Consider the following 57,671-nt stretch of genomic DNA (forward strand, 5'->3'; position numbering starts at 1 on the left):
GAGTCGCTGTCAGAGTCCGAGTCGCTGTCAGAGTCCGAGTCGCTGTCAGAGTCCGAATCGCTGTCAGAGTCACTGTCAGAATCAGAATCGCTTTCTAAACTATTATTTTTATCACTGTCATGAGCCCACCACAAAATTCCTGCTGCGGTTAGCGGTACAGATAGCCATGCCCATGGAGATGCAGCTCCATCATGATAAAGCAGTGGTTCTATACTATCGATATAACTATAAGTAATATTTTCTAATAATGCCCCATTGGCATCAGTAAATTGTACCCAAATTAACTTATGATTATTATCCTCAAAAACTAGACTATTATCAGTTGAATAATTACTCCCGTTAAAAAAATCAACTATTACTATTTGTTCACCATTTTTTAAAGTAACAATTGCGTTTCGACCATCTTGTCTAATTTCAGAAACATCATCTTTATTTACCTTTATTAAAATAACTGATGCTTCGGAAAGAGAGACTGTATCCTTTGTTGTAATTTCTAAGGTTTCATGACTCTCCTTAGAAATTACTCTTATCTCAGACATATTTCTTCCCCTTCACAGGATTATTTAATTAAACCAATCCAATTTAGAGCTCTTAAATTTCATTAAATAAGAAGAGCCCAAATTAAGGAATAAATTAGATAAAACAAAGGCCAACCTCAACGCATAAAGTAATTGTAAACATGAATTGCGTCACAAAAAAAGTAGTAGTAATAAGTTTATTTATTAACCAAATAAAACTTTAAAATAATAAATATTGTTTTTCAAAAACTTACTAACAAATAATAGTCAAAATATGCTTTTAATATTTTTATGTTTTAAAACACAAACAATAAAAACCACACATTTAAAACAAGATCTTATCTTTATTAATATCTATATAGCTTTTAAACATTTAAAAACCATATAGATATACATTTATTATCTTTCTCGTAATGCTTCTTTGGCTTTATTGAATGGTTTAAGCAAGTAATCGAGTACCGTTTTTTGACCCGTACGAATATCTACAGTTGCCACCATACCCGGTGTAATACCGTATGCCTTACCTTGTTTATTATAAAGCTTGTCTGAATCGGTTCGAATATAAACACGATAATAGAATTGGTCTTGTTTAACTTCATCACGAATCGTGTCTGGGGAAATAACCGTAACCTTACCTTTTAAACCACCATAAATTGAGTAGTCATAGGCAGTAATCTTAACCAGTGCTTCTTGTCCCGGTCGAATAAAAGCAATGTCACGCGGCAAAATACGCGCTTCAATAAGCAGCTGTTCATCAATCGGTACAATAGTCATCAACTTGCCGTTTTGCGGAATAACACCGCCATGGGTGGTGACCGCAATTTCTTTTATGACACCACGTACTGGTGCTTTAAAAATAGCACGATCTAAACTGTCACTACGACCCAGTACGACTTGTTGCTGCGTTTCAATATCAGTATTGGCTTTCGATAACTCTTCACGAGCCTGCACAAAATACTGGTTCTGCACATCATTCATTTTATTTTGCAAATCATTTGCTTCACGACGTAAACGTAAAACTTCAACCTCACTGGCCGCACCTTTAGCAACCAAAGGCTCCGTCATTGCCAGTTCTTGTTGTACCAATTGCAAAGCCTGTCTAAAACCTGCAAGTGTTTGTTCGAGATTAGCTCTGCGGGACGCATATAGTGCTGTTTCTTCATGTACAAGTTTTGGCTCTTTCAGCACAATTTCAGGAAAAGCTAATGGAGTACCATTCACCTCTGCACGTAAGCGTGCTGAGGTTGCCTGAGCAGAAATCAGTAAAGATCTTGATTCACCGACATTCGATGCCAAACGGGTTGGATCTAATTGCGCAAGAATTTCACCTTTTTGAACAATGTCGCCTTCTTGTACATTCAGCTTGGTTAAAATACCGCCTTCTAACGACTGGATGACCTGCTCTTTAGATGACGGAACCACTTTACCTGTGCCTGTAGAAACTTCTTCAAGTTTAAATACCCATGCCCAGATAAAGAAAATAACTAAGCCAATCCCCACAATCCAGATCACTAAGCTGGCACGTGGTAATGGTGGCTCACTATAAGAGACATTCATTGAACGGGTGAGTTCTTGTTTTGGTTCGCTCATGAATTATCCCCTTGCACTTGTTTTTGTTGGGCTGTTGATTGATTAAGGACCTGATCTCTTGGACCATCCATCACGATTTTGCCGTCGTTAACGACAATAATACGGTCCACCAGTTCTAAAACAGCGCGGCGGTGAGTCGCAACCACCAAGGTTCGATGGGCCAGCCAGCCTTTTAAATGATCAATCAGTTGTTTCTCTGCCACATCATCAATCGCTGCTGTCGGTTCATCCAGCAATAAAATGTTGGGTTGACGAATCAATAGACGGGCCAATAACAATGCTTGTTTCTGACCACCCGAGAAACCAACCCCACCTTCTAGAATCAGGTGATCGAGTCCTTCTTTTTTCTCTTGAACAAAAGGTAATGCACCCGTCACCACTAGAGCACGAAGAATCTCTTCATCCGTTGCAAGCGGTGCGCCCAAAGTGAGGTTCTCACGAATCGTACCGTAGAAAAGATGTGCATTCTGGTTGAGTAAACCCATATCACGACGTACATCAGATGGGTCAATTAAAGAAAGATCCAGACCATCTAAATGCACTGCGCCTTGAACAGGGACCTGCATGCCAGATAGAAGCTGGAGCAGTGTCGATTTACCAGCACCATTGCGCCCCAGAATTGCAATTTTTTCACCAGCACGAATTTTTAAATGGCGAATTGCAAGGCTCGGACGTGGTTCATCTTCACTATATTGGAACAAGACATTTTTTAATTCGTAATCGCCATTTAAAGCAGCCTTGTGTACCAGATGTGAACGCTCAGCCTGATCAATCGGGCGTTGCATGAGTTCATCCAGACTCTGTTTAGCCACTTTCGCCTGCTGTAAACGCCCCAATACACCAGTAATTTGCGCAATCGGCGCCAACATGCGTGAAGATAAAATTGAACAGGCAACTAAAGCACCCGTGGTCATTTCACCCTCCATCACTGCAAAACATCCTACCAAAACCACAATTGCATAGGTTAAGCCCTGAATCTTTTGGGTCCATGCCATTAAGGTACCGACAATTTTACGTTGTTTCATACCAATATCGGCTGAAACTTCATTCATGTGATTCCATTGGTTTTGGAAACGCGATTCGGCACGTAATAGCTTGATATCTTCAATACCCTGCACCGCTTCAACCAGAATGGCATTACGGATTGAAGATTCTCTCATGCCTTCTTGTGCCAATTGCGCTAACTTTTTCTGCACCAGAAGACCCGGCAAAATCATAAGCGGCACAACCAGCAACATCACCCAAAACAGCTTTCCGCCAATAATGGCAAAGATGGTCAGGAACAGGAAAAAGAATGGGAAATCGGCAATTGCACTAATGGTGGTAGAGGTCACCAGTTCACGAACACCTTCGAGCTCGCGAATCTGGGAAATAAAACTACCTGTAGACTTTGAACGATCTTTATTTTTGATGCGTAAGGCGTGACCAAATACACGGTCAGAAACAAGTAAATCTGCTCGTTTACCAATAATATCGGATAGATAAACTCGGGACACACGTAAGATAAACTCAAAAATAGCGGCAATCAGTACACCACCAGCCAGCACCCATAAGGTTGGAACAGACTGTGAAGGCACAACACGGTCATAGACTTGCATTGAGAAAACAATGGTTGCCAGTGCCAAAATATTGGCAATGAGTGAGGCAAACATAATATCAACGTAGCGCTTCCAGTCTCTTAGAACAATTGACCAGAACCAGCTTGCTTCATAGGGTTTGATATATTCATCAATACGCGCATCGGGAATAGAACTTTCAGGACGCAGGATATAGACATTCTTAATTGTATTTTTTAAGACATCTAAGCTTAAATTTTGAGAAAGTCCTTGATCCCCACTAAACTGGATACTGACATTACCTTGGGTATCCGCTTTATCAATAATGCCGACCTGTCCGTCATGAAACTCGACCATAACAGGTAGCCGCCACGGGTTCAGCAGCTCTAAAGAAAACGGTACTTTACGTAGGTTTAATCCAACCTGACGTGTCATTAACTGTAAAACATCATCAAGGTTTTGATTCTGGTTCCAGTCAAGTTGTAACCGGATTCTTTCTTCTGAAGGCTCAATTCGATAATGTTTAGCAATCGTTAAGACCGCCTGTAACCAGGGCTGGTAGTTTATTTTTGTCATCATGGTTGTACTTCGAACCCCTGAATTGAAATATTATTCAAGCCATAGGCTTGGCGGGAACGTCCTGTTGCCGAAATGTACTGAACAATACTGTTGTAGATGTCATAACGTGCGGTTTCGAGTTCTGAATTAGCACTATGAATGGCCTGCTCTGCATTCAATAAATCGACCAATGAACGTGTACCAAGTTTGTACTGCTCTTGATAAAGTTCACGTGTACGAACCGTAGTGGCTTGGCGATTGGTCAGTACCTGCATTTGACGTTGTTTATTTTCAATTTGCTCACGGCTGGTTCTGATCTGATCAAGAACATCCATATAAACTGAATTGACTTTAGATTTAGCTGCTTCTTCTGCATAACTCGCCATTTTGACCTGAGAAGAAACGGCTCCGCCTTGATAAAACTGACTGGTGGCTTCAAGCATGACAGAACTGTACAGACCGTCATCTTTATCATTGTTCGGGTTTCTGCCGTTAATGGCCTGACTCACCGAACCTTTTACCGCCAAAGTCGGATAACGACTCAGTCGGGTCTGTTCTTTTTGTGCTTTGGCAACTTCAACACCCGCTTGAGCCGCGATCATTTTTGGAATGGTATTAAACTCAGGCTCATTATAGAGGCCAGATTGCTTTACCAAATCATCAGGAATGACCCATGCCTTATTAAAAACATCTACTCCTACCAGAGTTCTTAGATGTTGCTGGTACTGACGTAATAAAGATTGCTGTGCAATGAGTGTCGACTGTGCAGACTCTAAATATGTTTGTGCCTGAACTGGATCAGCTTGGCTACTAATACCAGCATTTGCACGTAAATTGGCAATTTCCTGAATACGCTGGATACCTGCAATTTGCTGCTCGGCGATTTTATTTAATTGAAGATAACGTTGAATATTTATAATCGACTGTGCCACATCAAGTGCAATATCATCAATGCTGACCAGCACGTTGGCCTGCTCGACTTGAACTTTGGCACGCTCAACCGATACACCTGATTTTACTTTGCCAAAATCAAAAACCATTTGAGTCGCAGATAACGTGAGTAACTGTCTCCCCCGCTCACCACTACTCAAGTCACCTGTGGTAATACCACCTGAAAGCTGGGGATAATAACCCGCCTTTGCATAATCAATACCTGCGTTTTGGCCTGCTAAAGTTGAAATGGCTTGAGAAATATTAGGGTTTCGTTGAACTGCATATTGAATCGCATCAATTAAACTGACTTGATTGTTCCACATCGCAGTAGAAGTCGGTAAATAGTTCCCATCATTTCCTAGTCGTTGAAATTGGCTCTGATCAAACCCTAAATTGCTTAATTTTTGGAAATCGACAGATCGGTAGCTTTCATCTGGCGTGGGTTTAAAGAGTTGAGAAACTTTTTTTGTTAAGCTTTTTCCCGAGTTAACAGACGCGGTCTCTGCCTTTGTAATTGATATTGATACACTAGAAGCAATACAAAAATATAAAAAAAACTTCGTACCTGATCTGATTATAAGTTGGAAATCATTGTGGGAAAAAGGCAATTTACTCATTAGAAGATCTAATCTCTTGAAATATTGTAAAACAATCCAAAACTCAGTTAAAAATTATCAAAAATATTAAATTCCATACTTTAAATAAATAATTTTCAGAATAATTTTCTTTGAAAAAAAATAAAGTAAAAAATGATTAATTTTCAACAGCGGCAACTAAACATCTAATTTACTTATAATTTAAATTATAAAAATGAGTTTTAAACACATATATTTAAAACCAATTAAACACCTACAAAAACTATAAAATTCAATTATTAGAATAAATAATTTCCATAAAAAAAACCTACCTCTTGGGGAAGTGGTAGGCTATAAACTCTAAAAAATCACATTATTAAAAATATATTATTTATTTAAATTCATCAATAATGATTTATTTAAAATAAAATTAAAACACATGATTAAAAACATACAAAATTAATAAAACCGCCTTATTAAAATTAAGATTTATTAATTAAAGTTTTCCTTTATATAAATATTTTAGTTTTTATATCAATGTATTTCTCCAAAACCTCTCCAAAACCACATCCCGTTCATCCACACTATTTGAACTCAACACTTGTAGCATCAAGCCATCAATTAAGTTTAGGATCATGTTGGCATCGGGATGAAATGCATTGTTTTCCAGACTAAAGACCAAATCAAAAAGCTCTTTTAGTAGCCATTTTCGATATTCAACAGCCATGCGGTAAGCCCTTGAATAAAGCAGTTTTATTTCAAAAATGGCTTTAAACAAAAGATGGTAAAGGCTATTTACATCGACATGTAAGCGGACAATTTCTTTGAGTTTATCGACTACGGTTGGGTAGCGGTGTGAATAGACAATTGCCAGAACTTCTTCTTTCAGTCGGCTTTTTTGAAAGATTAAACACATTTCAACAAGGCGTTCTTTTGAGTGGAAGTAGTTATAAAACGTGGCTTTTTGAATTTTGGATTTTTTGATAATCAGGTCTACGCCTGCATTATGAAATCCATACGTCGTAAAGAGTTGGATGGCAGTTTGAACAACCTGTAATTTTTTGGAAGATATTTCTAAAGTTGGCATCGTTTTACCGTTATAAATTCTTGTTGTTTCTAGATGAGATAAAAAGCCTGTGCCCTTTTTGGGAGAAAAAAAGGCACAGCAAAGCCGCAAGACAGTGCTTGGCACATCTCAAGTTTTGTTATTGCTAAGTTTTAAGTAAAAAAGACTTAAAGCCTGAAAACCTTATGGCGTTCAAGCTGCTTTAAATTTTTAAGCTGTGTCGTTATAGCCTTTGGCGCTCAAGGCCAAGAAATAATGGATGTGCATAGCCAACTCCTGATTTTTGGAGTTCTGCCAAGGCATTCACTTGGAATTATGGTGGCAGAACGAGCAAGGGTTAGCAGACTGATAGTAAGAAATCAGCACACCCGAAGGTGTCCCTCACTCGTCCTACCGCAACGAGCGAGGGACGATTGATACACATAAGACTACTCCTCAGAAGGAATAATCTGATGCTCTTACTATGCGGTCTGCTAAAACCGGCTGGCAATGTGGCCAGCACGCAAAGGATAATCTGAGAGTTTAGAAGTGTCAATGTCGCTTTTATGACAAGTAATTAAATTTCTTATTATTTTTCATTAGATTAACTTAACTATTATTTAAGATATTATATTTAATTATATTTTTAAATTAAGTGAAGCGATCCATGCTTATTGATTTCTATCTTTTAACTTTTAATATGAGACAACAAAACGGAAAGTGGACTTAGACAATCTCGGTTTGCCCTACTTGGTGATAAGCACGGTTAAAATAAACCAAACTTTGGTCATGTTGGCTTTGTTTAATTGCTACGATCGGACATATAAAAATTGTATGTGTGCCGACTTGTTGAATTTGCTCAATCTCACAATCGAAACTTACCAAAGCGTCATCCAACACAGGTGAACCCGTTTCTAACTCAATCCATGCGCCATGTTTAAAGCGTTCTTCTGGTGTGAGCTTAGATGAAAATGCTTTTGAAATATGTTCGTGCTGTGCGCCTAAAACATTCACAGTTAAGATTTTGTTATCTAGGAAATGTGCATGCGAACTCGCAGATTGGTTCATACACACCAATAATGTCGGCGGTGTGTCAGTCACACTACAAACAGCAGAGGCAGTAAATCCAAAACGGCCAGACATGCCTGCCGTAGTCACAACACTAACTGCACTTGTGAGTAAAGACATTGCATTTCTAAAGTCTGTTGCTTGAACCATGACATTATTCCTAAATTGAACCGTACCTTGTCCTGTGTGCTTGCTATACCGCCCAACTCCATCAGGAAGGTACTATCGACATGCGATCTGATTAGAGCGACATGTAGTAAGTAAAATGAGGGTTACTTGTTTGATTATCAACTGTCATCAAAAAAGTAACCCTTTATACCACTTATTGGTAAATATTAAGCAGTAAGATCATAACCAGTCAGTTCTCGGCGAACGATTTCTGCACCTGCACTTAAAGCATTTAACTTGCCGCGTGCCACTTCACGTGAAAGAGGCGCCATACCGCAGTTTGTGCAAGGGTAAAGCTTGTCAGCATCTACAAACTGAAGTGCTTTACGCAATGTGTTAGCCACTTCTTCTGGTGTTTCGATCTGGTTAGATGCAACATCAATTGCGCCGACCATCACTTTTTTACCACGAATAAGTTCGAGTAAATCGATAGGCACATGTGAGTTGTGACATTCTAACGAGATGATATCAATGTTCGACGTTTGAAGTTTCGGGAAAGCTTCTTCGTACTGGCGCCATTCTGAACCGAGTGTTTTTTTCCAGTCAGTGTTGGCTTTAATACCGTAACCGTAGCAAATGTGGACCGCAGTTTCACATTTTAGACCTTCAATTGCACGCTCTAAAGTCGCAATGCCCCAGTCATTTACTTCATCAAAGAAGACGTTAAATGCAGGTTCATCAAACTGAATAATGTCTACACCAGCAGCTTCTAGCTCACGCGCTTCTTGGTTCAAGATTTTTGCAAATTCCCAAGCAAGTTTTTCACGGCTCTTGTAGTGACCATCGTAAAGCGTATCAATCATGGTCATTGGGCCAGGTAATGCCCACTTAATTGGTTGATCAGTTTGCTGACGTAAAAACTTAGCATCTTCAACAAACACAGGCTTTTGACGAGACACCGCACCGACCACAGACGGTACGCTTGCATCGTAACGGTCACGAATTCGAACTGTTTCGCGCTTCTCAAAATCTACGCCATTTAAGTGTTCAATAAATGTCGTCACAAAGTGTTGGCGGGTTTGTTCACCATCGCTCACAATGTCGATGCCTGCAAGTTGTTGTTCATGCAAAGCCAAACGTAACGCGTCTTTTTTACCTTCGGCTAAGCCTTCGTTTTCGAGTTTCCAAGGCGACCAAAGCTTTTCAGGTTCTGCAAGCCAAGATGGTTTAGGTAAGCTGCCAGCAGTTGAAGTTGGTAATAATTTTTTCATGATCAATGACCCGTATGTTGATTAATTAGGAGCGTAATTAGCAGACCACTGCTCAAGAATCGCTTGGTATGGTTTGATAAATTGCTCTTCAACAAACTTCCCCTGCTCAATAGCCAGACGGCTACGTTCTTCACGGTCATACACAATTCGAGTAAGTGAATAATCTTCGTGTTTCAAGCTTGGTTGATAAGATTTTCCAGCCACTGAATTTGCGTTGTAAATTTCAGGGCGGTAAATCTTTTGGAAGGTTTCCATCGTACTAATGGTACTAATCAACTCAAGGTTGGTGTAATCGCTAAGCAAATCACCAGTAAAATAGAATGCTAACGGCGCAACGCTATTTGGCGGCATGAAATAGCGAACTTTTAAGCCCATTTTTTGGAAATATTCATCAGTTAATGAATAGTCTTCTTGCTTATATTCCACGCCCAAAACAGGATGTTCGTTTTCAGTACGGTGGTACTCTTTCGTGGTCGAAACGCTTAAGCAAATTACTGGTGCCTTTTTAAAGTTGGCTTTGTAAGTTTCAGAGTTAATAAAGCTCTTAAACAAGTTACCGTGCAATTCACCAAACTTTTCTGGCGTGCTAAAAGTCGACTTGTTTTTGTTGTGATCTAACAACAGCACACTAAAGTCATAGTCACGTACATAAGACGAGAAGTTATTGCCTACAATACCCTCGATACGTTCATTGGTTTTCTTATCAACAATATTGGTTTTCAATATTTCGATTAAAGGAAGCCCGCTGGTACGGTTTTCGGCGTCAATGTTCATTTCAACTGAAATGATTTCAAGTTCAACGCCATAGCGGTCGCCTTTAGGGTTGTCCCAATGAGCTAAGGCATTGAAACGATTGTCGATCATCTGCAATGTATTGCGCAAATTTTCTTCGCGGCTCATCCCTCTTGCCAAGTTAGCAAAGTTGGTTGTAATACGTGTATTGTCTGCTGGACGATAGTTCTCATCGAAACAAATACTCTTAATCGTAAATGTAAATTCTTTACTCATTGTGATCAGTACCCTAATTTCTGAGATAAACCTAAATAAAAACTTTTTGCTCTTTTTAAACTTTCCAGACTTGTCAGATTTGTGCCTTATGGTCTTATCAAAGTGAATAACTGGAGCGCTTCAGAGCATGAATAGATTTATACCGCAATCACAACATGAATAAAAATGATTTAGTCTCATTACAAACTGAGTGAAATTCATGTTTAGGGTTTAATAAATAAGTATGAAGTTAAATATTTTTCATCTTTGGGAATTTTAGACAGCAGAAATTCAATATACAGCGCTCGTGCTGTAGCGACTTAAAATTTATAATTTATGATTATTTTCAATCAACTAAATCTTTTTTCTTTAAATAAAACTGCTAAACCTAAAGTAATTTATGCTGACTCTCATTCATCTCTGCTTTTAGCCATTCTAAAAATATGGTTTTGCGTGAATCTTCCTCAAAAGCACTATGAGAAAGTAAATAATAGGCTGAATTATCTTGCACAACAGGTGAATTTTTTTGCAGTACGTTCCACTCAAGCTCTTTTTCAATCATATAAATTGAGATGACTGTCGCGCCAAGTCCAGCCAAACAACCTTCTAAACATAGATAAAAATGCTCGAGTTCAACTTTGGTGTAGCCTTTTAAACTCTGCTTTAATTCAGTAATGCGGCTAATGCTTTTAAAAAAATTCGGTCTAGAAGTCGAAATGAGTACATCGTTGGTTTCCGATGACTTGGTTGCTTGAACTAGAGCGATATATTCATCGGCAATTTTTTCGCTATAAATATGCTCTCCCCAAGCAAAGTCATTTCTGCGAATTGCGATATCAATATTATCTTTTTCAAAATCGACCACGCCGCCTGCTGTAAGTAGTACAACCTCAAAATCATGGCCAAGCTTTTTAAATTTTGATAACCGTGGAATGAGCCATTTCATGGAAAGAGTCGGTTCACACGACAAAACCAGTTGTTTGCTTTCAGTTTTAGGCTGGCTGAGTTGAATCAAACATTCATCAAGTTGACCAAAAACATGATGGCAACAACTCAATAAACTTTCACCCTGCTCGGTCATCACAAGTGTTTTGTTTTTACGAACGAACAAAGCCGTATTTAAAGACTCTTCTAAATTATAAATCTGTTTACTCACCGCACTTTGCGTCACAAATAATTTCTTTGCAGCTAAAGTGACGCTGCCATACTTCGCCACAAAATAGAAAAATTTTAATGAATTCAGCGATATTCTTTCGATCATTCCAAAAACTCATAGATGTGCAGTCGTTTTTATCGATTTTTATTTCTAGGTTTCTGTTCAAAATAAAAATCATCTTTATTAAAACCTATTTTAGATGATGAAAAATATATTAGATATCTATATCTATCTTCGAAACACTAAAGCCCAAACATCTCTTGCAAAAAGAATAGCAATTTTAAGTAATGCTTTCGCCTTCTTACATACATTCCAAAAAGTACAGATTAACTCCCTCGTTTTCAGTGTGGGGGCAAAATAATGGCAGAGTTCATTGCAGTTATTCTCATTACGATTTTGGCAGTGATAAGCCCCGGCGCTGATTTCGCAATTGTGACCAAAAATAGTTACTTGTACGGTCGAAAAATAGGTGTGTTTACTTCACTCGGAATATCGCTTGGCGTGTTGGTGCATGTGACCTACACATTAGTTGCCGTTGCCTTTGTAATGACTTATACGCCGCAAATTTTGAATATCGTTAAATATATAGGCGCGATTTATTTAATTTATATTGGCTATAAAACTTTTACACAAAAACCAATTTTAGACACTGCGGCTTTAACCGCTATAGGTAGTTTTCAAGCCATAAAATATGGCTTTTTTACCAATGCCCTCAACCCTAAAACCACCCTATTCGTAATTAGCACCTATACGCAAATTGTGAGTTTAACTACACCTAAAACGATTCTTTTGGCCTATGGCTTTTTTATGTCTTTTGCCCATTTCGTATGGTTTTCACTGGTGGCTGTGCTGTTTTCATCCATGCTGTTGAGACAAAAAATGTTAGCCAAACAGGTGCAGATTAATAAGGTGATTGGTTCAATTTTATGTGTATTGGGTGTGATTCTGCTTTTTACTAAGTTTCAGTAGAGTTCGTTATTTTTAAGAAACTGTATAGTGAAATTATGATAAATGGACTAAGAGGCCTTCATAGAGAACTTAGTCCATTTGAATGAGATAAACAGCTATGTTTTAACTTTTTGACTCTGATAAATCATTTACGTTCCAACGGTTTGCTCTTTTAAAAGTACCGACATCGTTAAACCGTACGCCCATATCACGCATGACTTTATGGGCAACTGGCGCGGTCATTTGGCGAATGTAAAATGGTTCTTTCACCACAAAATGGTGAATGGCATGTGTTGAGCCAAAGTTAAAGCAAAACAATTGGAACGGCATCATCCACCACGGCGTTAATACTTGAGTTTGTTGAATGACATTGCCCAATTCAACATCGCCATAGTAATGCATATTGCTGGTCACAAAGTGCAAGCAGAAGGTACGCAGCACATTCGGTGCAACCCAAACCACAGTCAAAACATTAATCACATGCATGATATTTAAAGTGGTCGCCGACCAAGCAATTGGTACATTTGCCCAGCCCGAAACCGTATCAATTGCGTGAAATCCTAAAAAGATATACCACAGCGACCAGTGAATAATCCCTAGTGCAAAATAAGCTAAAAAAGCACGTTTAAAAATGACTTTTCTAACCATCCAATTATTTGCAGAAATAATACGGAATAAGACCGCCAAGCCGTTATCACCAATGGCGATAAGTCGACGTATGTTCCACTTTTCACCATTGGTTAAAGCTCTTTCTTCTAAATCGACTTCGGTGCCTGAGTTTTTATGATGGTTAAAATGCAGCTCACGGCGTTTCCATGGGTTAATGGTACTTGGTCGAGCTAACCAGACTAAGCCCATCATTAGATGATGTGCCCATGGCTTTTTTCTAAAATACATCCAGTGAATCAGGTCATGCTCTAACTCATGGGTGAGCGATGCAAAAAAAGCAATAATCGGAATTGCAAACCAAGCTGAAAGTTGATGATTGATATAGAGCACGGCAGTCGCGATCATGCCGACCAAAGATATCAATAAAATCATCGCACCAATGGCATTTTGATGATTTAAAATAGGATAGCGTTTGCGTAAAGCCACACCTTCTGCGGTTACTACTTTTTTAATATGTTCTGTTTTTTCGCTATCGGTCATTCCGGCAGGATTTTTATAAATGTAGGTCATCCGTTATTCCTCAGTTTTTCATGTCCCTACTTTATTTAGATCGCTTTAGGTGTGCTTAGCTCGAAACGCCAATCTATTGGCTATGGATGCCAAAATAAAAAGATTCAAAATAAACAAAAGATTTTTTAGTTTTGAATCTTTTATACTGTTCACAGGAATATGAGTCACAAGTTATAGGACATAACATGCCACAGACAGCAACGGCACTGGCTAGCTGGGTGAAAGCGATTCAAAAAGCGCTCGAAAAAGCCGGTGTTGATAGTCAACCTTTATTAGAACAAGCAGGTTTAGATATTCAGGCTCTCGGTAATCCTGATGCACGATATTCATTAAAACAAACAGCAAATTTATGGAAATTAGCAGTTCAAAAAACTCAAGATTCATGTTTTGGCCTTAAAGTTGCCAGCCAAGTCAACCAAAATACTTTTCATGTGTTAGGGCATTCACTAATTACCAGCACTACCCTAAAAGAGATGTTCTTAAGAATTATTCGTTATTTTCGTGTGGTTACAGATATTCCAGAGCTAGAGTTTTATGGGCAAGGAAATAACCATTATTTCGTTATTCATGTTCCCGACGAAGTTCAGCCCGAGTCAATAGATGCATTTATTTCCGTTTTTATTCGCTCAAGTCGTGCCTTACAAGGATCTGTTTTTTCGCCATTAAGGATTGAACTGAGACGTTCAGAGCCCGAAGATCTGGAAACTTTTCAGAGCATTTTAAAAGCCCCGATCGTGTTTAATGCACCCAAAGACATGATTGTGTTTGATACAGCCACCATAGAACAGCCACTAGAAGGTGCAAATCCAACCCTCACCCAAGAATATGATGAGATTATTAATCGTTATCTGGCACGGTTCGATAAAGAAAATATATTGGCTCGTGTGAAAGTAAAACTTATTGAAAAATTATCTACAGGTGACTTTCAACAGCAAGACGTTGCGAAAAGTTTAGGCTTAAGTATACGGAGTCTGCAACGCAAACTTTCTGCCGAAAACACCTCTTATAGTGAGTTATTGGATCAGACTCGGCATGAACTGGCTTTGTCGTATATTAAGAACTCAAGCCACAATATTACTGAAATTGCTTATATTCTTGGCTTTACTGACGTGAGTAGCTTTACACGTGCATTCCGTCGCTGGACCAATTTATCACCAGTTCACTATCGAGAAAAACATTTGGCTTGCTCTTAACTTTTAAAAACTTAGATAAAAAAGATGCATATGAATGCATCTTTTTTATGGTCAATTTACTTTTTAGTGAGCAGCTCTAACATGGAAACCGTTGTGACTTTGGCTCCCACTGGCAAGGCCTTTAAGTCAACAATGTAGTTTGGACTATGTGGAATATAAGGCACTGGTTTGCCTTGTTTTACTGCATTGGCAAATACAACTGGGTCCGCCACACCAATAAACATAAAGTTAAAAGGAATGTCTTTTTGGTCTCCTAATAAATGGTGAACATCTTCTGACCCCATAACCGCAGGATACTCAGTTAGAACATGTTTATCGCCCAATAGTGCTTTTAAAGGTCCATTTAAACGTGCCGAAAATTCTTTATTGTTAATTACTGGTGTGCTTGAACCTTTAAAAGTAAAGGTCGGCAATTTGTCTTTACCCATCCCCTGCATTTGAGCTGCGCCTTCACTCATAGCCTTAATGTTATTTAACATGGTCTCGCGTACTTTTGGATCAAACCAGCGCAAGTTCATTTTGACCAATGCAGTAGAAGGAATCACATTATTCGAATTTCCAGCTTGGATTGAACCAATTGATAACACTGCCGCTTGTTGTGGATCAACTGCGTTACCCATAATGGTTTGATATTGATTTACTGCATTGGCCGCCATGCTAATTGGGTTTTTGGTGAGCATCGGTAATGAGCCATGCCCACCCACACCTTTAAATAAAACATCAAGCTGATCGGTTCCTGCCATACGTGGCCCCGGTGCATTGATGACTACGCCCACAGGTGCAGGTGTGGTATGCACTGCAAAGAAATAATCAGGTTTTGGTAAGTTATATTTGGTCCATAAGCCATCAGTCACCATAGCTTTTGCACCTGTGATCGGCTCTTCGGCAGGTTGCGCGACTAAAATAATAGTTCCGCTCCATTCCTTTTTTAAAGCGACTAATGTTTTTGCCATACTGAGCATCCATGTCACATGTGCATCATGACCGCACATATGTGCTACAGGCGTTTCGGTTCCATCATCGAGTTTTACGCGTACTTTACTCGCGTATGGTAAACCAGTCGCTTCTTCAACAGTGTTGGCATCCATATCGGCACGGTACATGACTGTTGGCCCATTACCATTTTTTAAAATGCCGACCACACCTGTTTTAGCTATTCCCGTTTTAACGTCAAAACCCAGTGACTTAAGCTCTTTGGCAACAATTGCTGAAGTACGCGTTTCCATAAACCCAAGTTCAGGGTGTTCATGAATGTCTTTATAGACCTTATTTAACCACTCTGTTTGCCCATCAATAATGGTTAAAGCTTTTTGTGAAACCGCTGGCAAAGTTGTTGGACTTGCTTCTGCATAAAGGACCGTTCCATAACCCGCAATGAAAGTCGACAAACCTAAAAATAGACTGTTTTTAAAAAATTTGTTCATTATCTATGAAGCTCCGTTTTAATCATCTTTACAGCTAGTTAATCATTATTTTGTTTTTAGTTAACTCTTTCTTTTCTAATTGATTTAACAATGTGCCGAATAAGGTTGCCATCACATACATTAATATTGAATACACTGCTGCTGGCATGGCCGCATCCGAACTTGCCATCACAGTCAAAGCAATCGTTAAGGCCAAGGTACTGTTATGAATGCCGATTTCAAATGCACATGCTTTGGCTTGAAAACTATTAATGCCAAATAAACGTGGCAACCAGTATCCAATTGCAAGACTACAAACACAGAAAAGTAAGGTAGCTCCGCCAACGAGTCCAATGTAATCGAGAAGTTTTTGATAGTCTTTTGCAATCGCGAGCGCAATAATAAAAAGTAAAAATACGATGGCGAACACACGAACGGGTTTATTTAACTTTTCTGCAAATTTTGGTGAGAAATGTCTAATCAACATTCCAATAATGACTGGAAATAAAATAATAACAAACACTTGAATTATTTTAGAAAATTGCAATCCGACATGTTGTTCACTTGCCACAAAATGTAGTAGAGCAAAGTTCACAATTAGGGGCAAGGTAAAAGCAGCAAGTACTGAATTTATCGCTGTTAAAGTAATATTAAGTGCAATATCACCCTTATATAAATAGCTAAATAAATTTGCAGTGGCCCCTCCTGGTGAGGCAGCAAGTAACATCAGCCCGACAGCAATCATTGGTGGTAAAGCAAAGACCTTACAAATGATGAAAGCAATAGCCACTAAAATAACGAGCTGACAAAACAATGCAATAAATACGGCTTTAGGGTGCTGGCGAACACGTTGGAAATCTTTGAGGGTTAATTCCAGCCCCATACCTGCCATAATAATAGCCAAGGCTATGGGTAAGAATACGGTAATTATCATTGAATCCATTCTCTATTTCCTCTTTTAATTTTTTGTATTATTTAGAATTTATATCCTATTTTTAATCCATAGCTTAAAGAGTGATTATCCTTAAACCCTCCTACATAATAATCACTACCTGCCTGCGCGCCAAGCTGAGCTTTTGCATCGCCTAACCAGAAATACTTCACGCCACCAGAAATAAAGTATTGTGATGTCGGGCTATATTGAGCACCCACGCCTAAATTGTAATATCCCTTACTTGGCCCACCTGTTGACACCTTATCGCCTGCTCCCGAGTCCCAACCTACCGATACAGAACCTAACCATTTAGGTGAAAATCGTTGTCCAACCCCTAAATTTAAAGACCATTGATCATCATAGTAGCGAACCAAATTAAAGCCTTCTGGGCGGCTCGGCGTCGATAACACTCCAACAACTTTTGAAATTTCACCAAAGCGATAAGGCTGTAGAGCAAGATCACTCCAATTTACCCAGCGTATGCTCCCAAACAATAAGGTCCCCTGACGAAGTCCTGTTTGAAACTCTAAATTTACTGAATCTGGAGACTTAAACTTTGTTGTACCTGTATCTTCTTGTTTGGGCAAATTGGCAATAATCTGATTTAAGTAAGCCTTCTTTTGTGAAGTCATCTGCCCAATAGAAATCATGTAGTCTAAATGCTGATTAACTAAATCACGACCTTGTTGAGTGTTTAACATATCAATAAGGGGAGCGTTTTCAGTGGCATTTACTTTATGAGTAATGGCCGAGCGATAAGTTAATGAGACTTTCACAGCTTTTTCAGGAATCTGGTAGGCAAGCCCCGCTAACCACCCCAAGTCACCTACAGTTTTGGTGTGAAAGTCATAGCCGTTGTAAAGACTAAATACATTACCTCTTAATTCAACCTGACTTTTAAAGCTCTGATAAACTGGCCCTGCATAAAGATTCCAGTTTTTTGTGGGTTGATATCCCCAAATAAAGCTTAAATTTTGTATATCAAATTCTGATTTTGCATTTCCTGTGGGCACTTGACCAGAAGTAGCATTGGCAAGCCCTGCGGTTGTAATGCCGGGTAACATCACCGTGTCTTTTGGCGTTGCGACAAAGCCATTTAGACCTGAATACTCAGTGTCGGCACCAAAAGGTTGATCATACAGCAAGCCAAATGAATACTGCGGTGCTAACTGTAGTTTTAACGCTGCGGTAGGTCGATAGTCTGTATTGGCGATATCTGAAATTGAATGATGTGACGGGTTTGTACCCGACTCTACACCACTTAAATCGGTGTCTGTGATTCCTAAACTTGCTTCAAAATAATTGCCTGATTGTAAAAATGCTGCTACAGACTGCCCTGTTTTATCAAATGCAGCAGCATGTAATGTGCTTGTGCAAATTGAAATTATTCCTAAGATCAATATTTTTTTATTCACAACAAAACTCATAAATCCATCCTGGATATTTTTTATTTTGATTCCTCACTTTATGTAGATTTGAATGCTTCTGCTTAGCTCCAAACGCCAATGATTTGACCGTAGATGCCATATTGAAAAGTTATGGTTTGTGTAGCGGTAAGCACAACAAAGTTTTTATATTAAAAAAGGGCTTACTTTTTAGATTTAAAAAACAATTGCAGACTGTATTGATAAAAAAAGCGTGTAGTGAGAATTACGAAAATTAATCTTGAGAGTTGAAAGGAAACGACAATGGGTACTGCGAGCCCGAGAGCTTTAGCCATCAGTGACATTTCTGCAATGCCTCCGGGTGAAAGGCCTAAAATCAAGATTTGTTTTTCTGTATGACTTAAATTGATGAGTAATAAAGCAACGCTTATTGATAACACTAAAGCCAGTAAATTGAATATCAGTGTGATTCCAATAAATTTTTTATTTTTTCTTAAAAAGCTAAATGGAAATTTACTGCCTAATGACCAACCAATACAGACTTGACCAAAAGCAGTAAACCATTCAGGCAATCTCATCTGAAGTATCCCAAAGAATGATAACAATCCGATAATCGCGAGTGGCCCTAAAATCCATGCATTCAGAATATTAAAAAATTGAAAAACTTGACCTATCAATAGAGCCAGACAAAACAGCAATACGACCTGCAAAAAGCTAAATTGATCGGACGCTAGTATTTTTAAACCAGTCCATTCGACATGAAAATAAAGTTCCATAAAGATTGGAACCAGCACCACCAGAATCACAATTCTCAAACTATGTGCAGCAACCACTTTATCGACTTGTACTTGGTATCGTTCAGCAATATTGACCATTTCACTGGCACTGCCGATCGCTGAAGAAAACCATGCGGTTGCCCAATCCAAGGCATTAACTCGATATTGCAATCCGGCCAGCAATGTACCCAACACAAGTGACCACACCATCCCAATGAGAATAAAGCCCCAATATGATGCCACTGCCTGTACCAACGCTTGTGTAAAGTATAGGCCTAGAGCCATTCCAATAATGACCTGCCCTATACGTCGCCAACGAGGGTCACAGGCAAGTGGATGACCAACGCTACCGAACAATAAAGCCGTCAATAAAGGCCCAAGCAACCAAGGCAAGGGAATATGCAAATATTTGGCAATTAAAGCTCCGACCAGAGCAATTGCTAATCCTTTGAGATTTGAGCTTATTTTTTCCATAATTCTGAGCAATAACAGTCAACCAATGCTGACCATTATTGCTGTCCTATTAAGCTTGTTGCTTTTTGATAAACAAGTACTTACGAACAATTGGCAAGATCAACAACAATCCCGACATAATCCAAAGACCCATACTAATGTTACTGCTCCATAAGACATCAAGTTCCCCTTGAGAAATCGACAAAGCACGACGTAAGTTTGACTCCATCAACTCTCCTAGTACAAAACCAAGAATCAATGGTGCTAATGGGAAATCAAATTTTCTTAGAATATATCCAACTACACCCAAGCCCATGCATAACAGCAAGTCAAAGATGTTGCTATGAATAGCATACACACCAACAAAACTAACACTTGCGATGATCGGGATCAAAATATAATTAGGAATACTCAACATGCGGGCAAAGAAACCCACCAATGGCAAGTTCAATACCAACAGAATAATATTACCCACCATAAGCGATGCAATGAGTGACCACACGAGTACAGGTTGCTGAACAAATAACTGTGGACCTGGCGCAATGTTATACATAAGCAATGCACCCATCATTACCGCCGTAGTACCTGAACCAGGAACACCTAGTGTCAACATAGGTACAAATGAACCACAAGCCGCTGCGTTATTCGCACTTTCTGGTGCAGCAAGACCACGTAAGTCACCTTTACCAAACTTGCTACTATCCTTTGCCATTTTTCGTTCAGTGGTATAGGCCATTGCACTTGCAACTGTTGCACCTGCACCCGGGAGAATACCCAAGAAGAAACCAATCACTGAACTGCGGATGATAGCTGCTAAAGAGAAAAAGAACTCTTTAAGATTAAAAAGGGAACGTTTTCCTTGTTTTAAAGCAACTTGACCAATTGTCGTGCGTTCGAGTAGTAATAAAATTTCACTTACGCTAAATAATCCAATGACTAACGTTGTGAAAGCAATTCCGTCACTTAAACCGACACTGTTAAAAGTAAAACGATACACCCCTGTAATGGCATCCATTCCCACCGTTGCAAGAGCTAAGCCCATGAGTGCCATAATTAAAGTTTTAAAAGGCTGCGTACTAACTAAACCTGTTAAACAAACAATTGCAAAGACCATCAGAGCAAAATATTCAGCTGGCCCAAACGCAATTGCCCATTTCGCCAATATCGGAGCAAACAATACAATCCCAATAAAGGCAACAGTACTTCCTACAAAGGAACTGACTGAAGATAAAGACAACGCGATGCCAGCCTTTCCTTGCTGTGCCAATGGATAACCATCTAATGTGGTCATAATGGCCCCAGCATCTCCGGGTACGTTTAATAAAATCGCTGAAATACGTCCGCCATATTCGCAGCCCAAATAAACTGCTGCCAATAAAATCAAAGCACTATCTACAGGTAAACCCAAGGCGTAAGCAAATGGCAATAAAATTGCCACACCATTAATTGGACCTAAACCCGGCAATAGCCCTACAATCGTTCCAATAAATGCGCCAATAAAAGCAATTAAAAGATTCTGCGGTTGCAAGGCAACCTCAAACCCCATCATCAAAAAACTTAATACATCCATATCGGGTCATCCTTAACCAAAAAATCCAAGTGGTAACGGCACATCCAAGAAACGATCAAACATATAGTAGGTACTCAAGCTGAGTACTAAGCTTGTCACCAGAACTGGTATGGTTTTGCCATGGAAAAGTTTGCCCACTGCAATGGTCATCAACAGGGTTGCCACAATAAAGCCTAGCCATTCAAAAACTAATGCATATAGCGTTAAAGCCACTGCACACAACGCTAACTTCATAACCAGATGTTTTGTCCACCCCAGCTCAACGGGTTCGAACATAATGGCAGGCCGTACAGTGAGATAGATTGCACTCACTGTGATTAACCCCATTAATAGAATGGGAAAAGCTTTTGGTCCTACTGGATCGTAGGAAATTGGTGCTTCAAAATTGCTTGCGTAGATCAACAAAAATAATCCGCAAACCGCCATAATGGCCGTAAGAATCCGTTCAGATTTCATCATCTATCCTCAAAAAAAAACTGAGCTGAAAAATCACTTCTCAACTCAGTCCATTTGTTATTTTGATAATTTGTATTCTTGCGATAACTGACGCATTTCTGCGGTCTGTTTATATACATAAGCGGTGAGTTCTTCACCTGTCAGTTGAAATGGGAGCAAATCTTGTTTTTCACGTACTGCTTTAAATTTCTGGTCCACCATCATTTTATCAAAGGCATTTTTCCACCAGCCATACGCTTCATCACTGACCTGTGGGCCCATATAGAAACCACGGATGACTGGCCACTCTATGTCATAGCCTTGCTCTTTTGCCGTAGGTAATTTTGAGAATTTCCCATCTAAACGCTTGTTTGCAAAAACTGCTAAAACCCGAATATCGCCAGACTCTAGGTATGAGCTTACTTCACTGACATTACCTACGCCGACTTGAATGTGCTGTCCAAGTAATGAAGTCAGCACTTCCCCTCCACCTTCAAGTGCGACAAATCTTAATTCAGCAGGACTAATACCTGCTTTTTTGGCCAACATTGCGGTTTGCATCCAGTCTTGACCACCCACACTTCCTGCACCACCAAAGCTAAGTGCTTTTGGATTTTCTTGAAGTGCTTTCATCAAGTCATCAAGGTTTTTCAATGGTGAGTCTTTATGTACCGAAACTAGACCATAATCGACGGCGACCCCAGACAACCATTTCACATCTTTTTCAGTAAAGTGCCCGAATTTTCCTTGTGCTAAGTTCAAGAGTGAACCTGTCGAGAAAGCAACTACGGCATTATTATTAGCAGGATCACTATTTACAATCTTATTATAGGCTACAGCACCTACTCCTCCAGGCATATACGTTACGCGGATTGGATCTTTGATCAACTCTGTTTTTTGAAAGCCAGATTGTATGAGTTTACAGGTCATATCAAAGCCACCACCGGGCTTGGCTGGGGCGATACATTCTGGTCGTTTTGGTTGTCCAGCTTCTTTAGAGGCATTTCCGGAGCCACAGCCAACCATGGTCACACTGACACATGCCAATGCGAGTAATTTTAAATTTTTCATGTTACATACATCCTTATAACGTGTTTCATCTATTCATATTTTGGTTTTACCAATATCAGCATCGGCCTCCTTGGCGCGATTATGCTTACTGGTTATTTAGTTTTGATCTTATGTTTTGCTGCACTCTTCGGCTGCGAACTTCAATAATGCTGCGTTACAATAAAAATTATGAATTAAGCTGCTAAAACAACTGGCCTAGTGAAGGAAAAATCCTGACATTCAGTAAGTTTATAAATGAGCAATCAAACACTTGCAGAACAGCTTAAAATGCTGGGGCTAATAATATTGATAAAAAACAAAGTGCATCATGCATTTAATCTTCTCCCTTTCGAACTTAGGAGGATTAAAGCACAGAACAATAAATCATCGTGATACCAACAATTTAAAGGGGGCATTAGTAAAATTAAATAGCTATGCCGCTTAATGGGAAGCTGGGATCTATAAAAAGATCGGTTTTATTGTTCTTGGAATATTAAGCTAAAGATTAATTTCATAAGAATGGGTAATTATTTATAAGAGAATATACAGCTGTTAATATACAAAAAATCGAGCAGGTTTGACGCTTACTAAAATTAATACGGAAATTTATATATGGAAATCAAGCAAATTAAGTATTTTTTGACAGTCGTTGAATCAGGCAGTATTGGTAAGGCAGCCCAGAAACTTGATGTGGGCGCTTCAGCCATTAGTCAGCAAATTAGTAAGCTCGAACAGGAGCTAAGCATTCGTTTGTTACAACGTAATGCTTTTGGTGTCACCACTACTCCCGCAGGTCTCGCCTTTTTAAAACACTCTCAACTCATTTTACGTCAAGTGAACTTTGCCATAGATGCTGCTCATTCTGCGCGACTTTCAGGTCATGTCAGCCTTGGTTTTCCACCGACCATTACCGCTTTAATTGGTATCCCTTTAATGAAACTAATGTCTGAACGTTACCCAGACATTCGCCTTGAAATTGTCGAGACGCTTTCGGGTAACCTCATTCAAGCCATTAACTCGCGTCAGCTCGATATTGCGATTATTTTTACCAATGAAATTGATAAACAGTGGTCAATTCAACCCTTGGTACGCGAGCAAATGTATTTAATGGCACGAAAGGAAGTACTAGAAGAATATGGCCTTGCCGAATGCATTAAAAGTGGAATTATTCAGTCGCAGCAAATTGGTGACATTCCTTTAGTATTGCCACGTCAGCGCCATAGCTTAAGAAAGCTACTTGAACATAAGATTGGACAGCTGAATGTCGTCTATGAAATTGATGGCCTACACTTACTTATGGACAGCCTGATTCACCTTGATCTTGCCAGTGTTCGTCCTGGTAGTGCTTGTCTGCAAGAGTACAAACATAAGCTTCAATTGCTGAAATTGGTAGAACCCGAAGTTGAGCGAATCAATTACTTGGTGAGCCTTGCCGAAGAAGAATTATCACCTGCTGCACTTGCTGCAAAGTCAGCCATTAAGGCCTGTGTAAAAGAACTAATTCAAAATCAAATTTGGCCGTGTTCTGAAATTATTTTATAAAAACCCATTAATTTTATTAAATACCTAATTAATTTTGTCCTCTCACTCCTCTGTACTGTTTGAGATTACATTTTCTGTCGAATGATAAATAGTTTTCTGTTTATCAAAATATAGATGTGTAGTTTGAACTGGAAACAAGGCATCACATTTTCTCTGAAGGATCTCTTTAAATCTCATCTCTAGCCCATTTGGTCTTGAGATTTATTAAATTCTATTTAAATCCATGCATTGAAGATCGTGAATGTTTCCATTTTGTCAGGCCAAGGAGGTCTCCAATGGATGTCGTGAATAAGCGTAGGGCTACTTTTAAAAAAATATTAAATGTAACGAGTGGCAATTTTTTAGAGCAGTACGATTTTTTTCTTTTCGGTTTCTACGCCACCTATATCGCGGCAAAATTTTTCCACTCTGAAAATGAATATGTCTCTTTAATGATGACATTTACCGTGTTTGCTGCGGGCTTTCTTATGCGTCCTCTCGGGGCTATTTTTTTGGGCGCGTATGTCGATAGAGTTGGTCGTCGTAAAGGCCTCATTGTTACTTTAAGCCTTATGGCAATCGGTACCATCTTAATTACCTTTGTGCCGGGATATGAAACCATAGGTATTATCGCGCCGATCTTGGTGGTGATTGGCCGTCTATTACAAGGCTTCTCGGCAGGTGTTGAATCTGGCGGTGTATCTATTTATCTAGCTGAAATTGCAACAGATAAAAACCGTGGATTTATTACCAGCTGGCAGTCTGGCAGCCAACAAGTTGCCGTTGTATTTGCCGCATTACTTGGTTACGGGCTCAACACCATTTTAACTACTGCTCAAGTAGGTGAATGGGGCTGGCGTATTCCTTTCTTAATTGGTTGTTTGATTATTCCTTTAATCTTCTTGTTCCGTCGTACTTTAGAGGAAACTGAAGACTTTAAAGCGCAAAAGACTCATCCTTCAACAAAAGAAATTTTCAGCACACTGGCGAACAACTGGCGCATCGTACTTGCAGGTATGATGATGAGTGCGATGACTACGACCACTTTCTACTTTATTACGGTTTACACCACAGTGTATGCAAAACGTACTTTAGAAATGTCAGTCACAGATAGTCTTTTAGCAACTGTGTTTGTTGGTTTGTCTAATTTCATATGGTTGCCAATGGGTGGCCTACTTTCAGACAAAATTGGTCGTCGTCCGGTTCTCGTAGGCATTACTACACTTGCGATCTTCACAAGTTATCCAGTTTTAAGCTGGTTAGTCAGCGATATTAGCTTCACGAACCTACTTATTACGCTTGCTTACTTCTCTTTCTTCTTTGGTATGTATAACGGAACCATGGTCGCAACACTTGCCGAAGTGATGCCAAAACGTGTACGTACAGTTGGCTTTTCTTTAGCATTCAGCCTTGCAGCCGCTATTTTTGGCGGTATGACCCCAATGGCTTGCACCTTCCTTGTCGAAAATACAGGCAATGCAAGTACACCAGCTTTGTGGCTCATGCTCGCTGCGGTATGTAGCTTAATCTCAAGCTTATATCTAAGCCGTGGTTCTAAACAGAAGAAAACTGACTCGATTGCTGAAACTGCAAAAATCAGCGCTTAAAACAAAAAACGACTTAACCTGAAATTTTAATGAACAGTACGGCAGATCTTACGTCTCCGTACTGTGTTCTCCTGTCATTAAAGCGAGATACTATGAAAAAGTCCCCTATCTTCATGACCATTTGCCTAGCTGGTGTAGGCTTAGGCTCAACCCTTGCTAACGCAGATACAATCGAAGTGATTAGCTCAGGTGGTTTCTATTCATCTATTGAAAAACTCATTCCATTATTTGAAAAACAAACTGGTCACACTGTTCACCTCTCGTCTGGTTCATCAATGGGTGCATCACCAACTGCAATTCCAAATCGACTTGATCGTGGTGAACGCTTTGATGTGGTGATCTTGGCTGCTCCTGAACTCAACAAGCTCACAGAAAAGGGTTATGTAGACCCTACTTCACAAAGTGCTTTAGTAAATTCAAGCATTGGTATGGCTGTTCCAAAAGGCGCGCCAAAGCCAGATATCAGCTCTGCAGAAAAATTCGAAAAAGTTTTATTAAGTGCCAAGCACATAGGCTATTCAGCAAGTGCGAGCGGTACACATCTTGAAAAAGATGTTTTCCCAAGCTTCCCACCTGTGGAATATAAAATCATTTCAAGCAAGGCTGAAAAAGTAGTCGGTGATCGTGTTGCAAAACGCATTGCTGAAGGTCAGTTTGATATCGGGTTCCAGCAAATTAGTGAAATCAAACCTTTTACCGGCAAATATGGTCAGGTTGAATTAGTTGGCCCAATCCCAGCACCATATCAAAAAGTTACCGTATTTGCTGCTGGTATTGGTAAAGGCTCGGAACATGAAAAAGCCGCAAAAGAGTTAATCAAGTTTGTGAAATCACCTCAAGCCACACATATTATTGAAGAACAGGGTCTTGAGCAGGTTAAACAATAAAAGTCCTAAAAGGCAGCATCTTGAGGTGATGTTGCCTTTTCTCTTTTAGTAGTTCAGTCAGCATAATAGAATAAAATGTTGAGTGATAAACCAGTGTAGAATTAATCCATAAAGGTTAATGTAGTATTTGCCGTGGAACTCAAACAATTAAAGTATTTTATTGCAGTGATCGAGTCAGGAAGCTTGGGGAAAGCTGCAAAAAATCTCGATATTGGAACGTCTGCATTAAGTCAACAAATCTCAAAATTAGAAAGCGAACTTTCTATTCGCCTTTTACAACGCACCGCTCTGGGTACGGTTCCCACCCCTGCGGGTTTAGCTTTTTTTCAACAGGTTCAACTGGCACTTAGGCACTTAGACCATGCAGTAGATTCTGCGCATTCCTCACGTTTAAGTGGTCATGTCACCGTGGGGTTTTCACCCAGTGTTGCAGCGGTTATTGGTACACACTTTTTAAAACTCATGAGAAATCGTTATCCCGATATTAAAGTCCGTTTAATTGAAGGTTTATCGGGTGATCTCAAAGCCTTAGTCAATGCAAGACAGCTCGATGTAGCTATCATCTTTAGTGACGATGTCGACCCACAATGGGCCATACAGCCTTTAGTCAAAGAACAAATGTTTTTAATCTCACCAAAAGAAGTGCTGAGTCAGTACGACCTTGAAAGCTGTATCGATACTCAAACCATTACTCATTCGCAGCTTAAAGAACTTCCTCTTATTTTACCGAGCCAACGACATGGACTGCGTTTATTGCTCGAACAGAAAATTCACCAACTTAAAGTGGCCTATGAAATTGATGGGCTACATTTATTAATGGAAAGCATTAGCCAACTCGAAATGGCAACCATTCAACCCGCAGGTGCATCATTAAACTCACGACAAGACTTATGCCTGCTACGCGTTATAGAACCTGCTATTGAGCGTATTAACTATTTAATCAGTCTCTCTGAAGAAGAGCTCTCACCTGCTACTTTAGCCACTAAAGTAGTAATTCGTGCCTGTGTCACCAACCTGATTAATGAAAGTCGCTGGCCTGGTGCGAAACTCATAAACACTTAAGCGATTAGTATTTATTTTTACTAAACACCTATTCAAGCCTAGCCTCTCACTTCACCTTTCCTTTTAAAGCTACATTAGCCCTAGCTGAGAAAGGGAGAAATCGATGCATGATGTGATTGTAATTGGTGGTGGGAATGCTGCGCTGTGTGCCGCGCTCACAGCAAAAGAAAGTGGCGCTTCTGTGCTTGTCATAGAAGCAGCCCCTACAGAGTGGCGTGGTGGTAACTCACAACACACTCGTAACCTTCGCTGCATGCATGATGCTCCTCAAGACGTATTGGTTGATGCCTACCCCGAAGAAGAATATTGGCAAGACCTACTTAAAGTAACTGCTGGAAAAACCAATGAACACTTAGCGCGTTTGGTCATTCGTAGCACTGCCTCCTGCCGCGACTGGATGCGTAAACATGGTGTGAATTTTCAGCCACCGCTATCGGGTGCTTTGCATGTTGCACGTACCAATGCCTTTTTTATGGGTGGCGGTAAAGCCCTCATTAATGCCTACTACCGTAGCGCCCAAGAACTTGGTATCGAAATTTTATACAACACAAAAATTAAAGAACTAAAGTTAAATCAAGGGCATTTTGAAGCGGCAATTGCTGAAGATGGTCGTGTATTTAAAGCAAAAAGCTGTGTATTGGCCGCAGGTGGTTTTGAATCAAATCTCGAATGGTTAAGAGAAGCATGGGGACAAAATGAAAACGGCGAATGGCCTGCCGATAATTTCATTATCCGTGGAACCCGCTTTAATCAGGGCAACTTACTTAAATTTATGATAGATCAAGGCGCCGATATTATTGGTGACCCATCACAATCACATTGCGTAGCCGTAGATGCACGAGCACCATTATATGACGGCGGTATTTGTACACGTATTGACTGCGTTTCATTGGGAATTGTGGTCAATAACAAAGCCGAGCGTTTTTACGATGAAGGCGAAGATTTCTGGCCAAAACGTTATGCGATTTGGGGACGTCTTGTAGCCAAACAACCTCAGCAAATTGCCTATTCGATTATTGATTCAAAAGCGATTGGTCGCTTTATGCCACCTGTGTTTGCTGGTGTAAAAGCAAATAGCATTCAAGAGTTAGCCGAAAAAATCGGACTAGATGCAAAAACCTTATGCCACACGGTAGAAGAATTTAATCAAGCCTGTGTGCAAGGCACCTTTAACCATACCGTTTTAGATGACTGCACCACCCAAAATATTGTGCCCAACAAAACCCACTGGGCCGTTCCTCTCGATCGCCCACCATTCTATGCCTATGCACTCAAACCCGGCATTACCTTTACCTATTTAGGCTTAAAAGTCGAAGATGATGCTGCGGTACGTTTTAACAATAAAGCAAGCCAAAACCTATTTGTCGCAGGTGAAATGATGGCAGGTAACGTACTCGGTCAGGGTTATACCGCAGGCGTTGGCATGTCGATCGGAACGACGTTTGGACGCATTGCCGGAAAAAATGCAGCCCAGTATGCACTATCACAAGGAGTTGAACATGAATGCTAATAGTAAAGCCTTAATTCCAGTTGTTCAGCTCTCTGATCACGAACAAGAAGTCCAAAGAGCCCTACAGATTTGTAATGCTTGTCGCTACTGTGAATCATTCTGTGCTGTATTTTCGGCTATGACCAAGCGCCTAGAGTTTAACCAAGCCGATATTCATTATATGGCAAACCTCTGCCATAACTGTGGTGCATGTTTACATGCTTGCCAATATGCTCCACCCCACGAATTTGGTGTAAATATTCCAAAAGCGATGGCACAAGTACGTTTAGAAACTTACCAAGAGTTTGCTACACCTCAGCCTCTAGGACGACTTTATAAGTCTGTGGGAATTCCTTTTGTTTCAGTGTTAACCCTTATTTTCTTTTTTTGCATGTTAGCCGTGGTGTGGTACAAAGGCACCGACCTATTTGCAGGTTACCAAGGTAATTTCTATGCAATTTTCCCACATAACTTTTTAGCACTACTGTTTGGATTTACCTTTACGGTTGCAATCATTTTACTACTTATTGGGATCAGCAAATTTTGGCGACAAACTTCTAAAGTTATCCATGGCAAAGTTGAAAAACCCGATCTGGTTCAAGCCACCCAAAATGTATTAACGCTTAAATATTTAGATGGTGGCCATGGCAAAGGTTGTAATGAACAAGATGACCGTTACACACAAATCCGCCGTGTGTTCCATCACCTAACTTTTTATGGCTTTATGCTCTGCTTTGCAGCCACAGGTGTAGCGACGTTATATCACTATTTTCTTGACTTACATGCACCTTATCCTTACCTAAGCTTGCCTGTCATTTTAGGAACTTTGGGTGGAATTGGCTTAGTGATTGGACCATCTGGCTTGCTCTATTTAAATCTTAAACGTCATCCGTTGCATGGTGACCGTGAGCAAAAACCTGTAGATCGAGGCTTTATTTTCCTTCTACTTATCGTTAGCGCTTCAGGGCTAGCACTCATGGCATTTCGCAATACCCCTTACATGGCACTTTTACTGATTTTCCATTTAGCCACGGTCATGACTTTCTTTATTACCATGCCATTTGGAAAGTTCGCACACGGTTTTTACCGCAGTGCGTCTTTACTCAAATTTGCCATCGAAGAACGTATTTCTAAGAAGTCATAATGTCATTCAAAAGTATTCACTATCTTGGCATAGTGAATACTTTTATTATTTTTAAGCTCAAAACACTTCATACCTTCACTACTTTTTACTGTTTAAAATTCCTAAACCATACATCGGCCATTTGGTACTCGCTTTAATATTATTAATCAGCATCGCCACCAAAACTAAAGACACTGCACCGACCAAAGCAGGGAAAATTAAGAAACTCCACTCGTAATGTATGCTGCTTGCAGTGAGTAAAATAACCAAAGGATTGGCCCCAGCAGGTGGATGAACACATTTAAAAACTTGCATGAGTGCTATTGCACAGCCCACTGAAAAAGCAATTGTAAAAATTGAAACACCGATAAATTTTAGAAAAAACAAACCGACAAAAGCCGAGATGAGATGCCCAAATATAATATTTCTGGGCTGTGCCAAAGGTGACTGCGACACGGTATAGAGCAATACACAGGTCGCACCAAACGGTGCCATGATAAAAATATTGTCTGTGAGCTTGCTCAACCACAGAAGTATAAAAATACTGAGCGTACCCCCAACAAGGCTTCTCAAAATCTCAATTTTATTGGGCGAAGGAGCCAGTTTTTCTTTGCCATAAAAGATCGAGAACATGGTTTTATTCCTCTAACAAAAAGTTGCTTTTTAAAAAGCATATAGATAAAATTTCAAATAGTACAGATCTGTACTATTTTATTTTTTGGAAAAGTTTTATGTCAAAATCTGCCTTAAAAATATTAGATACAGCCGAGAAGTTATTTAATGAAAATAGTTTTGTCGGGGTTGGCGTCGACCTGATTCGCGATGAATCCGGCTGCTCTAAAACCACGATGTACACATACTATAAAAATAAAAATCAATTGGTTAAGTCTGTGCTCGTTGCACGTGATGAACGGTTTAAGCAAAGCCTTTTAGGCTATGTGGGAAATGCGACAGGATTAGAGGCCATCAATAAAATTCTGGATTGGCATACCAACTGGTTTAGACAAGATTTTTTTAAGGGCTGTTTATTTGTAAGAGCAGTCGCTGAATCTAACCAAGATGATCAAGACATTATTTCTATTTCTAAAGCCCATAAACAATGGATTAAAGAACTCATTTCGGCAAACTGTAATATGCCCAATGGCGAAACTTTATCTGAGCTGATCTATACGGTGATTGAAGGATTAATTAGCCGCTTTTTAGTCGATGGTTTCGATGAAACACTTGCGATAAACATGAAAAATTATATTAATCAATTATTTAATATTCATAAACTTTAGCATGAGAACTTAAAATGGAAGTGGACCATATTTTTATTTGTGTACAATCAGGCGCTCCCGAAGCTGAAACTTTAAAAAAATTCGGTCTAACAGAAGGTTCATCCAATAAGCACCCAGGTCAAGGTACAGAAAACAGACGCTTTTTCTTTAAAAACAGTTTTATCGAGTTAATCTTTTTAAATAATCAAGAAGAAGCCTCAAGCAATCTCACCAAACCAACTCTGCTTTTTGAACGACTCAGTGCTAAAGATAATATCGCATCCCCTTTTGGAATTTGCTTTAGACCTAAAAATAAAGATGATAACGTCGCAAAATTTCCTAATTGGGTTTATAAGCCAAGCTATTTGCCAACCAACTTAGAAGTAAATGTTGCCAAAGACTCTATTGTATCTGAGCCAATGTGGTTCTTCCTCTCATTTGCTTCACGACCAGATCTAGCCGCAAAAGAAAAACAACAACCTCTTGTGCATAGCAAAGATTTATCAGAAATCACCGCGATTAAGGTTTCCATACCAAACCTAGAACAGCACCCAACTTCATTACTGTTCAATTCGCTTGATAGTTTTGAAGTCATCGATGGATCAGAGCATTTAATGGAAATTAGTTTTGATCATAAGCCTCAAGGAATGATTCATGATTTCAGACCAGAGCTGCCCCTTATTTTTAAATATTAAGAGTCTTATTTTTTAATAAAAAACTGTGATTTATTGCAAATCACAGTTTACATTTAAATTGAATCACATTAAAAACGACCATAGCTTAAGCAATTTTCCCATCAATAATGCCTTTCTCTTTTAACTCAGCTAGCTCTTCTGCTGTTTTAAATCTCGATAAGATTTGAGCCGTATGTTCACCTAGCTCTGGCGGTGCGTGATGATATTCAACTGGAGTATCAGACAGCTTGATTGGTGAGCCAATGGTTTGGAAGTTTTCATTTAAACGATGAGGAATATTGACCACCAAATTGCGATGTACGATTTGTGGTTCATCCAAGGCATCTTCAATAGAGTTGATAACACCTACGGGTACTTTTAAGGCATGAATCATGTCGACCCATTCTTTTGCAGTTTTTTGCAAAAAATGCTCCGACAATAAAGGGATCAGTTCATCTCTATATTTGACTCGATCCTGATTACGCACAAACTTTTCATTTTCGAGTAACTCTGGATAACCAATCGCCATACACAAATCTTTAAACTGTTTGTCATTACCACAAGCAATAATAAATTCTTTATCTTTAGCCTTAAAAGTTTGATACGGCACAATGCTTGGGTGTTGATTACCCATGCGCTGCGGGGCTTTACCCGAAGCTAAATAGTTCATTCCCTGATTTGCCAGTGCTGCGACCTGCACATCTAGCAATGACATATCAATATATTGACCGCACCCCGTGTGCGAGCGTGCAATCAAGGCCGCCTGAATCGCAATGGTTGAATACAATCCAGTTTGAATATCCACAACGGCAACTCCAACTTTTTGTGCGCCGCCACCTGCTACATCATCAGGCTCACCAGTAATACTCATTAAACCAGACATACCTTGAATAATAAAATCATAGCCGGGTTCTTCTGCACGTGGGCCATCTTGCCCAAAACCAGTAATCGAGCAATACACAATGTTCGGGTTCAGCTCACTTAATGATGCATAGTCCAAACCATATTTAGCTAAAGATCCTGTCTTATAGTTTTCAATAACGACATCGGCAGTCTTGGCAATTTCATAAATTAAAGCCTGACCTTCTGACGTCGTAATATCGACCGCAACCGAATATTTATTTCGGTTGGTACACTGAAAATAGCCAGATTCACGGGTCATGTTTCCATCTTGATCGGGCATCCATGGTGGTCCCCACATGCGGGTATCATCACCGACTCGAGGACGTTCAATTTTAATGACTTCTGCGCCAAGATCTGCCAAAATTTGCCCACACCATGGCCCGGCAAGCACACGACTTAAATCTAAAACCCGAATTCCTTGTAATGCACCCATAACGCTACCCTTATCTTTGAGAAGACGCCCAAAGCACCTTCTTATCATTGTTTATGATTGTTTTTGCGGATCGTACTGACGATCTTTAATAAATAAGCCTGGCAATACACCTGCAACAAAATACGCAGCGCCCATCACAATAAAAGCCATGGTAAACGTACCACCCGACGCCAAGAAACCAATGGTAGCTGGTGCAATCGCTGCCCCGACACGACCAATGTTATAAGCACCACCAATGGCTGTTCCGCGCACATCGGTTGAAAAACTTTCAGCCATATAAGTCGCATTTACACCGTATGGAATGCCATATAAGAAGCCAAAGGTGATTAATAGATATAAAATATTGTCAGGGGTATTGAAGAAAATAATGATTGGTAAGAACACGGCGCTGGCAATTGTTCCAAACACAAAAACAGCACGACGGTTAAATTTGTCTGCAAGATAACCCGCTAAAATTTTTCCTAAAATCATTGCAGTATATGAACCCACCATATAACTGGTTAAGTTTTTAAAGTTCATATGCACTTCTGTTTCTAAATAACTTGGCATCCAGTTGTTAATGCCGTAATAACCAAATTGTAAGAAGAATGCTGTGGTCATCCATAGCAAAAACATCTTGCGGTGTTTAAAGTTATTAAAAATTTGCTTATAAATGCTGCTACTTTTCGGCTTTTCAGCCGCCACTCTTTCTTTAGGTTGTCTGTTGCCTTGCAAGCTTTCAATTTTGGTGAGCTGCCAAGATTTTGGTTCTGGCACAAATCGTTGTAGAAAAATATTTACAAAAGCAGGCACCACGGTCAGGAAGAACAAAACACGCCAGCCATGATCTGGAATAATTGCGCCAGCTAATAACGTCGCAGCAATATAACCTACGGTCTGACCCGTCTGTAGCGTGCCCAGGACCGTTGTCCGGTACGTGGTTGGTACATATTCAGCCATTAAGGTATTACAAGCCATATAGAGTGCTCCAATACCCAAAGCACCAATAAAACGTAAAGCCATAAACTGCTCGAAGCTTTGCGTAAAGCCTAATAAACAGGTCGCTACCGAAAAAAAGGTTACCGAGTTGGCAATGGTTCGTACGCGACCAAACTTGTCACATGCCCAACCACCCAAAATTCCGCCAATACCCATACCTGCTAAAGAAGCACTACCTAAGGCACCCGCTTGAAAGGTACTTAAACCAAACTCTGCCTTTAAACTGGTCAAGCTGTAAGACAGCAGCATAATATCAATGCCATCGACCACCATTGCAAAATAGGCAAATAACAACGCCCATTTCCATGTATTTGGTCCAATCTTTTCATATGTTCCAAGGTTACTTGGAAATGTGGTTCTTAACTCTTTCGATATTACTTGAACGTCATTGTTCATCTTTAGTTCCTCATTTTCCCAAATGAGTCATCGGTAGCCTACTTATGTTTTCTGTATGACTTAATCTTCTATATTTTCATCATTTTACATTTGGTTTTAAGTACACAGAGGCACATCTTTACATGAGTATCCTTACGATGAATCTTGTCATTTTCCATAAATTTTTGCGTAAAAATCCCTAAAGGTGCTCTCGAAAGAACACCTCGATCTTTTAAAAATAAATGAGTTAGTTACTAAATGCGGCAATGCCTGTTTGCGCACGGCCTAAAATTAAAGCATGAACGTCATGTGTACCTTCATAGGTATTTACGACTTCAAGGTTAACCAAATGACGTGCTACGCCAAACTCGTCACTAATGCCGTTTCCACCCATCATGTCACGTGCCATACGAGCAATATCAAGCGCCTTTCCACAATTGTTGCGCTTGATTAGAGATGTACCCTCAACTGAGGCAATGCCTTCATCTTTCATACGGCCAAAACGTAAAGCTACTTGCAAGCCTAATGCAATTTCAGTTTGCATATCTGCCAGTTTCTTTTGAATTAACTGATTTGCAGCCAACGGACGGCCAAATTGTTTGCGGTCCATGGTGTATTGATGTGCAGTATGCCAGCAGAACTCGGCAGCTCCCATTGCGCCCCATGCAATACCATAACGGGCACTGTTCAAACAGGTAAATGGGCCTTTTAAACCGCGAATTTCAGGGAATGCATTCTCTTCAGGTACAAATACGTTATCCATTACAATTTCACCTGTAATCGATGCACGTAAACCAACCTTGCCATGAATGGCTGGTGCAGATAAACCTTCCCAGCCCTTTTCTAAAATGAAGCCTCGAATATCACCCACATTACCTTCAGCAGAAACTTCTTTTGCCCAGACGACAAATACGTCAGCAATTGGGCTATTGGTAATCCACATTTTTGCGCCAGTTAAACGATAACCACCGTCAACTTTTTTAGCACGGGTAATCATACTGCCCGGGTCTGAACCATGGTCTGGTTCAGTCAAACCAAAACAACCAATGTATTCACCTGTAGCTAGCTTAGGTAAGTACTTCTGCTTTTGTTCTTCGGTACCAAATTCATGAATCGGAACCATGACCAATGAGCTTTGCACACTCGCCATAGAGCGATAGCCTGAATCGACATATTCAATTTCACGCGCAACCAGACCATAACTCACATAGTTCAAACCCGCGCCGCCATATTGCTCAGGGATGGTTGGACCTAGTAAGCCAAGCTCTCCCATTTCACGAAAAATAGATGGATCTGTTTTTTCATGACGGAATTGTTCAAGTACACGGGGTTGCAAGCGTTCTTGGCAATAGGCATGAGCCGCATCACGAATCATGCGCTCATCTGGGCTAAGCTGCTGCTCAATTAAAAATGGGTCTTGCCAGTTAAATTGAACTTTTGCTTTTTTTGTTGTCACCATGTGATTCATCGCATCCTCTGCTTGATTTGATCTTCTTTATTTAACTCGATGTTATGCGTGAAAAATGCAGTAATCAAACGATAAATGTTCATGCAGATATGCAACTTACGCATATTTAAAATGAGTCACGTTAAATTTAACTATTTAATTCGTTGTATTTCATTAAAAATGGCTTATTTTTATACTAAACTTTGATATCTGCATTTAGGTCATATGCTGTTTTGAAATATGACGACAAATAAAAGGATTTATTTATGCGAAGAAGTATCCCGTCCATTCAGGGCCTGATTTGCTTTGAAAGTGCAGCAAAACATCTAAGTTATACCTATGCTGCCCAAGAGCTATGCATTACTCAAAGTGCAGTTTCGCGCCAAATTCAGCAGTTAGAAGATTTCTTGGGTGTCGAACTTTTTATACGTACTCGGCATGGCGTCGAGCTGACCATTGCAGGTCAGCAGTATTTTAAAAGCATTAAGCCCTATTTATTAGGTTTAGAAAAATGTACGGCCGATGTGATTTCTCACAAAGGTTTAGGCGGAACATTAAAGTTAGGTGTGGTTCCTACCTTTGCAACGCGCTGGCTGTTACCTAAACTTCATCTTTTAAATCAAAAGTATCCTGAAATTACCGTTCATTTAGAAACCAGTACCAAGCCCTTTTTATTTAATGACAATATTTTTGATGCCGCTATTTTTGCAGGTACGCAGCAACAAATTAACCATTGGCCCGGCATACAAGCACACTATTTAATGGATGAAGAAATTGTACCTGTGTGCTCACCAAGACTCATCGAAAAGTATTTTCCATATGCGGTAATGATTAATGAAAATACCTATGATCTAAGCTCGGAAGATTTGCTGAAAATTCCCCTACTACAACAAACCACTCGACCTAGCATTTGGCAAGAATGGTTTCTGACTCATCACATGCAGCACCCTAAACCTTTTGATGGTCAGCGCCATGAGTTATTTTCAATGCTTGCTGTGGCTGCTAGCCATGACATGGGAATGGCTTTAATTCCGCAAATGTTGATTGAATCTGAACTACAAAAGAAGGAACTGGTGATTGTTTCCAATAAGAAACTAAAAGGTAGCCGAAAATACTATCTCATCCACTCAAGCCAAGACATCTCACCAACCATTCAGAAATTTGTTGAGTGGATTTACCAAGAACTAGAACAACTAAAGACCAATACAAATTAGCCCACCGAGTTTGATTTATGCCATATATTGCGTTCTATACGCATAAAAAAAGATTGTGATTGATGAAGATCACAACCTTTTAGTTAAACGTAAATAACTTTGAATTAATGACTCATCAATTGAATATCTGAACCACTACGTTTCGGGTCAATCAAGATTTTGGCATGCTGCTCAGGGTCACGTAATGCTTCAAATGCATTGGTAACACCTTCTAAGCCGACAACACCAGTAATGAGCGGTGAGCAGTTCACTTTACCTTCTGCAATCATATGCAGCGCATCTCTAAACTCAAGCGGTGTATAACCCAACACAAACTGAATTTCTAACTCTTTATTAATCGCAAGTGCGGGTTCGATTTTGTCACTTTGCATGCACACACCCACCCCGACAATTCGGGAAAATAAAGGTGCACCTTCAATAATTTGCTGCAAAACACCTGGTACGCCCACACACTCAAAAATAACAGGACGTTTTGGCAGAGCACCTAACTTATCAATCATGCGCCATCCATGCCACCAAGGTAAGCGTGTTGCTTGCAACTTATCAAACAGCCCCATGCCCATGTTAATGGCATCAGAAACATTGCCAAGCAAACCAAACTCTTTCCAGTTGGCAAATGGCGATGTCGCTTTAGGATCTACCACAATATCGGCACCGCATTGCTCAGCAAGCTTACGTCGGTTTGGTGAAAAGTCGCTGGCAACTACAGTTTTAACCCCAGCTGCTTTAAGCATTAATATGACACCTAGCCCAACAGGACCACAGCCAATCACAATCGCAGGTTCACCAGTTTTCACACGGCTACGGCGAACGGCATGCAATGCAACCGCCATAGGTTCAGTCATGGCAGCACTATCTGCATCTAAGCCGTTGGGTACTTCAAACATCAAGCTCGACTGAGCCAGTACTTGCTCGGCATAACCACCAGATGCATTTGGAGAAAGCCCTGTAGATAAGTAACCATGCTGATCTACATTTAAAAGCGGCATTGCACAAACGAGTGTATCGGCTTTAAATTTGTGGCGTGTTTTTGGGCCATATTCTAAAACCTTGCCGCAAAACTCATGTCCCAATACAAACGGATCTGTAGACTTGGCTAAACCATGAAACCCGACACGTGCAGCCAAATCATGCATGTGGTCGCAGTGGTGCTGCATATGTAAATCTGAACCACAGATCCCGCATCGCACCACTTCCAATAAAACCTGCCCTTTTGCAGGCGTTAAGTTCGGTTGGTCCACGACTTGCAATGTTGCTTGATGACAAAGTACCGACTTCATTTGAGTGCTTCCTATTTCTTCTTTTTCATTTACTTGCCAGAAATAGATTTCTACAGATAAATTAATCGCTTTATCAGTTTGGTCTTTAGCAAGCCTTTATTCATCTTTACAAGTAAAAGGCAAAATACCAATGACCATTCTTCAGCCAATCCACTCTTGAAGAGTCAACAAAAACAGGCTCAGCGAAATTAAAAACAATAAAAATCTTGGTGCTTGTATCTTACACAGACTGCGTTGTCTTCTTAGGCCAGAACAATGTCATCAAAATTAAAACTTATACAAATATAGTAAGTTCAAAAAACTCAACTCAAAGCTTTTCACAAAAACATAGCAAAACCAAACTTTTATCAGCAGTCTTAAACAGGCATGATGAATTAATACAAACAGATAAGAAGAGATTTATGATTACAAAAACGCTTCCACTTACAGATATACACCGTCATCTTGATGGCAACATTCGCATTCAAACTATTTTAGATCTGGGGCAACAATACCATTTAGATTTACCTGCCTACGACATTGAAACGTTACGACCACACGTACAAGTGATGGATAACCAACCTGACTTATTAAGTTTCTTATCAAAGCTCGATTGGGGTGTAAAAGTATTAGCGAGTTTAGACGCCTGCAAACGTATTTCTTTTGAAAACATGCAAGATGCAGCACAACAAGGCCTAGACTATGTAGAGCTGCGTTTTTCACCGGGTTATATGGGAATGACACATCAACTTCCCCTTGAAGGTGTTGTTGAAGCAGTTATTGCTGGTGTGAAAGAAGGCAGTCAAGCTTACGGGGTAAAAGCGAATTTAATTGGCATTATGAGTCGTACTTTTGGCCAAGAAGCCTGCGAAAAAGAATTAAATGCCCTACTTGCCTATAAAAATGATATTAAAGCATTGGATCTCGCTGGAGATGAGCTTGGTTTTCCGGGCAATTTATTTATTGATCACTTTAAAAAAGCACGCGATGCAGGTTGGCACATTACGGTACATGCAGGCGAGGCGGCTGGCCCAGAAAGTATTTGGCAAGCCATTGAAGAATTAGGTGCTGAACGAATTGGACATGGTGTTAAAGCAGTTCAGGATTTAAAACTTTTAGATTATTTGGCAAAACACCAGATTGGTATTGAATCTTGTCTCACCTCAAATATTCAAACTAACACAGTGCCTTCTTTAGCAGAGCACCCATTAAAGACATTTTTAGAACATGGTGTGCTTGCCACTATTAATACAGATGACCCTGCGGTAGAAGGCATTGAAATACAGCATGAATATTTAACTGTTGCCCCATTAGCAGGTTTAAGTCCTGAGCAAATTTATACAGCTCAAGAAAATGGACTAAAGGTCGCATTTTTATCAGAACAAGAAAAAGATGAGTTAAGGCAGAAATATCAATAACAGAGAACAGAGAACAGAGAACAGAGAACAGAGAACAGAGAACAGAGAACAGAGAACAGAGAACAGAGAACAGAGAACAGAGCTTATATAAAGAAGTTCAAAGATTGGAGTATGTATGAATTAAAATTTCAAACTAGAAAACAAAAAAATTCCTTCTATCTGTAAGACTAGAAGAAATGATTTTAATATTTGGGATATTTTAGAAAGCTTGAACGCTTTTAAATATGGTCGGAGCAGTAGGATTCGAACCTACGACCCCCTGGTCCCAAACCAGGTGCACTACCAGGCTGTGCTATGCTCCGAAATTGGGGTGAATGACGGGATTCGAACCCGCGACAACTGGAATCACAATCCAGGGCTCTACCAACTGAGCTACATCCACCATCAAATAAGTTCTATGTACCAAGCTACCGAATGGCGCGCCTGACAGGATTCGAACCTGTGACCATCCGCTTAGAAGGCGGATGCTCTATCCAACTGAGCTACAGGCGCTTAACCGATGATACTTATCATGCGATACTTCGCCGATCTTAAAATATTATTTTAAGTGGTCGGAGCAGTAGGATTCGAACCTACGACCCCCTGGTCCCAAACCAGGTGCACTACCAGGCTGTGCTATGCTCCGATCTATCTCAGCTTTTGCTGTATCGCACATCGTGCGGTACGGTGTGCATTCTAGGCGCGACGCCCTCAGACGTCAACACCTATTCTCAAAAAAAGTTAAAAATCCTTATCAAATGTATATTTAACAAGCATTTTGAGGTTTTTTAACGTTTTAACGATGCGCTAAAGGCTAACATTCGATCTAAAGGCATTTTGGCACGTTCAGCAAGCGCTGGATCAACGTGTATTTCCTGATCACCTTTTTGTAAAACTTCTAAAATTCCGTCGAGTTCATTCATTGCCATCCACGGACAGTGAGCACATGAACGACAAGTTGCTCCCTCACCCGCTGTGGGTGCCTCAACTAAAATCTTATTAGGCACCGCTTGCTGCATTTTGTAGAAAATACCGCGGTCTGTTGCCACAATGAGTCTTTCATTTGGCAGAGTCTGTGCAGCTTTAATCAGCTGAGAAGTACTACCTACCGCATCTGCAATTTCTACCACCGACTCTGGTGACTCCGGATGTACTAATACCGCAGCGTCTGGGTATAGTGCTTTCATGTTGGCAATGCCACGTGCACGGAATTCTTCATGCACAATACATGCGCCATCCCAAAGCAACATATCTGCACCAGTTTTCTTTTGAATATAGCGACCTAAGTGCTGATCTGGTGCCCAAATAATTTTTTCGCCTAAGCTATCTAGATGCTCAACAATTTCTACAGCACAGCTTGAAGTTACCACCCAATCTGCACGTGCCTTAACAGCAGCCGATGTATTGGCATAAACAACTACGGTGTGGTCTGGGTGCTGATCACAAAATGCTGTGAACTCGTCAACTGGACAGCCCAAGTCGAGTGAACAGGTTGCTTCAAGTGTCGGCATTAAAATTGTTTTTTCAGGAGACAGAATTTTAGCTGTTTCTCCCATAAATTTTACACCCGCAACTACTAGTGTTGAGGCAGCATGATCTCGTCCGAAACGGGCCATTTCTAAAGAGTCAGAAACGCATCCACCTGTTTTTTCGGCAAGCTCCTGTACTTCAGGGTCGCAATAGTAATGAGCAACAAGGACAGCATCACGTTTTTTGAGCTCTGCTTCGATCTGTGCAAACTTTTGTTGTTTTGCTTCTTCACTTAAGCGATTGTCTTTTGGCTCACCTAAACGGTCTAAATGCGCTTGTACAATGTTTTTTGCATCGTTGGCAATTAAAGTCGCATCACTCATAAAACGTCTTCTCTATCCTTCATGCTGGCATACCTGCTCGCATATAACGTTACTGCTTAAATGATTTATGGATTGAATCATTTAATATCAAAAGATGGGGCTAATAAAAAAGCCTCTTTGTCGAGGCTTGATTATAACTGATATTTAAGAACGGTAATCAGCATTAATTTTGACATAGTCGTAAGATAAGTCACAGGTATATACCGTGTCTTTGGCCTGACCACGCCCTAAATCAACACGAATGGTAATTTCGGTTTGAGCCATAACACGCGCGCCCGCCTCTTCGGTATAGTCCTCAGCTGCGCCGCCGTCTTTACAGATTTGTACGTCATCTAACCATACTTGAATTTTAGACACATCTAAGTCTTTAACTCCTGCATAGCCAATCGCAGCTAAAATACGTCCCCAGTTCGGGTCCGACGCAAAAAGTGCAGTTTTAACAAGTGGGGAATGCGCAATGCTATAAGCAATGTCACAACATTCTTGAGTATTCGCGCCGCCTTCTACAGCAACAGTAATAAATTTCGTCGCACCTTCACCATCACGGACAATTAACTGTGCTAAACGATTCATTACACGAGCAAGTATTTCTAACACTTTAGTGTAGCGTACATCGCTGTCCGATGTAATTTCAGCCCCGCCTGCCTGTCCTGTTGCTACGAAAATACAAGAGTCATTTGTTGAGGTATCACCATCAATCGTAATACGGTTAAATGAATGCTCAACGGTGGTCTTTAATAGCTTTTGTACTAAATCACGGCGAATAGGTGCGTCTGTTGCCACAAAGCTCAACATGGTTGCCATGTTCGGGCGAATCATTCCAGCGCCTTTACTAATACCTGTCATGGTATAAGTAATGCCATCAAGCTCAAATTGTTCCGATGCGCCTTTAGGCACTGTGTCTGTCGTCATAATGCCAGATGCAGCATCATTCCAAGCCATGTCTTGCAAAGTATTTAACGCCGGCTGCAATCCAGCAAGTAAACGCTCCATTGGAAGCTGCTCACCAATCACACCCGTAGAAAATGGAAGAACTTCAAAACTGTTTACTCCAGTAAGCTCCGCTAACTTCGCGCAAGTATCCTGAGCGTTTTTCAAACCCGTAGGTCCAGTTCCCGCATTGGCATTACCCGTATTAATCACTAAATAACGAGGATTACCTTCGGCAAGATGGGCTTTAGAAACATGAACAGGCGCTGCACAAAATGCATTTTGAGTAAATACACCAGCAACATTTGAACCTTCTGCAAACTCAAAAATGACTAAATCTCGTCGGTTTTGGTAACGTACATATGCTTCTGTTGAGCCAATTTTTACACCTTTTACCACATGCATTTGTGGCATTGTTACGTCACCGACAGCCATTTTTAGAACATCCAAAGTTTGTTGAATAAGAACAATATTTCAAAAAAAGCAATGCAGCAAAGCACCGACCTTATGAAATATCATAGTTGACAGCTTAGTAGAAAAGTCTAAAAAAATCGAGCGCAAAAACGGTTCATTGTTGCTCTAGTTTTAATAAAATATCTTTCTTATCAAGCCCGCCAGCAAAACCCACTAAAGCACCACCCGCACCAATGACTCGGTGACAAGGTGCAATAATTGAAATCGGGTTTTTGCCATTTGCAGCACCCACTGCTCGCACTGCTTTTTCATTTCCGATCTGAACGGCAATATCTTTATAACTTCTTGTTTCACCATAAGGGATGGTCAGTAAAGCAGACCAGACCAGCTTTTGAAATGTGGTTCCTTCGAAATCTAGTGGCAATGTAAACTCACGGCGTTTACCTTCAAAATATTCTTCTAATTGTTGTTCGGTCTTTAATAAAACGGGATGTTCAAGTTGTTCGACCAGCTCGGCCAGCCGAACACGTTTTGGATTTTCATTGTCCCAAAGTACTGCCACCAAAGCATTTTCATTCGCAACTAGCTTTAATTGCCCAACAGGCGAATTGATATACTTATAAGACAGCAACATAGTTTATTCTCTTAGGACGGCGATGAAATTTTCATTAAAACTAAACCTGACACAATTAATACAGCGGCAATCATTCTCATAGCGCCAACAGGCTCATGAAGAAAGAAAATACCGACTAGAAATGACCCAATTGCGCCAATTCCTGTCCAAACCGTATAGGCAGTGCCAAGGGGTAACGTTTTCATGGAAATTGAAAGTAGAATTACACTCAAAATCATAAAAACTACGGTAATAATACTAGGGGTTAAACGGGTAAAACCTTCGGACATTTTCATAGAATATGCCCAAATGATTTCGAATACACCTGCTAAAATTAAAATAGCCCAAGCCATAACATTCACTAATTTTTATAGCGTCAGGTCGTCCCGACATGATGACCCATTATGGGGGAGGTCGTTCCTCCTTTATGTAAGAACTCAGTTTACTTTAAAATAAAAAATGAAGGCAAACCCTACTCGAAGTAAACCTGTCTTAGAGAATCTTATTCATTTTTTAACTGTAAAATTTTTCGTGCACCATTTAAAACAAATAAAACAATAATCAATCCAATAATCAAATCGGGATAACGAGAGCCTGTCATGGCAACCAATATTCCCGCGACAATCACACCCAAGTTTACGATGACATCATTTGCAGAAAAGATATAACTCGCCTTCATATGTGCCCCGCTCTCCTTATGGTCTCTCATTAAATAAAGACAACTAATGTTGGCCGCAAGAGCTAATCCGCCAATTAAAATCATGAGAATTGAAACAGGTTCACTGCCGTAAATAAAACGGCGCAGTACATCAACTAACACAACCATGGCTAAAGCGAACTGAAACCATCCAGAAAGATGCGCAGCCTTTAATTGTGCATTTAGATTTTTACCTACCACAAATAAAGCAATGCCATAAATTGCAGCATCGGCAAACATATCAAGTGAGTCAGCAATTAAACCTGTCGATGAAGCAATAATGCCTGCCATCAACTCAATGACAAACATGACGCCATTAATCAGCAACAACCATTGTAAAACTTGCTTTTGTGCTGCATTTGAAGAACTGGCTCGTACCTTTTTTGGTTTTTCAACGGGTTCATAATGTGGCTGTGTTTGTTGTAGTTCGGCCCCTAGTCCTAAACGCTGTAGACTTTGAGTAATCATTTCAGCTTGAACACTGTGATAAATCGCCAAATGTCGTGCTGGCAAGTCAAAATGAAGCTCTTGGATATCATCAGCGTAAGAGGCCAAAGCCATCCTCACCATTTGCTCTTCGGCTGCACAATCCATACGAGGAATATGATAATAACTTACCCATTGACTCTTTTTAGTCACAGGTTCACTAGGAGTGGAATACTCCTGTGACGGTGCGCTTGAGCACCCGCAGCTAGAACTAGTTTTACTTAAATGTATTTGATTCTGTTGTTTTTCTAAAGCCATCTGTGCACCATAACTGACACAAAAAACAATGCCATTAGTATAAACCAATGGCATGTCATTAAGCTTAATTTTTGTTCGGCAATTAGAACTTAAGTGTTAACCCTGCTCCATAATACCAACCATGTTCAGAGTCGGTTCCAGTTTGCCAAGCAGTTTGTTTTAAACCTTTTTCATAGCCGTAACCGACATCAACAAATGGCATCACCTTTTTGTTGATTTCATAACGGGTTTGAAAACCAGCTTGTAAACTTGATAAACCTGTTTTACTGGCATAGCGAGATTCATCTTGCAAAATAACATCTGCTTTTAAATAAGGTTTACCAATTAACTTTTGGGTAAAGAGTAAATCTCTTTCCGTTTCTAAACTTAGCTTCCATAGCTGATCTTCACCTGCATAAAGATAAGCATCTGTTTCAAAAAAGTAAGGTGCCATGCCATGTAAACCTACTACACCAGCCCAGCGATCTTGCTTGTTGTCTGCTCGCTGTAAACGCTCGTAGTTTACTCCAGCCTGTACATCCCAATAATCGGCTACATTCCGACTATAAAGTACTGAACCACCATAATTAGCATCTTCGGACTCGGCTTTATCAACATTGGCTTTAATGAACAATTTATTTTCATCCGTTCCCACCCAAGTTTCTAATTCAGAAGAAAAACTACCTTCTCCTTCTTCACTTTGGGTCCAGCCAGTATCAATTTTTGTTGCTTGATAAACTTGTCCACCATGTTCACGTAAATGATCATGCGTTAAGGGTTCTTGTGCCAAAGCAAGAACCGATACACCAGAGAAAATACCGCAACATATCATTTGAGAAAATAACTTAGTGATGCGCATGACTAGCTCCTTTCTCATCTTCAGATTGAAGAGGTGCTTGAGATGGATCTACTGCTCCATCATTCACTTGAGCCACAATTAATTTATTCATCATTCCAGCACTCATGTGATAAAGCAGATGGCAATGAATCGCCCACTCTCCTAAAGCATCGGCTGTCAATAACGCAGTAACTGTCTTTCCTGGTGGAACAATAACGGTATGTTTATTTGGTAAGTTTTCAGCTTGTTGGCCATTTTCTAATTGCATAAACATGCCATGTAAATGCATTGGGTGAGCCATCATGCTGTCATTCACGAACTTCAAGCGAATACGTTCACCATACTTAACTTGCAATGGCTCAGCTTCGCTAAATTTCTTGCCATTAATGGTCCAGATATAACGCTCCATGTTGCCACCTAAACGAATAACAAGCTCTCGTTCTGGTGCACGTGTGTCTGGCTGAGGTGTTAAAGATTGCAAATCACTATATTGCAGTGCTTTCATACCCTCTGGTGTCGAAGCATTTGCCCAGCCATAAACGGGCTCATCCTTTTTAGCCTTATTCTCAAATTGCGCAGGCATCTCATTCTTCATATTCATCATAGCGTGGTCATGCTTACTCGATGGCATTGCCTGCATATCATGCTTCATCTCAGGCATTGCTGACATGTCATGCTTCATTTGCATCATAGAATGATCATGTTTTTCAGATGACATATTTTTCATGTCATGGCTCATGTTCATCATCGTATGATCATGATTAGTCTGGCTCTCTTCTTTTTTCATTTCAGGCATAGCCGACATGTCGTATTGCATGTTCATTTGATGGCCAGTATGTTCATCACTCGCCCCATTGCCATGACTCATGCCCATATCATCCATGGTTAACAAAGAACGTGGACGTGGCTGCGGTATTTGAACTGACCCTACAGCTTGCGTATTTTCATTGTGCAAACTACCGATAGCGAAACCACTTCGGTCAATAGACTCTGCTTCAATCTGATAATTTGGCTGTTTAGGCTCTACAATCACATCGTAAGTTTCGGCTGTACCAATACGAAACTCATCAATTGCCACAGGTTTAACTGGCTGTCCGTCTGCACTTACAACTGTCATTTTTAAGTTTGGAATTCTGACATCAAAAAATGACATGGCAGAAGCGTTAATGAAACGTAGTCGGACTTTATCTCCCGCCTTAAAATCACCTGTCCAGTTTTGCTGCGGTGTCTTACCGTTGACTAAGAAGGTGTAGCCCGTCACATCAGACATATCAGTTTTTAACATCCGCATCTGATTCCACATCGAACGATCTTGCCAAGTTGCTTTTAAGCCTTGTGCTTTAACTTGCTTCCAGACATCAGATACAGTTTCACGGCGGATTTGATAATATTCAGGAGATTTCTTCAAATTCTTCATAATACTATCGCTAGAAGAGTTATGAAAATCTGAAAGCATCACTACGTAATCACGGTCCGTTTTTTCATGAGCAGCAACAGGTATCTTGCCTTTTGGATAAATCACAAGTGGACCATATAAACCATCTTGCTCTTGGCCTTTACTATGGGCGTGATACCAATATGTGCCGTTTTGTTTCACCTTAAAACGGTAAACAAAATCTCCGTTTGGCGCGATTCCTTTGAAATTATTAAAACCCGGTACACCATCCATTAATCCTGGCAATAACAAACCATGCCAGTGTAAAGAAGTGTCTTGATTCTTTAATTGATTATGAACATGAATCACAGCCTCATCTCCCTCCTCAAACTCAAGGAGTGGTGCTGTAAACTTGCCATTTACGGTAATTCGTTTGAGCGACTGACCCGTAATATTGACCTGTTGTTCATTAATATTAAGGTGATATTCCTTAATTGCTGCGAGCGTCCATGGTGAAACCAATAGACCAAATACAGCGACAAGGCTGCTAATTGTTTTATGAGACATTGCTGTAATCCTTTGAACTAAAAAAATAAGTAAGAAAGGATTAAGCTTTAGGTGGGCGTAAAATCTCTTGCCAGTATCCGGCTAAATGCTGAGCCTGATAAATACTGCTAAATTGAGAGGAAATAGGAATGAATTGCGAGTCAATATCTGGTACAGCTTGCTGTAATGCCAAATTCACAATTTGACAATGGACTGGGTTACAGTCCTGACAATGTTCACCATGCGAATGAAGAGACTGTGTCATATTTTGATGACATGCAGTCTGATCATCTGTTTGAACATGCATATTCTTATGCGAAGTTTTGTCACTATGACACGGCATAGTATGAAGATCATGCTGCATAGGCGTCTGAGCAATAGACACACCACTCCACCCAATGACCAAAGTCATTAGGAACACAAACCAAGCATACTTGCGTAAGTGTTGTAGAGCCATTGTGGTTTATAGCCTAGAGCCGATGAATAATCTTAATTCCATTAGCATAACCAAGTTTTAAAACAGATACAATTTTCATTCTTAACTGTTTGTTTTTAAGTGATTAAGAAAATGGTGTTTGACGCTGGAGTACTAAATCTATCACCTTTAATGCACCTTCTTGTTCATTACTTACAGTTGCATAAGGAGCTACAGCTTTTAAAGCATCTACTGCATTTTCAACTGCAAACCCATACCCCACAGCTTTAATCATCTGAATATCATTATTGTTATCACCAATTGCGACTACCTGATCAGGTTCAACCTGCCATTTTTGTAGTAATAGCTTTAAACCATGGGCTTTATGTTGGTCTGGAAGAATCAAATCGATAAAATTAAAACCACTTGAAACAGGTACCAAAACTTTATCTGCTACAAAACTTTGCTTCTGAAAATGCTCAAAAATTGCAAAGCTCTCATTTTCCTGAGCCGTAAAAGTAATTTTGCACACTAAGTCATCTAGGGCATAAAAGTCATCTACAACTGTCAGCTTTTCAAAATATCTCGCAACTTTGGCATAATCCTCTGCGTTCATACTGCTATGCACGTAAGCACTTTGTTTTCCACAGATCACCATTGTTGAGGTATACACGGGGTCAATCGCTTTTAAAATCTCAACGTATTGTTGCTGACTTAAATGAGCAAAAGCTAATTCTTGCCCAGCATCTACAACATGTGCGCCATTTTCTGCAATAAATGCAATCTCATGATTAATTTCTGGAAAATAGGTAACAAGTTTTGCAAGTTGATTACCACTGGCTACCACAAAATGAATATTATTTTGTTTTAGTTGTTCGTATTGTTTTAAAAAACGTGCTTTGTTGTACTGCTTTTTGGAATTAAGAAAAGTCCCATCCATATCTACCGCTAAAATTTTTACTGTCATTAATTATCGAGGTCTCTTACTAAAAACTTATTAAACCAAATTTAGCTTTATTTTTCATGACACTTTTACAGTTTTATACGTATAGAGGCACAAAAAGTTTTACACAGAGCCATATCGTTTTTTACACAGGTTATTTTTTAGTAAAGCTTAATAAAAAACCAGATAATAAAATATACAGCACGCATAAAAAAAGAACGCCAAAACGTTCTTTTTTCATCGTTTTTGTCTAGCAAATAAACGGTTGATCTAATTTTGTTTATTTTACCAACAACTTATCCATACGGTTATCAACACAGTTATCCATACAGTTATAAACAAAGTTATCCACAAGTTTATTCTCAGTTCAACATACTTTTTAAGCGTCTACACTGCCTACTTTCGCAAGCTCTGCACGCATTTGATCAATCACAACTTTATAATCGGGTTGACCAAAAATAGCTGAACCAGCAACAAACATATCTGCACCAGCTTCTGCAATTTCACGGATATTTGCAGGACCAACACCACCATCAACTTCTAAACGAATATCACGACCACTTGCATCGATAATTTTACGAGCTTCACGTAATTTTTCTAAAGTCATTGGAATGAACTTTTGTCCACCAAAACCAGGGTTTACACTCATTATTAAAATTTGATCAACTTTATCAAGTACATAATCTAGATAATGCAATGGCGTTGCCGGGTTAAAAACTAACCCTGCTTTAGCACCACCAGATTTGATAAGCTGTAATGAACGGTCAATGTGATGAGATGCTTCTGGGTGGAACGTAATAATATCTGCGCCTGCTTCTAGGAAATCGCCAATAATACGATCAACTGGAGATACCATTAGATGCACATCAACAGGAGCTGTAATGCCATAATTTTTTAAAGCCTTACATACACCTGCACCAAAAGTTAAATTTGGAACATAGTGGTTATCCATCACGTCAAAATGCACTACATCTGCACCTGCGGCTAACACTTTGTCTACATCTTCGCCTAAACGAGCAAAATCGGCAGATAAAATAGAAGGAGCAATCAAATAAGGCTTGGACATAGGTGGATGACCTGGCTAGAAGTTTAAGGAGAGACTAAAAATTATAACAAAAAAGAACCTACTTGGTCCGCCCTTCCTTGCTTAAATGACAACATTTCAAACTTGCAACGTAACGTTGCAACAATAGAATGCTAACGGCGAAACGAATTTGTTAAGGTACATTAAACCAATGTGAGGATTGATAATGAAAAGCACAACTCATCTATTAACAAACGATGGAAAACGCATTGCAAAACGTCTGGTTAATCATTGGAAACACAAATTCGAAGTACAAGAAAATGAACAAGATTTTAAAATCTTAATGCCTACAGCAACGATTACACTTGCACCAGAAACAGAGCAGTTAAATGTTGCTATTGATAGCGAATTAGATAACCACGACCACTTAGAAAAAGTGGTACTTGATCATCTAAACCGTATGGCTCAACAAGAATTTCAGGTGGAGTGGCAACACTAATTAGTCACCAACCTTTTCTAACTGGATTGCATGAAACTGTAAATGCTCATCCATAAAGGTTTGAATAAAGTAATAGCCATGATCATAGCCAGCATGTTGTCTTAAAGTTAAAGGTTGTCCTGCTTTTAAACATGCTTGCTTAAATTTTTCAGGGTGAAGTTGTTCATAAAATTGGTCATCTAAGCCCTGATCAACCAAAATTTCATCAAATACTGCTCCATTTTTTGAGACCAACGCTGTGGCATCATGAGCTAGCCAGCTTTCGCGGTCTATACCTAAATAATTGCTAAAGGCTTTGTCGCCCCATGCACATTCAGTTGGTGCACAAATTGGAGCAAAAGCAGATACCGACTTAAATTTTTCTGGATATTTAAACGCTAAAGTTAATGCGCCGTGGCCACCCATTGAGTGCCCAAAGATACCGACTTGTTGAGCGTTTACAGGAAAGCTGTTTAAAATGAGTGGATATAACTCATCAATTAAATAACTTTCCATTTGATAATGCTCAGACCAAGGTGTTTGTATTGCATTAATATAAAAGCTCGCACCTTGCCCAATATCCCAATGATCCCCTGCTGCGACTTGTTCTCCACGAGGAGAAGTATCAGGTGTAATCAGTACGAGGCTCAGTTGTGCTGCCATATGCTGTGCATGCGCTTTTATGGCAAAAGTTTCTTCAGTACACGTTAACCCAGCTAAGTAAAACAAAGTTGAGCAAGCTTTACCTTCTAAAGCTGCTGGTGGTAAATAAACACCAAACTTAGCTGGTCCTTTTAAATAAGAAGATTCAAATTGGTATATACGCTGCTCGCCCTCAAAGCAGCGGTTTTTTTGCAGGAGTTGCATCGTTTTTAGCCTCTGTTTTTGTTTGAGCAATATCTACACTACCCGTATTTTGTTGAGGAAATAGATACTTTTCCAACTGAGGTAGCATAAGTTCCATATTTTTACCGATCATCCACTGAGGCTCTGAAGATTCAACACCTTGAGCCACTTCCCATTTGGTGACTGTTTGCTTAGCTGTGTTAAACGAATCTTTCATCGACGATTGCTCTCGCATAGCCAAATCAAAGAAAGCTCGTCCAAAATAGGTATAGTCAGCTTCGTTATTACACCCAAAAGAAGTTTTATCAGCGGCTGATGCGGTAATAATTAAAGTATCAGGAGACTGTAAAGCAGGAATAAAGCTTCCTGAATAACAGGCTGAGATAACAATCACACGCCAGCGAATACCAGATTTATCAAGTGTTTCTCGCAACCATTTAGGGTCTACTTGCCCTAAATCTAATGGTGCATTTTCAATTTCAAAGTGATTTTGTTCACCGTGTGAAGTCATATATAGAAATAAGACATCACTATCACGGTTCATTTGCTGCCCCATACGGCGTAGGGCTAATTCGATACTGGTTTTAGAGGCAATTGGAATTTCTGTGCGGGTGTCTGGATTATTGACCAGCATCATTGAGCGTCCAATTGTTCCAAAACGTGTATCAAACTGTTCTTTAATACGGACCACTTCCGATTTAAAAACATCTTGATAACTATCGCCAGCAACACCTAAAAAATACCAATGGCTTTTGGCGAGCTCACCATATTGAACTTGCTCTAAAGAATCATTTAATAGTTTACTTTGCGCATAAAAAGCATCTTCAGCAAACGTTGGAGCAGACTCTTCGACCTTCCAAATCGGTTGGTCTTTTACAGAAAGTTGCCAAACCACCATCGTTGCAATAGTCGCAACCATAACCAGTGCACGTTCCCACCAAGGCCACTTGAGCTCACGTGAGAAAACCCAAATTACCGCTAAACTTTGCCATACAAACAAAGCTACAAATAAGCTCGGTAAAATTCCGTTATAAATAGCATCAGGAATAAAGTTGAGATAACCATTAGAACCTAAATATTGAATCAAACATTGAATTAATAAGATATTCGTATCTAGAACCAACCATAATAAAGCAGGTACTAGCATTAAGCGAGGTTGATTGGTTCGCTGTGATAAGAAAATACCGACAATTAAAGCAATGAATGGCCAGAGTGCATAACCAATTAAACCTTGTGAATTGAAATCACCGATTTGACCTGCTACAAGCCAGCTATAAAGAGAGTTGGTACACCCTCCTAAAATTCCCCAAACAATCAGCTGAAGGATAGATGGATGCACAATCTGTAAAGAACGTCTTGACCCCAAAAACAGCCACATTCCGGCAATTTGGTTGCTTTTAAAATCATGCCAAAAGTTAATGGAGGGTTTAAGATCAATCATAGAAGGTTTTCAAAAATTTCGTTTTTGACAGGCATCTTAAGTGTATGCCTGCTAAGAATTTTAGCAATCATGCTTTTGAACTATATCACATATATTTGTGCATTATTCAAGCAATAAAACCTAACCTTACATAAGCCTACTGAAAATACGCATCAAAACGACAAGCATCTCCTTGCCATTGATGAGCTGGCTCTTGATTTGCCAAAAAAATAGCATGACGTGGCCGTTTAACGACTACACGTTTAGCAACTTTCTGCGCCAAAACCAGCAAATTATCCCCTAAATCCATTTCACCATCTTCGGGTAAAAGAAGATGTAAAAGCTGCATCTGTTTTTTGACTTGAGCTTGTTTTTTGATTGCTTGATGGTTTTGATCACGCTGCGGAAACATCGGATCTAAATACACCACATCAACCGTTTGGGCTTCCTGCTGTAACTGTTGTAAATAAGTTGCAGAATCAGCAAAGATCAGTTGAATCCGATCCATAAACTGGCTTAAAAAGCTATCTTGTTCAGCTTGTGCTTTTGCATCTTCAAGTAAGGTAAATAAAATTGGATGGCGTTCAACCAATTGTATTTGTGCGCCAAGGTAAGCCATAAGTAAGCTGTCATGGCCTAAACCCGCTGTAGCATCAACCAGTACCGGCTTTTCACCTAACTGACAAGCACGGGCAATCATTTCCGATTTAAGACTTGCACGTTTTAAACGTGGAATTTCAGCTTTCCAGTCAGGCTGCATTTTCATGCCATTAGCAGATAACCAAAGTCCATTTTCATCTACACAAAGGGCAATTTCAGGATTGAAGCGTAAAAACCGTGCATTCAGCTTTTCGATTGGCTGTAAATCGACAGTCATACCTCTAGAACAAAGCACAGCTTGGTAGTGCTGTGCTTGTTCTTGAAAATCTTCTTCAAAATATATATGCATGAGTACTGCCTTTACTTTGCTTTACCCTGATCCGCTATTTTTTTCCATGCATCATCACGTAAATAAACTGGCAAAGCATGTTCAGCATCAACCCACTGCTTTTGCGCTGCATAAACACGTGCAATCGAAGCAATGTCTTGTGCAGTTGCAGTGATTGTTTGATGCTCTGCATCAGCTTGAAGTAGTTTTGCGCCAGAACCAATTAAGCAATGCTTTGCGTAAACAGCCGCTGACTCATAGCCCATTAATTTTTCTTCATCAATACACTGCATGATACCTTGTTCATTTAGAACATAACTTGCAATGTAAACTTCGTTCATACGAGCATCGAGAACTGCAGTCACTTGTTCCAAACCTTCAAGTCGGTATGCCGCTTGAGCTAAAGCTTGTAAAGTAGAAACTGGAATGACTGGTAAATCTTGTGACCATGCCAATGCCTGAGCAACAGCAGCATTAATGCGAACACCACTAAAAGAACCTGGCCCACGGCTAAAGGCAATTGCATCTAAACCAGCAACTTCAAGACCTGTTTGTTGTAGCCCCTGCTCAATCATGGGCAAAATGGTCTGGGTTTGTGCTTTCGCCCGCGTATCGAGTTGAAAAAACAGTTCTTGGGTTTCATCGACTAATGAAATAGAACACTGCTCATTTGCAGTTTCCAACGCCAGCAATTTCATGCACAACCTTAGTATTAAATCAGATTAAAAACGAGGGTTATGATACCCCACTCGGCTCTGATAGGCGAGTTGTTCTCTCTCTAAATAAAAATGCCAAGCTTGTGCTTGGCATAGAACATATCTTACTCAAATTTTAAAAGTGGAATTCTTTTAAATCCGTATAGTTTTTAAAGTGTTCAGCATAATGCAATGCACTCAAACGTATTTTTGCGGCACCATCGTCATCTAAAGTTTTGACAATTTTGCCAGGTGAACCCATCACCACTGAATTATCTGGAATCACCTTCCCTTCAGGAATTAAAGCATTAGCACCGATAATACAATTTTTACCAATCACAGCCCGATTTAAAATTACGGCGTTCATACCAATCAAACTATTATCACCAATCGTACAACCATGCAGCATGACTTTATGACCGACCGTGACGTATTCACCAATATTTAGCTCAAGTCCAGCATCGGTATGTAATACAGAATTTTCTTGAATATTAGAAAAATCACCAATTCGAACTACACAGTTATCAGCACGCACTACCGCACCAAACCAAATACTGACCTGACGGCCTAGTTCTACCTGCCCAATAAGCGTTGCAGTTGGAGCAACCCAGCCATCCCATGGCTCATGTAAGGCTTTTGGGTGCTGACCTTGATAGCTATACATCATAATTTATCAATCCTGATCTTTATTTTTTATGAGAAAACTTTGGCATTCCAAAGGTTGGTGAGTTAAGTAAAAAGGGCCAATCTTTTTGATAACCTAATCCATATTTAAACAGCGCAACTAACATACGAGCAGTTAAACCCCAGATAATTTCATTATCAATCTGTAGGCTTGGAAAATATAAAGACTGATGAGCATATCGAACTTCATAGGGTGTCGGTCGCGTCTCAATAAGTTGCTGTAACGGAACAAAGAAAATTCGATCAATTTCAGTAGGCTGAGGTATTAACGTGACCTCAGGAGGAATAAGCCCAACAATCGGTTTTACAGACAAGCCACTTCTTGCACGTTGCATCGGCAAATCACCTAACAACTGCACATCAAACGGGTTTAAAGCTGTCTCTTCTTGAGCTTCTCTTAACGCTACAACAATATTACTGGTATCACTAGGATCACGCTTTCCCCCAGGAAAAGAGACTTCCCCCGCATGGTTGTTCATATGTATTGAACGGCGTGTAAGCAGTACCTTAGGATCATTCTCATTCGTAATTGCGATAAGTACTGCAGCTTGTGCTTCTTGTATGCGGGTGGAAAAGCGCAATCTTTGCTGTAACTTTTGTGTTAGCAAGTGCTCTTCCATACCTTTCACCTATTATTCTGTCTCTCTTTGCATCATATCTGAAAATCAAAGTTAGGGAATAGAGTTGATGCGTAAGTCTGAAAATTCAGTTATGCTGAGGCATCTCTATACTCGATGATAATTATGAGTTTCTGTGTAGCGTGTGGGCATAAAACCGAACAAAAAATTCCTTTAGGTGATCATAAAGTACGCCGTGTTTGTACTCATTGTGGCAATATTCATTATGAAAACCCCAAAGTAATCTGCGGTGCCTTAGCGTTATGGGAAAACAAAGTATTACTCTGTCGTCGAGCAATTGAACCTCGTTATGGTTTGTGGACACTACCCGCTGGATATATGGAATTGTTCGAAACGATGGAGCAAGGTGCAGCACGCGAAACTCGTGAAGAAGCAGAAGCCGAGATAGAAATAGAACAACTTTATTGTATGTACAATATTCCTCGTATTGGCCAAATTTATGTTCTTTTCAAAGCACAGCTGAAAGATGGCATTTTTGGTGCAGGTGAAGAAAGCATTGAAAGTCGTCTGTTTGAAGAACATGAAATTCCATGGGGTGAACTGGCCTTCCCTAGTGTCGAACATACATTAAGACATTATTTTGAAGATCGTAAGAAGCAAGTTTTCCCAACCCATCTGGAAACTTTAGGGACTCGTTTAGACCATACAGGTTAATCAGTTAAACAATAAAAAAAGACCGCTTTCGCGGTCTTTTTTTATTTATCTTTTATTTAAGGTTTAGTCTTAATTGCATTACAAGCTGGAATAGATTGATTCGCTAATTTAATTGACACTGTCCCCTTCCTACGTTCGGCCAAAGCTTTTTCAGCATCTGTTGGGCTAATATCTTTAATATTATTATAGACAGCTTGATAGGAAGCATAGGCATTAACCCAGCGCGCAGGCTTGTTCTCATAATCACTTAAATTAATACTATTACTGCTGTTTTGACCTGCTAATAGATTATAGAGGTTAATCTTAGCACCACCCACTGAAATCGAATCATCTATATTATCCTTTGGATCAGAATCCTGTTTTATTACAGAGTTAAGTCCCATCAAAATCCCATTAAGGTTACCTAGCTGTGGATTCGATAAAATCATACGAACAGGAATAGAGCTATCATTATCAGATGACTGCGTTCCTCCAGTAGTACCAAGTCTATATTGTTGTACTCCATTACTATCAATTAAGCTATTGTCCGCTACTGTTGCACATTGACCAGACATATCTGTTGCAGTTGCATTTGGTTTAATATCCGTACGAATATCTCCTTTTTCATTAACAACAATACCTAAATCGATTGGAGCTAT

Annotated in this window: 52 protein-coding genes, 4 tRNA genes and 1 pseudogene (1 of these 57 running past the window's edge); 14 read left to right on the forward strand and 43 right to left on the reverse strand. The window is 39.9% G+C overall.

Annotation, left to right across the window (positions count from 1 at the left end; all coding sequences use genetic code 11):
• The 9 genes from AWW73_RS08490 to AWW73_RS08530 form a co-directional block, all read right to left on the reverse strand.
• On the reverse strand, positions 1-539 hold a 539-nt coding region (locus AWW73_RS08490), incomplete at its 3' end, for a BapA/Bap/LapF family prefix-like domain-containing protein (protein ID WP_338107771.1).
• A 378-nt stretch (positions 540-917) separates the two neighbouring features.
• A complete protein-coding gene (locus AWW73_RS08495) occupies positions 918-2,108 on the reverse strand; it encodes an HlyD family type I secretion periplasmic adaptor subunit (protein WP_062849396.1) in 1,191 nt (396 codons plus the stop codon).
• On the reverse strand, positions 2,105-4,243 hold the full coding sequence (locus AWW73_RS08500; protein ID WP_062849397.1) for a type I secretion system permease/ATPase: 2,139 nt from the start codon (positions 4,241-4,243) through the stop codon (positions 2,105-2,107). Before AWW73_RS08500 ends, AWW73_RS08495 begins: the two co-directional genes overlap by 4 nt.
• Positions 4,240-5,772: a TolC family outer membrane protein gene (locus AWW73_RS08505; protein ID WP_081409555.1), complete on the reverse strand. Its 1,533-nt coding sequence runs from the start codon at positions 5,770-5,772 to the stop codon at positions 4,240-4,242. Before AWW73_RS08505 ends, AWW73_RS08500 begins: the two co-directional genes overlap by 4 nt.
• Before the next feature lie 487 nt (positions 5,773-6,259).
• Positions 6,260-6,817: a TetR/AcrR family transcriptional regulator gene (locus AWW73_RS08510; protein WP_062849398.1), complete on the reverse strand. Its 558-nt coding sequence runs from the start codon at positions 6,815-6,817 to the stop codon at positions 6,260-6,262.
• 684 nt (positions 6,818-7,501) lie between these two features.
• Positions 7,502-7,993 (reverse strand): flavin reductase, encoded by a 492-nt coding sequence (locus tag AWW73_RS08515; protein ID WP_016142102.1) that lies wholly within the window; start codon positions 7,991-7,993, stop codon positions 7,502-7,504.
• A 185-nt stretch (positions 7,994-8,178) separates the two neighbouring features.
• On the reverse strand, positions 8,179-9,222 hold the full coding sequence (locus AWW73_RS08520) for a methionine synthase (protein WP_005803291.1): 1,044 nt from the start codon (positions 9,220-9,222) through the stop codon (positions 8,179-8,181).
• Positions 9,223-9,243: 21 nt separating this feature from the next.
• Positions 9,244-10,230, reverse strand: a complete 987-nt coding sequence (locus tag AWW73_RS08525) for a DUF1852 domain-containing protein (protein ID WP_000031350.1) — start codon at positions 10,228-10,230, stop codon at positions 9,244-9,246.
• A 367-nt stretch (positions 10,231-10,597) separates the two neighbouring features.
• Positions 10,598-11,470, reverse strand: coding sequence for a LysR family transcriptional regulator (locus AWW73_RS08530; protein ID WP_062849399.1), 873 nt, complete (start codon positions 11,468-11,470; stop codon positions 10,598-10,600).
• Positions 11,471-11,725: 255 nt separating this feature from the next.
• Between AWW73_RS08530 and AWW73_RS08535 the strand changes: the two genes are divergently transcribed.
• Entirely contained in the window at positions 11,726-12,334 is a 609-nt protein-coding gene (locus tag AWW73_RS08535; RefSeq protein ID WP_062849400.1) for a LysE family translocator, read from the forward strand.
• A 102-nt stretch (positions 12,335-12,436) separates the two neighbouring features.
• Here the strand turns inward: AWW73_RS08535 and AWW73_RS08540 are convergent, their stop codons facing one another.
• Positions 12,437-13,462 carry a fatty acid desaturase gene (locus AWW73_RS08540; RefSeq protein ID WP_081409559.1) on the reverse strand — a complete coding sequence of 342 codons (1,026 nt, stop codon included), beginning with the start codon at positions 13,460-13,462 and terminating at the stop codon, positions 12,437-12,439.
• Between the two features lie 215 nt (positions 13,463-13,677).
• Between AWW73_RS08540 and AWW73_RS08545 the strand changes: the two genes are divergently transcribed.
• On the forward strand, positions 13,678-14,685 hold the full coding sequence (locus AWW73_RS08545; protein ID WP_061874933.1) for an AraC family transcriptional regulator: 1,008 nt from the start codon (positions 13,678-13,680) through the stop codon (positions 14,683-14,685).
• 56 nt (positions 14,686-14,741) lie between these two features.
• Here the strand turns inward: AWW73_RS08545 and AWW73_RS08550 are convergent, their stop codons facing one another.
• The 7 genes and pseudogenes from AWW73_RS08550 to AWW73_RS08580 form a co-directional block, all read right to left on the reverse strand.
• Positions 14,742-16,109 (reverse strand): amidohydrolase, encoded by a 1,368-nt coding sequence (locus AWW73_RS08550; RefSeq protein ID WP_062849402.1) that lies wholly within the window; start codon positions 16,107-16,109, stop codon positions 14,742-14,744.
• A gap of 34 nt (positions 16,110-16,143) precedes the next feature.
• Positions 16,144-17,031 carry a bile acid:sodium symporter family protein gene (locus AWW73_RS08555; RefSeq protein WP_016144429.1) on the reverse strand — a complete coding sequence of 296 codons (888 nt, stop codon included), beginning with the start codon at positions 17,029-17,031 and terminating at the stop codon, positions 16,144-16,146.
• 32 nt (positions 17,032-17,063) lie between these two features.
• A complete protein-coding gene (locus AWW73_RS08560) occupies positions 17,064-18,449 on the reverse strand; it encodes an outer membrane protein transport protein (RefSeq protein ID WP_062849403.1) in 1,386 nt (461 codons plus the stop codon).
• 161 nt (positions 18,450-18,610) lie between these two features.
• On the reverse strand, positions 18,611-19,657 hold the full coding sequence (locus tag AWW73_RS08565) for an AbrB family transcriptional regulator (RefSeq protein ID WP_031947447.1): 1,047 nt from the start codon (positions 19,655-19,657) through the stop codon (positions 18,611-18,613).
• Between the two features lie 49 nt (positions 19,658-19,706).
• Positions 19,707-21,206 carry a tripartite tricarboxylate transporter permease gene (locus AWW73_RS08570; protein ID WP_016144426.1) on the reverse strand — a complete coding sequence of 500 codons (1,500 nt, stop codon included), beginning with the start codon at positions 21,204-21,206 and terminating at the stop codon, positions 19,707-19,709.
• Between the two features lie 12 nt (positions 21,207-21,218).
• Positions 21,219-21,665, reverse strand: coding sequence for a tripartite tricarboxylate transporter TctB family protein (locus AWW73_RS08575; protein ID WP_079748260.1), 447 nt, complete (start codon positions 21,663-21,665; stop codon positions 21,219-21,221).
• A gap of 54 nt (positions 21,666-21,719) precedes the next feature.
• Positions 21,720-22,749, reverse strand: a pseudogene (locus tag AWW73_RS08580) (Bug family tripartite tricarboxylate transporter substrate binding protein).
• 554 nt (positions 22,750-23,303) lie between these two features.
• Here AWW73_RS08580 and AWW73_RS08585 point away from each other — a divergent pair.
• From AWW73_RS08585 to tcuB, 6 genes are all read left to right on the forward strand, one after another.
• On the forward strand, positions 23,304-24,233 hold the full coding sequence (locus tag AWW73_RS08585; RefSeq protein WP_031947444.1) for a LysR family transcriptional regulator: 930 nt from the start codon (positions 23,304-23,306) through the stop codon (positions 24,231-24,233).
• 275 nt (positions 24,234-24,508) lie between these two features.
• Positions 24,509-25,819 carry an MFS transporter gene (tcuC, locus tag AWW73_RS08590; protein WP_062849404.1) on the forward strand — a complete coding sequence of 437 codons (1,311 nt, stop codon included), beginning with the start codon at positions 24,509-24,511 and terminating at the stop codon, positions 25,817-25,819.
• A 92-nt stretch (positions 25,820-25,911) separates the two neighbouring features.
• Complete coding sequence (locus tag AWW73_RS08595) at positions 25,912-26,706, forward strand: substrate-binding domain-containing protein (RefSeq protein WP_062849405.1); 795 nt, start codon at positions 25,912-25,914, stop codon at positions 26,704-26,706.
• 132 nt (positions 26,707-26,838) lie between these two features.
• On the forward strand, positions 26,839-27,768 hold the full coding sequence (locus AWW73_RS08600; RefSeq protein WP_062849406.1) for a LysR family transcriptional regulator: 930 nt from the start codon (positions 26,839-26,841) through the stop codon (positions 27,766-27,768).
• Positions 27,769-27,871: 103 nt separating this feature from the next.
• Positions 27,872-29,278, forward strand: coding sequence for an FAD-dependent tricarballylate dehydrogenase TcuA (gene tcuA, locus AWW73_RS08605; RefSeq protein WP_062849407.1), 1,407 nt, complete (start codon positions 27,872-27,874; stop codon positions 29,276-29,278).
• Positions 29,268-30,401 carry a tricarballylate utilization 4Fe-4S protein TcuB gene (gene tcuB / locus AWW73_RS08610; protein ID WP_062849408.1) on the forward strand — a complete coding sequence of 378 codons (1,134 nt, stop codon included), beginning with the start codon at positions 29,268-29,270 and terminating at the stop codon, positions 30,399-30,401. Before tcuA ends, tcuB begins: the two co-directional genes overlap by 11 nt.
• A gap of 78 nt (positions 30,402-30,479) precedes the next feature.
• Here the strand turns inward: tcuB and AWW73_RS08615 are convergent, their stop codons facing one another.
• Positions 30,480-31,013 carry an HPP family protein gene (locus AWW73_RS08615; RefSeq protein ID WP_062849409.1) on the reverse strand — a complete coding sequence of 178 codons (534 nt, stop codon included), beginning with the start codon at positions 31,011-31,013 and terminating at the stop codon, positions 30,480-30,482.
• Between the two features lie 98 nt (positions 31,014-31,111).
• Between AWW73_RS08615 and AWW73_RS08620 the strand changes: the two genes are divergently transcribed.
• A complete protein-coding gene (locus tag AWW73_RS08620; RefSeq protein ID WP_062849410.1) occupies positions 31,112-31,660 on the forward strand; it encodes a TetR/AcrR family transcriptional regulator in 549 nt (182 codons plus the stop codon).
• A 14-nt stretch (positions 31,661-31,674) separates the two neighbouring features.
• Positions 31,675-32,334 carry a VOC family protein gene (locus AWW73_RS08625; protein ID WP_062849411.1) on the forward strand — a complete coding sequence of 220 codons (660 nt, stop codon included), beginning with the start codon at positions 31,675-31,677 and terminating at the stop codon, positions 32,332-32,334.
• Positions 32,335-32,419: 85 nt separating this feature from the next.
• On the opposite strand, the gene AWW73_RS08630 is transcribed toward AWW73_RS08625, so the two are convergent.
• From AWW73_RS08630 to AWW73_RS08640, 3 genes are all read right to left on the reverse strand, one after another.
• Entirely contained in the window at positions 32,420-33,649 is a 1,230-nt protein-coding gene (locus tag AWW73_RS08630) for a CaiB/BaiF CoA transferase family protein (protein WP_062849412.1), read from the reverse strand.
• Positions 33,650-33,700: 51 nt separating this feature from the next.
• Positions 33,701-35,023 (reverse strand): MFS transporter, encoded by a 1,323-nt coding sequence (locus tag AWW73_RS08635; RefSeq protein WP_062849413.1) that lies wholly within the window; start codon positions 35,021-35,023, stop codon positions 33,701-33,703.
• 226 nt (positions 35,024-35,249) lie between these two features.
• Entirely contained in the window at positions 35,250-36,470 is a 1,221-nt protein-coding gene (locus AWW73_RS08640) for an acyl-CoA dehydrogenase (protein ID WP_062849414.1), read from the reverse strand.
• Between the two features lie 245 nt (positions 36,471-36,715).
• Here AWW73_RS08640 and AWW73_RS08645 point away from each other — a divergent pair, with 245 nt between their 5' ends.
• Positions 36,716-37,663 carry a LysR substrate-binding domain-containing protein gene (locus AWW73_RS08645; protein WP_062849415.1) on the forward strand — a complete coding sequence of 316 codons (948 nt, stop codon included), beginning with the start codon at positions 36,716-36,718 and terminating at the stop codon, positions 37,661-37,663.
• 104 nt (positions 37,664-37,767) lie between these two features.
• On the opposite strand, the gene AWW73_RS08650 is transcribed toward AWW73_RS08645, so the two are convergent.
• A complete protein-coding gene (locus tag AWW73_RS08650) occupies positions 37,768-38,943 on the reverse strand; it encodes a zinc-binding dehydrogenase (protein WP_062849416.1) in 1,176 nt (391 codons plus the stop codon).
• A 401-nt stretch (positions 38,944-39,344) separates the two neighbouring features.
• Between AWW73_RS08650 and add the strand changes: the two genes are divergently transcribed.
• Positions 39,345-40,340: an adenosine deaminase gene (gene add / locus AWW73_RS08655; protein WP_062849417.1), complete on the forward strand. Its 996-nt coding sequence runs from the start codon at positions 39,345-39,347 to the stop codon at positions 40,338-40,340.
• A 225-nt stretch (positions 40,341-40,565) separates the two neighbouring features.
• On the opposite strand, the gene AWW73_RS08660 is transcribed toward add, so the two are convergent.
• From AWW73_RS08660 to rpe, 14 genes are all read right to left on the reverse strand, one after another.
• Positions 40,566-40,642: transfer RNA gene (locus tag AWW73_RS08660), tRNA-Pro, on the reverse strand.
• 4 nt (positions 40,643-40,646) lie between these two features.
• Positions 40,647-40,722, reverse strand: a tRNA-His gene (locus AWW73_RS08665).
• 33 nt (positions 40,723-40,755) lie between these two features.
• A tRNA-Arg gene (locus tag AWW73_RS08670) sits at positions 40,756-40,832 on the reverse strand.
• 56 nt (positions 40,833-40,888) lie between these two features.
• Positions 40,889-40,965, reverse strand: a tRNA-Pro gene (locus tag AWW73_RS08675).
• Between the two features lie 142 nt (positions 40,966-41,107).
• The gene (gene nadA, locus AWW73_RS08680; protein WP_002115913.1) at positions 41,108-42,172 is read right to left on the reverse strand and encodes a quinolinate synthase NadA; all 1,065 of its coding nucleotides are present in this window, start codon (positions 42,170-42,172) and stop codon (positions 41,108-41,110) included.
• A gap of 144 nt (positions 42,173-42,316) precedes the next feature.
• Positions 42,317-43,537 (reverse strand): bifunctional glutamate N-acetyltransferase/amino-acid acetyltransferase ArgJ, encoded by a 1,221-nt coding sequence (argJ, locus tag AWW73_RS08685; RefSeq protein ID WP_062849418.1) that lies wholly within the window; start codon positions 43,535-43,537, stop codon positions 42,317-42,319.
• Positions 43,538-43,670: 133 nt separating this feature from the next.
• Complete coding sequence (locus tag AWW73_RS08690; RefSeq protein ID WP_057104786.1) at positions 43,671-44,150, reverse strand: methylated-DNA--[protein]-cysteine S-methyltransferase; 480 nt, start codon at positions 44,148-44,150, stop codon at positions 43,671-43,673.
• 11 nt (positions 44,151-44,161) lie between these two features.
• A complete protein-coding gene (locus AWW73_RS08695; RefSeq protein WP_033848158.1) occupies positions 44,162-44,482 on the reverse strand; it encodes a DMT family transporter in 321 nt (106 codons plus the stop codon).
• A gap of 149 nt (positions 44,483-44,631) precedes the next feature.
• A complete protein-coding gene (locus AWW73_RS08700; protein ID WP_062849419.1) occupies positions 44,632-45,624 on the reverse strand; it encodes a cation efflux transmembrane domain-containing protein in 993 nt (330 codons plus the stop codon).
• A 28-nt stretch (positions 45,625-45,652) separates the two neighbouring features.
• Positions 45,653-46,408 (reverse strand): copper resistance protein B, encoded by a 756-nt coding sequence (locus tag AWW73_RS08705; protein WP_062849420.1) that lies wholly within the window; start codon positions 46,406-46,408, stop codon positions 45,653-45,655.
• Positions 46,395-48,329: a copper resistance system multicopper oxidase gene (locus tag AWW73_RS08710; protein ID WP_062849421.1), complete on the reverse strand. Its 1,935-nt coding sequence runs from the start codon at positions 48,327-48,329 to the stop codon at positions 46,395-46,397. Before AWW73_RS08710 ends, AWW73_RS08705 begins: the two co-directional genes overlap by 14 nt.
• Positions 48,330-48,369: 40 nt before the next feature.
• Complete coding sequence (locus AWW73_RS08715; RefSeq protein ID WP_062849422.1) at positions 48,370-48,765, reverse strand: hypothetical protein; 396 nt, start codon at positions 48,763-48,765, stop codon at positions 48,370-48,372.
• A 103-nt stretch (positions 48,766-48,868) separates the two neighbouring features.
• On the reverse strand, positions 48,869-49,690 hold the full coding sequence (locus tag AWW73_RS08720; RefSeq protein WP_062849423.1) for a Cof-type HAD-IIB family hydrolase: 822 nt from the start codon (positions 49,688-49,690) through the stop codon (positions 48,869-48,871).
• Between the two features lie 355 nt (positions 49,691-50,045).
• On the reverse strand, positions 50,046-50,732 hold the full coding sequence (rpe, locus tag AWW73_RS08725; RefSeq protein ID WP_004794447.1) for a ribulose-phosphate 3-epimerase: 687 nt from the start codon (positions 50,730-50,732) through the stop codon (positions 50,046-50,048).
• A 184-nt stretch (positions 50,733-50,916) separates the two neighbouring features.
• Between rpe and AWW73_RS08730 the strand changes: the two genes are divergently transcribed.
• Complete coding sequence (locus tag AWW73_RS08730) at positions 50,917-51,189, forward strand: DUF2218 domain-containing protein (RefSeq protein WP_062849424.1); 273 nt, start codon at positions 50,917-50,919, stop codon at positions 51,187-51,189.
• Here the strand turns inward: AWW73_RS08730 and fghA are convergent, their stop codons facing one another.
• The 6 genes from fghA to AWW73_RS08760 all read right to left on the reverse strand — a co-directional run bounded on the left by fghA (position 51,190) and on the right by AWW73_RS08760 (position 56,370).
• Positions 51,190-52,035 carry an S-formylglutathione hydrolase gene (gene fghA, locus AWW73_RS08735; protein WP_062849425.1) on the reverse strand — a complete coding sequence of 282 codons (846 nt, stop codon included), beginning with the start codon at positions 52,033-52,035 and terminating at the stop codon, positions 51,190-51,192.
• Entirely contained in the window at positions 52,004-53,455 is a 1,452-nt protein-coding gene (locus tag AWW73_RS08740; protein WP_062849426.1) for a C13 family peptidase, read from the reverse strand. Before AWW73_RS08740 ends, fghA begins: the two co-directional genes overlap by 32 nt.
• A gap of 136 nt (positions 53,456-53,591) precedes the next feature.
• Positions 53,592-54,383 (reverse strand): class I SAM-dependent methyltransferase, encoded by a 792-nt coding sequence (locus AWW73_RS08745; protein ID WP_062849427.1) that lies wholly within the window; start codon positions 54,381-54,383, stop codon positions 53,592-53,594.
• 11 nt (positions 54,384-54,394) lie between these two features.
• Positions 54,395-55,060 (reverse strand): tRNA (adenosine(37)-N6)-threonylcarbamoyltransferase complex dimerization subunit type 1 TsaB, encoded by a 666-nt coding sequence (gene tsaB, locus AWW73_RS08750; protein WP_062849428.1) that lies wholly within the window; start codon positions 55,058-55,060, stop codon positions 54,395-54,397.
• A 133-nt stretch (positions 55,061-55,193) separates the two neighbouring features.
• Positions 55,194-55,721, reverse strand: coding sequence for a gamma carbonic anhydrase family protein (locus AWW73_RS08755; RefSeq protein WP_081176045.1), 528 nt, complete (start codon positions 55,719-55,721; stop codon positions 55,194-55,196).
• Positions 55,722-55,743: 22 nt separating this feature from the next.
• Positions 55,744-56,370 (reverse strand): CoA pyrophosphatase, encoded by a 627-nt coding sequence (locus tag AWW73_RS08760; protein ID WP_079284346.1) that lies wholly within the window; start codon positions 56,368-56,370, stop codon positions 55,744-55,746.
• Between the two features lie 114 nt (positions 56,371-56,484).
• On the opposite strand from AWW73_RS08760, the gene AWW73_RS08765 reads away from it, so the two are divergent.
• Positions 56,485-57,033: an NUDIX hydrolase gene (locus tag AWW73_RS08765; RefSeq protein ID WP_057104773.1), complete on the forward strand. Its 549-nt coding sequence runs from the start codon at positions 56,485-56,487 to the stop codon at positions 57,031-57,033.
• Positions 57,034-57,089: 56 nt separating this feature from the next.
• Here AWW73_RS08765 and filF read toward each other — a convergent pair whose 3' ends face one another.
• Positions 57,090-57,671: the 3' end of a putative pilus system protein FilF gene (filF, locus tag AWW73_RS08770; RefSeq protein ID WP_081409558.1), read on the reverse strand. 1,413 nt of this gene lie beyond the right edge of the window; 582 of the gene's 1,995 nt are visible here — the last part of the coding sequence; its start codon lies off the right edge, out of view; it ends in the stop codon at positions 57,090-57,092.

The organism is Acinetobacter lactucae, from assembly GCF_001605885.1.
Lineage (GTDB): Bacteria > Pseudomonadota > Gammaproteobacteria > Pseudomonadales > Moraxellaceae > Acinetobacter > Acinetobacter lactucae.

What these genes read in the sequence shown, in the direction of transcription:
- AWW73_RS08765 (WP_057104773.1), top strand. Translation starts at nt 56,485, where the DNA reads ATGAGTTTCTGTGTAGCGTGTGGGCATAAAACCGAACAAAAAATTCCT.
- fghA (WP_062849425.1), bottom strand. Translation starts at nt 52,035, where the DNA reads ATGCAACTCCTGCAAAAAAACCGCTGCTTTGAGGGCGAGCAGCGTATA.
- tsaB (WP_062849428.1), bottom strand. Translation starts at nt 55,060, where the DNA reads ATGAAATTGCTGGCGTTGGAAACTGCAAATGAGCAGTGTTCTATTTCA.
- argJ (WP_062849418.1), bottom strand. Translation starts at nt 43,537, where the DNA reads ATGGCTGTCGGTGACGTAACAATGCCACAAATGCATGTGGTAAAAGGT.
- AWW73_RS08695 (WP_033848158.1), bottom strand. Translation starts at nt 44,482, where the DNA reads ATGGCTTGGGCTATTTTAATTTTAGCAGGTGTATTCGAAATCATTTGG.
- AWW73_RS08520 (WP_005803291.1), bottom strand. Translation starts at nt 9,222, where the DNA reads ATGAAAAAATTATTACCAACTTCAACTGCTGGCAGCTTACCTAAACCA.
- AWW73_RS08645 (WP_062849415.1), top strand. Translation starts at nt 36,716, where the DNA reads ATGCGAAGAAGTATCCCGTCCATTCAGGGCCTGATTTGCTTTGAAAGT.
- AWW73_RS08510 (WP_062849398.1), bottom strand. Translation starts at nt 6,817, where the DNA reads ATGCCAACTTTAGAAATATCTTCCAAAAAATTACAGGTTGTTCAAACT.
- tcuC (WP_062849404.1), top strand. Translation starts at nt 24,509, where the DNA reads ATGGATGTCGTGAATAAGCGTAGGGCTACTTTTAAAAAAATATTAAAT.
- AWW73_RS08715 (WP_062849422.1), bottom strand. Translation starts at nt 48,765, where the DNA reads ATGGCTCTACAACACTTACGCAAGTATGCTTGGTTTGTGTTCCTAATG.
- AWW73_RS08515 (WP_016142102.1), bottom strand. Translation starts at nt 7,993, where the DNA reads ATGGTTCAAGCAACAGACTTTAGAAATGCAATGTCTTTACTCACAAGT.
- AWW73_RS08615 (WP_062849409.1), bottom strand. Translation starts at nt 31,013, where the DNA reads ATGTTCTCGATCTTTTATGGCAAAGAAAAACTGGCTCCTTCGCCCAAT.
- AWW73_RS08545 (WP_061874933.1), top strand. Translation starts at nt 13,678, where the DNA reads ATGCCACAGACAGCAACGGCACTGGCTAGCTGGGTGAAAGCGATTCAA.
- add (WP_062849417.1), top strand. Translation starts at nt 39,345, where the DNA reads ATGATTACAAAAACGCTTCCACTTACAGATATACACCGTCATCTTGAT.
- AWW73_RS08535 (WP_062849400.1), top strand. Translation starts at nt 11,726, where the DNA reads ATGGCAGAGTTCATTGCAGTTATTCTCATTACGATTTTGGCAGTGATA.
- AWW73_RS08550 (WP_062849402.1), bottom strand. Translation starts at nt 16,109, where the DNA reads ATGAACAAATTTTTTAAAAACAGTCTATTTTTAGGTTTGTCGACTTTC.
- AWW73_RS08540 (WP_081409559.1), bottom strand. Translation starts at nt 13,462, where the DNA reads ATGACCGATAGCGAAAAAACAGAACATATTAAAAAAGTAGTAACCGCA.
- AWW73_RS08650 (WP_062849416.1), bottom strand. Translation starts at nt 38,943, where the DNA reads ATGAAGTCGGTACTTTGTCATCAAGCAACATTGCAAGTCGTGGACCAA.
- AWW73_RS08730 (WP_062849424.1), top strand. Translation starts at nt 50,917, where the DNA reads ATGAAAAGCACAACTCATCTATTAACAAACGATGGAAAACGCATTGCA.
- AWW73_RS08495 (WP_062849396.1), bottom strand. Translation starts at nt 2,108, where the DNA reads ATGAGCGAACCAAAACAAGAACTCACCCGTTCAATGAATGTCTCTTAT.
- AWW73_RS08700 (WP_062849419.1), bottom strand. Translation starts at nt 45,624, where the DNA reads ATGCCATTGGTTTATACTAATGGCATTGTTTTTTGTGTCAGTTATGGT.
- AWW73_RS08500 (WP_062849397.1), bottom strand. Translation starts at nt 4,243, where the DNA reads ATGATGACAAAAATAAACTACCAGCCCTGGTTACAGGCGGTCTTAACG.
- AWW73_RS08565 (WP_031947447.1), bottom strand. Translation starts at nt 19,657, where the DNA reads ATGGAAAAAATAAGCTCAAATCTCAAAGGATTAGCAATTGCTCTGGTC.
- AWW73_RS08630 (WP_062849412.1), bottom strand. Translation starts at nt 33,649, where the DNA reads ATGGGTGCATTACAAGGAATTCGGGTTTTAGATTTAAGTCGTGTGCTT.
- AWW73_RS08575 (WP_079748260.1), bottom strand. Translation starts at nt 21,665, where the DNA reads ATGATGAAATCTGAACGGATTCTTACGGCCATTATGGCGGTTTGCGGA.
- AWW73_RS08555 (WP_016144429.1), bottom strand. Translation starts at nt 17,031, where the DNA reads ATGGATTCAATGATAATTACCGTATTCTTACCCATAGCCTTGGCTATT.
- AWW73_RS08755 (WP_081176045.1), bottom strand. Translation starts at nt 55,721, where the DNA reads ATGTATAGCTATCAAGGTCAGCACCCAAAAGCCTTACATGAGCCATGG.
- AWW73_RS08720 (WP_062849423.1), bottom strand. Translation starts at nt 49,690, where the DNA reads ATGACAGTAAAAATTTTAGCGGTAGATATGGATGGGACTTTTCTTAAT.
- AWW73_RS08525 (WP_000031350.1), bottom strand. Translation starts at nt 10,230, where the DNA reads ATGAGTAAAGAATTTACATTTACGATTAAGAGTATTTGTTTCGATGAG.
- AWW73_RS08625 (WP_062849411.1), top strand. Translation starts at nt 31,675, where the DNA reads ATGGAAGTGGACCATATTTTTATTTGTGTACAATCAGGCGCTCCCGAA.
- AWW73_RS08635 (WP_062849413.1), bottom strand. Translation starts at nt 35,023, where the DNA reads ATGAACAATGACGTTCAAGTAATATCGAAAGAGTTAAGAACCACATTT.
- AWW73_RS08705 (WP_062849420.1), bottom strand. Translation starts at nt 46,408, where the DNA reads ATGCGCATCACTAAGTTATTTTCTCAAATGATATGTTGCGGTATTTTC.
- AWW73_RS08560 (WP_062849403.1), bottom strand. Translation starts at nt 18,449, where the DNA reads ATGAGTTTTGTTGTGAATAAAAAAATATTGATCTTAGGAATAATTTCA.
- AWW73_RS08710 (WP_062849421.1), bottom strand. Translation starts at nt 48,329, where the DNA reads ATGTCTCATAAAACAATTAGCAGCCTTGTCGCTGTATTTGGTCTATTG.
- AWW73_RS08620 (WP_062849410.1), top strand. Translation starts at nt 31,112, where the DNA reads ATGTCAAAATCTGCCTTAAAAATATTAGATACAGCCGAGAAGTTATTT.
- nadA (WP_002115913.1), bottom strand. Translation starts at nt 42,172, where the DNA reads ATGAGTGATGCGACTTTAATTGCCAACGATGCAAAAAACATTGTACAA.
- AWW73_RS08505 (WP_081409555.1), bottom strand. Translation starts at nt 5,772, where the DNA reads ATGAGTAAATTGCCTTTTTCCCACAATGATTTCCAACTTATAATCAGA.
- AWW73_RS08690 (WP_057104786.1), bottom strand. Translation starts at nt 44,150, where the DNA reads ATGTTGCTGTCTTATAAGTATATCAATTCGCCTGTTGGGCAATTAAAG.
- tcuA (WP_062849407.1), top strand. Translation starts at nt 27,872, where the DNA reads ATGCATGATGTGATTGTAATTGGTGGTGGGAATGCTGCGCTGTGTGCC.
- AWW73_RS08595 (WP_062849405.1), top strand. Translation starts at nt 25,912, where the DNA reads ATGAAAAAGTCCCCTATCTTCATGACCATTTGCCTAGCTGGTGTAGGC.
- AWW73_RS08640 (WP_062849414.1), bottom strand. Translation starts at nt 36,470, where the DNA reads ATGAATCACATGGTGACAACAAAAAAAGCAAAAGTTCAATTTAACTGG.
- tcuB (WP_062849408.1), top strand. Translation starts at nt 29,268, where the DNA reads ATGAATGCTAATAGTAAAGCCTTAATTCCAGTTGTTCAGCTCTCTGAT.
- AWW73_RS08745 (WP_062849427.1), bottom strand. Translation starts at nt 54,383, where the DNA reads ATGCATATATATTTTGAAGAAGATTTTCAAGAACAAGCACAGCACTAC.
- rpe (WP_004794447.1), bottom strand. Translation starts at nt 50,732, where the DNA reads ATGTCCAAGCCTTATTTGATTGCTCCTTCTATTTTATCTGCCGATTTT.
- AWW73_RS08585 (WP_031947444.1), top strand. Translation starts at nt 23,304, where the DNA reads ATGGAAATCAAGCAAATTAAGTATTTTTTGACAGTCGTTGAATCAGGC.
- AWW73_RS08530 (WP_062849399.1), bottom strand. Translation starts at nt 11,470, where the DNA reads ATGATCGAAAGAATATCGCTGAATTCATTAAAATTTTTCTATTTTGTG.
- AWW73_RS08740 (WP_062849426.1), bottom strand. Translation starts at nt 53,455, where the DNA reads ATGATTGATCTTAAACCCTCCATTAACTTTTGGCATGATTTTAAAAGC.
- AWW73_RS08570 (WP_016144426.1), bottom strand. Translation starts at nt 21,206, where the DNA reads ATGGATGTATTAAGTTTTTTGATGATGGGGTTTGAGGTTGCCTTGCAA.